Below are 57,445 nucleotides of genomic sequence, written 5' to 3' on the forward strand. Positions count from 1 at the left end.
AGGCCTGCTGAAAAATGCTCATTGGCATAAGCCAACTCCGCTTTTTCCGCAGGCCTTCGCCTCGCCGGCCTTTCGCTCGCTACGCTCAGCTACCTGGGACGTTTTCTATGTACCAACTTCCTGACCTCCTGCACCTCATGGCCCGTCTGCGCGACCCGCAATACGGCTGCCCGTGGGACTTGCAACAGAACTACGCCAGCATCGTGCCGCACACCATCGAAGAAGCTTACGAAGTGGCCGACGCCATTGAGCGTGCCGACTTCGAGCATTTGCCGGGCGAGTTGGGCGATCTGCTTTTTCAGGTGGTGTATTACAGCCAACTGGCCAAGGAAGAAGGGCGCTTCGAGTTCGCTTCGGTGGTCGATGCCATCACCCGCAAGCTGGTGCGTCGCCATCCCCACGTGTTCCCCGACGGCGACCTCTATGGCGCCCCCGACATGGCTCGGCTAAGCGAAGCCGCCGTTAAGCAGCGTTGGGAGGAAATCAAAGCCCAGGAGCGCGCCGAGAAAGCGGCTGCCCCGGAGCAGCTGTCGTTGCTCGACGATGTGCCGACTACGCTGCCCTCGCTGTCGCGCGCCGCCAAACTGCAAAAGCGCGCGGCGCAGGTCGGCTTCGATTGGCCTGAAGCGCTGCCCGTTGTCGATAAAGTGCGTGAAGAACTCGACGAAGTCTTGGAAGCCATGAGCGCCAACGACAGCGAGGCGATGGCCGAGGAAATCGGCGATTTGCTGTTCGTGGTCGTCAACCTGGCGCGGCACCTGAAAGCCGACCCGGAAACCGCACTGCGCGCCGCCAATGCCAAGTTTGAGCGGCGTTTCCGTTTTATCGAGCAGGTGCTGCGCGAGCAGGGCCGCGATATTCAGGCGTGTAGCCTGGACGAGCTGGACGCCATCTGGGGCCAAGCCAAACGCGAAGAGCGCCAGGCGGGCATAGCCAGTTGCGGATAGTCAGTTAGGAGAGTCGGCCGGGTAGGTGTTCGCACCCGGCTTGTGGAAGAATACCGGCGTTTTTTACCGGTGCCCTTGAGAGAGTCATCAAGCATGAGCATGTCATTGCGTGACCAGTTGCTGAAAGCCGGCCTGGTCAACGAGAAGCAGGCCAAACAGGTCAGCAAGGAAAAGCAAAAGCAAAAGCGCCTCGAGCACAAAGGCCAGGTTGAGGTCGACGACTCGCAGCAGCGCGTTGCACTCGAAGCCAAGGCCGAGAAGATCGCCCGCGACCAGGAACTCAATCGTCAGCAGCAGGAAAAGGCGCAGAAGAAAGCCGAAGCCGCGCAGATCAAGCAATTGATCGAATCGAGCCGCCTGCCCAAGCTGACCACCGAGGACTACTACAACTTCGTTGACGATAAAAAGGTCAAGCGCCTCTGCGTCAACGCCCTGATGCGCAACAAGCTAAGCAGCGGCTCGCTGGCCATTGTTCAACATGGCGGCGGTTACGAAGTGATTCCCCGCGAAGCTGCTTTGAAAATTCAGGAACGCGACCCGCGCCGCATCGTGCAACTGAATGTGCAGACCGAAGAAGACGACGCTAACGATCCGTACGCGGCGTACAAGATTCCTGACGATCTGATGTGGTGATCTGATTCACCGGGTGGGGTGTACCGCACATCCGGTGATGCCGTTTGGCCATCAATTAAAGTTCGCACACTCTGGAAGGTGCCCGGTCCAACCCCCTAGACCGTCACCTCCGGAGCCCAGCCAATGGCCGATATCCACAACCTGCAACGCTTTGTCGACGCCCAAGCTTCCACCTACGATCAGGCCCTCGCCGAAATCCAGGCCGGACAGAAACGAAGTCATTGGATGTGGTTTATTTTCCCGCAGCTAAAAGGCCTGGGGCACAGCGCCAATTCCGAGTTCTACGGAATCTCCGGTCTCGATGAGGCCAACGCCTACATCACCCACCCCGTCCTCGGCCCCCGCCTGCATGCCTGCACCAACGCATTGCTGGCCTGGCCCGACCGCAGCGCTCGCGCCATTTTAGGTAGCCCCGACGACACCAAGTTGTGCTCCTGCATGACCCTGTTCGCCACGCTGACCCACGAGCCGAATATTTTCTCGCAAGTGCTTGAGCATTTTTTTGCCGGGCATGCAGATCCGTTGACGTTGGCGCGGGTGGGGTAGGCGTTGAAAAATCGTCTGCCGGCGTTCACCGTTTGCAGGGATCGCGACTAAAGTCGCTCCCACAGAACGCAGAGCACGCGGGCATCTAGGCCAACGCGTTCCCTGTAGGAGCGGCTTGAGCCGCGATTGCGAACTGCCGGCGTTCACCGTTTGCAGGGATCGCGACCAAAGTCGCTCCCACAGAACGCAAAGCACGCGGGCATCTAGACCAACGCTTTCCCTGTAGGAGCGGCTTTAGCCGCGATTGCGAACTGCCGGCGTTCACCGTTTGCAGGGATCGCGACCAAAGTCGCTCCCACAGAAGGCAGAGCACGCGGGCATCTAGACCAACGCTTTCCCTGTAGGAGCGGCTTTAGCCGCGATGCGATCTGCCGTCTTCCCTTCCCGCATTTTCTCCAGCACTCGCTCAGCGTTATCGCCGCAGCCCATGCCTTCGGGCCTGTTTTCGATATCGCTAATGATTGCCAGCAGTCGCGCTTTGTTCTGCGCCAGACGCTGTTGCATGTCTTCTATCTCGGTGACTTTGCGACGCAGGCTGACCAGGATTTCGCCATGGTCGAGCCCCTGCGGATTGTTGTCCGGCAAGAAGCGGCGGATTTCGTCGAGGGAGAAACCGGCGCGCTGGGCGTTGAGGATGATTTCCAACGTGCTGACGGTATGGGCCGGGTAGTGCCGGTAACCGTTGGCGTGGCGCTGAGCGGCGATCAGGCCGCTGGCTTCGTAGTAACGGATGCGGGACGGGGCCAGTTGGGTGCGTTGTGCCAGTTCGCCGATTTTCATCAGTACTCCAAGGCGATGCTTCGCCCGATAAAAGAGGGGTTGACCTTAAAGCTGACTTTAACCTTAGGCTCGCGTCTTCTTCCAACTGCATTTTTCTCTGGAGTTCGAGATGCCTGTCTTTTCGCCACTGCAATTGCCCAACGGCACCACCGTTCCCAACCGCATTTGCAAAGCGGCCATGGAGGAAAACCTGGCCGACGCAGACCAAGGCCCCTCGCCTGAACTGTTTCGCTTGTACCAAGCGTGGGCGGAGGGCGGCGCCGGGATGATTCTGACCGGCAACGTGATGGTCGACCGCCGCGCCATGACCGGCCCGGGTGGCGTAGTGCTGGAAGATGCGCGGCAGTTGGAAAAATTCCGCCAGTGGGCCCGCATCAGCCGCAGCCACGGCGCTCAAGTGTGGATGCAGCTCAATCATCCTGGCCGTCAGATGCAGGCGAGCCTGGGGCAGCAAACCGTCGCGCCGTCGGCTGTCTCGCTGCAACTGGGCGGCATGTCGAAAATGTTCGCCGAGCCAAAACCGATGAGCGAGGCGGACATCGCCGAGCTGATTCAACGCTTTGCCACCAGTGCGCAGCTAGCCGAACAAGCCGGCTTTAACGGCGTGCAAATCCACGCCGCGCACGGCTACCTGCTCAGCCAATTCCTATCGCCACTGAGCAACCAACGCACCGACCGCTGGGGCGGTAGCCTGGAAAACCGCGCGCGTGTGTTAGTGGAAGTGGTCAAGGCGGTGCGGGCCGTGGTCGGCCCGGCGTTCGGCGTGTCGGTCAAACTCAACTCGGCCGATTTCCAACGCGGCGGCTTCGACGGCGCCGATGCGTTGAAAGTGGTGGAACTGCTCAACGAGTTGCCCGTGGACTTGGTCGAGCTTTCCGGCGGCAGCTACGAAGCGCCCGCCATGCAAGGCCAGGCACGAGACGGTCGCACGCTGGCGCGTGAGGCGTATTTCCTTGAGTTCGCCAGCGACATCGCCAAAACCGCACGCATGCCGCTGATGGTCACCGGCGGCATTCGTCGCTTGCCCGTTGTCGAGCAGGTACTGGCCAGCGGCGTCGCCATGGCCGGCATCGCCACAGCGTTGTCCATTGATCCGGCATTGCCCAAACGCTGGCAGACCGGCCAGGCCAGCAGCCCTGAACTGGCGACGATTAACTGGAAAAACAAAGTGTTCGCCTCGCTGGCCTACATGGCAGTGGTGAAGTTTCAGCTCAACCAACTCAGCCGTGGGAAACAGCCCAAGCCGGGTGTTTCACCGCTTAAAGCCTTGGTGTTGGAACAGCTGAAAACACTGCGCCGCACGCGTCAGTACAAGCGGTGGATGGCGGCGAGTTAAGCGACCGACCACACCGCCAACTCATACCCATCCAAATCCAGAAACTGAAACCGGCGCCCGCCTGGAAAGCTGAATACCGCTTTGCTGATGGTGCCGCCGGCCGCTTCGACGCGGGCCTGCGTGGCCGCCAGGTCTTCGCCATACACGATCACCAACGGCCCACCGGGGCGCACGGGCTCGCCTGTGGTAAAGCCCCCGGTGAGCCGGCCGTCGCTGAATTCACAATAGGTTGGACCGTAATCGGTGAAGGTCCAGCCAAATACGCTGCCGTAAAAGGCTTTGCTGCGTTCGATATCAGCGACGTTGAACTCGATGTTATCGATCTGCTTATCGTTGCCTCGGGTGCCCATCGTTTTCTCCTCGTTCAATGACCAAGCCATCAGTGACTAAGTCAAATCCCGCAACGCCTCTTCAAGGTTCGGATAGCGGAAGCTGAAGCCTTCGCTCAGCAGCCGAGCCGGCGTCACGTTCTGGCCATCGACAAACAGTTGCGCCATTTCACCGGCCAGTAAACGAACCGGGGCAGCCGGCAGGTGCAGCCACACGGGCCGATTAAGCACGCGACCCGCGGTGGCAGCGAACTGCGCCTGGCTTACGGCTTCGGGGGCGACGGCGTTGTAGGTGCCGTGCATGGTGGAGTCGGCGAGCGCGCGGGCGAATAGGCGCAGCAGGTCTTCGCGGTGAATCCAGCTCATTATTTGTTTACCGCTGCCCAGGCGCCCGCCAAGGCCGAAACGGTGGGGCAGCAGCAGCGGCTGCAGCGCGCCGCCGGGGCCGAACACCACGCCCAAACGCATCACCACTTGGCGCACGCCGGCCGCTTGCACAGCGGCGGCGGAGGCTTCCCAGCGGGCGCAGAGTTCGGCCATAAATCCGCCGCCTTTTGCGCTGTCTTCAGTCAGCACTTCGTCCGGGCTGCGCACGCCGTAGTAGCCGATAGCCGAGGCTTGCAGCCATACAGTGGGTTTGTGCCGGGCTTTTTCCAGCCAGGCGACCAGGGCGTCGGTGACACCCACACGGCTGGCCAGCAATTGCGCCTGACGCTTGGCCGACCAACGAGGCCCCGCCACAGGCGCACCCGCCAGGTTGATGACGGCGTCGAAGACGTCCCATTCGGTCAGCGCGGCAAGGCTGCTAACGCACCGTGCGCGACCGTTGAATTGGAAGGCGGCGCGCCGCGGGTTACGGGCGAATACGGTGACCTCATGCCCGCCGTCCAAGAGTTGCTTGACCAGCGTTTCACCGATAAATCCGGTACCTCCGGTGATCAATACGCGCTGATGAGCGAGCTCGGTGAAGGGGTTGTGCGCTGGGCCGCTGGGGCCTTGGCTGAGCGCCGCCGGGGCACTGTCTTGGCGCAGCAACCACACCAGCGGCACGAGCAAGCTGACCATGGCGAAGCAGTCGACCCCTACGTGTGACCACACGCCCGCCTGCATGGACATCCAGATGTCTTGTGGCCCCCACAACACCACGCCCGCGATCATCGCTCCCCAGGCCACGCGGCTGCGGTAGCGGTTGCCCAGGTAAACCAGCGCCCCCATGAATAGCGCGTAGCTTTGCACCGTGGCGCCGAACAAGGCGAACCACCACACTTGCAGGCCGTGCAGGTTGGCCGCTGTGCCGCTGCTCTGAAACGCAAGTTCGATGTTGCGGTGGTAATCGGCCAGCGCGGCGGCATCGCCTACGTATGTCATCAATAATCCGCCCACCAGATGGCCGACCGCCACCGCGTAGAGCCAGAAAATAAGCCAGGGTCTGAGGCGGGTTTTGTCTGCGCGTTGCATGGGAATCGCCTGTGCCGTTGCGAGGAAGTTGCTGGCTGGATGATAGCAGCGGGGCTGATGCAACCATTCGTTGATTGTGTTGAGCAAGGCTGAATAAGATGCCGGCGAGCCACTCTCCAACGGACGCCTCCATGCACATCGCCATTCTGACCTTTGACGGTTTTAACGAACTCGACTCCCTGATTCCTTTCGGCATTTTGCAACGCGTTAAAACCCCTGGCTGGACGGTGTCCATCGCCAGCCCGTCGGCGCGGGTGCGGTCAATGAATGGCGTGTGGATGGATGCGCATATTTCCCTGGAGCAGGCGTGCGAAGCGGATGCGGTGCTTGTAGGTAGCGGCATCGCCACGCGCGAGGTGGTGCAGTCCGCCGAGCTGATGGCGCAACTGAAGCTGGACCCCGCGCGGCAACTGATTGGCGCGCAATGCTCAGGCACATTGATTCTGGCCAAGCTCGGCCTGCTGCCAGGCGGCGTCGCCTGCACCGACCTGACTACCAAGCCGTGGGTGATGGAGGCGGGTGTTGATGTGTTGAACCAGCCGTTCTTCGCCAATGGCAACGTCGCCACAGCGGGTGGCTGCCTGGCGTCGCAATACTTGGCGGCCTGGACCATCGCCCGCCTTGAAGGGCTCGACGCGGCGCAAGCGGCCATCCATTACGTGGCGCCTGTGGGAGAGAAAGAGGGTTACGTGGAACGGGCGATGGCCGCGATTGCGGCGTATCTGTAGAAACTTAACGGGCCGGGCGGCGGCGAGGCTTAACCGGATCGGCTGTCGCTGGCCCGCTGGGCGCGGAATTGCAACACTTCAATCTCGATTTCGATGGCCTGGGCGATGATTTCCACGTCTTCTTCCGACAGCGTGGTGCCGCACGGAATGCAGGTAATTACTACCAGGTTTTCGCCGGTTTGCGGGTCGTAGACCCGGGCGGTCATGGACGTCGGCGAACTCAATACGCCTTCGAAGCCAAGCGGCGCGAAGTGGTTTTGCAACCTGGCGCAAGCGGCAGGGAAGATCATTCTGGCCATTAATGACCCTCTGGGAAAAGTCCGACGGAGCCAAGGATAATTCAACGGCGCGAAATGTGACAGGCTGCTCACTGTTGCCGTGAAGCAGTCGTCACTCGTAGCCGGTGCTGCGCAGGCGTTTCGCCGGTTTGCTGTTTGAACATTCGGCTGAACGAGCTGAGGGTGGGATAGCCCACCGCCAGCGCGATGTCACTCACCGGCGCAGCGCTTCGCTGTAACAATAGCTGAGCGCGCTCGATGCGTAGTTGCATCAGCCAGGCGGCCGGCGCAAGGCCGGTGGCGGCGACAAACGCGCGAACGAAGTTGGAGCGCGACATGCTCGCGCACTCCGCCAAACTTTCCACCGTCCAGGCCTGGCCCAAATCGGCGAGTAGTGCCTGCGCCGCCCTGGCCAGGCGTTTGTCGCGAAGCAGCGCAAACACGCCCGGCAGCTCGTGCTGGTGCTCGCAGACATGGCGCAATACCAGCGTAAACAAAATCACCGACAGCCCGTCGACCACCGACTGATTGGCCACCTGTTGCCCTTCGGCCTCTAGGCGCATGAGCGTTATCAAGGCGTTGAGTCGCTCATGCTGAACTGGCGCGCTGGCGTTGATGACCAGCACCTCCGGCAGGGCCGCCAGCAAGGTGGCGTTTGGTAAATAGTCGATACGCCCACACAGCATGTTCAGCTCGCCGCTGCCGGCACCGTTGCGCAATTGCGTGATTCGCCCAGGCTCAGCGAGTTTGCGCAACGCGGCCGCGCCGCTTCGTCCCGCATCGCCTGCTGCCAGCACATGCACGGCGCTGCGTGGCAGCAACACCACATCTGCGGCACGCAATGGCACTGGCTTCTGGCCGGGCAATTCCAGGCGGCATTGGCCTTCAAGAATCACGTGATAACTGGCTTGCCCGGCGGGCAGTGGCGGGTGATCCAGGGCCCAGTCGCCTTGCAGCTGGCAGTGCAAGTCGAGCACGCCGCGCAGGTTGGCCAGGGCAATCAGGTGGTCGAAGGCATGCATTTAGGACGATTCGTCAAATGGATGGGCGTTGCGGAAAAACCCGCACGACGCGGACGGCCGACACTGTGTTCGTCGGCCTTGAGGCCACCGGCACACCGCCGCCAACATAGGAGAATCCACCATGCTGTTCAACTGGTCTGAATATGTGCCCGCCGTGAAAAAAGCCTTTGGCAAACTCGGCAAAACCCACCCGAAAATGCTGCAGGCCTATGGCGCTTTGAGCGACGCCGCGGCCGAAGGCGATGCGCTGGATGCAAAAACCCGCGAGCTGATCGCCATCGCCGTGGCCATCACCACCCGCTGCGACGGCTGTATTGGTGTGCACGTACAAGCGGCGCGCAAAGCCGGTGCCACCGAGGCCGAGTTGGCGCAAACCTTGGCCACGGCCATTTCCCTGAATGCCGGCGCCGCCTACGTGTATTCACTCAAAGCGCTGGAAGCGTACGAGCAATTGGCGCCCTGAGCGGCTGCGGGCGCATTGCGCAATGGAAGGGGCTGGCTATATTCCTTACTAAACGCGGCCTTGTTACCGTGTGGTCTTAAGCCCCTTCCAACCGCCTGTTTCACTGTTGCGCCGTGTCCGTAAGCGGCGTTTCTGGAGTGTTGCCAGCATGGTTTTCCTCGAAATGGGCCGCCGCTGATGCCCGGCAAACGCTTGCAGCAATTCTGGAATTCCTCCGACCTGGCACTGATCCATCACCGGCGCGAACGACGCGTGCGGGTGTTGGCCAGTTTCGTGATGTGGGTGCTGGGCGGTATCTGGGCGGTTTATTTTTCCCTGCACGGCCATTGGCTGATTGTCGGCATCGACCTGGTGCTGATGGGCACCGGCGTGGCTGTTTTCGTCTTGAGCTGGCTGCACTACGACCGCACCGCGCGGTTGCTGCTGTTTGGCGTGCTGTTGCTGGTGATCATCGGCATTTCCCTGGTGCTGGATGTGCCGAATGCCAGCGTGCCGCGTTCCACCCATTTGTATCTGCTGCCGCTCGGCGTGGCCGCGATGATGGCGTTTCGCGACGAACCGCGCTGGCTGCGCTACAGCGTTATAGCCCTGTGTTTGCTGGCCTTTATCGGGCTGGCCGGCAGCTACTGGACGCCGGTGCCCGGCCACAGCCTGCCGGATGCAACGCGCGGCCCCGGCACATGGGTCAACACCTGGGCGGCCATCCTGTCGCTGTTCGCCATGCTGCATGTGTTGCAGACCGATGCGGTGCAGCGTTCGGCCTGGGAAAGCGAGTTGCTTGAAGCGCTATCCAGCGGCCAGTTTCAGCTGCACTACCAACCGCAGCTGGACGTGCACGGCCGTGTGATCGGCGCTGAAGGTTTGCTGCGCTGGTTTCATCCCAAGCGCGGCATGATCGCGCCGGGCAAATTCATTCCCCACGCCGAAGAAACCGGGCTGATCATTCCGATTGGCAAGTGGGTGCTGGAAACGGCGTGCGCTCAATTGCGCATCTGGATGGACGAACCGGCCATGCAGCACCTGTGTCTGGCGGTGAACATCAGCCAGAAGCAGTTCAACCAGGCCAGTTTCGAATCCGACATGCTGGCGCTGATCAAGCGCTCCGGCATCGACCCCAGTCGCCTGGAGCTGGAGGTCACCGAAACCATGGTGGTCAAAGACATGGAGGAGCTGTCGCGCAAAATGGCCAACCTGGTGAGCCATGGCGTCACCTTTGCGCTGGACGACTTTGGCACCGGCTATTCGTCCCTCAGCCATCTTAAGCAGTTGCCGCTGACCAAGCTGAAGATCGACCAATCCTTCGTCTGCGACGTGCTCACCGACCACAACAGCGAGGCGATTGTGCGCACCGTCATCGGCCTGGGCAGCAACATGGGCCTGACGGTGATTGCCGAAGGCGTGGAAACCGCTGCCCAGCATCAATTTCTGCTCGACAACGGTTGCCAGCAATTTCAGGGCTACCTGTTCAGCAAACCGCTGCCGCTGGTGGCCTTCACCGAATTCACCAGCGGGCGCAATGCCTGAGCCCAGGCGTTATTCCACCAACGGCACTTTCGCGGCGCGCTGATACGGCCCGAACTCCACCGGCACCCAGGCGAAGCCTTTGCCCTCTACGCGGATATGGCCGATGGCCGGAAAGGGCAGGTGGGCGGCGGCCACCCAGGTGTTGTCCCGCGCCACTTGGGTGAACAGCTTTTCGCGCGCGGCAATGGCTTCGGTGCCGTTGTTATCAAAGCCGATGCTCACTTCCGGGTGGGCGAACTGCACGGCGAAGCTGTGAATGATGTCGCCCATAAAAATGATGCGTTGCCCGTTCGACTCGAAGGCATAACCGGTGCTGCCCGGCGTGTGACCGGCCAGGTTCAGGGTGCTTACGCCAGGAATCGGGGCTTGGCCCGGCGTGAAGGTTTTCAGGCGGCCGGCTGCTGCATACGGCGCGGTGGAGTTCTGCGCGATCTGGAAGAAGCCCTGCGCCTCTTTCGGTGCCTTGTTGAGGTTCTCCTTGCTCAGCCAGAAGTCGGCTTCGGCTTTTGCCGCGTACACATCGGCGTTGGCAAATACCGCCGCGCCCTTGTCGTCGACCAGGCCGCACACGTGGTCCAGGTGCATGTGGGTGAGCAGTACGGTGTCGACTTGATCGGGGCTGTAGCCCGCCGCGCGAATTACGTCTGGCAAACCGCCCGCAGTCGGGCCGATGCATTTGCCGGCGCCGGTATCAACCAGCACCAGGTTCTTGCCGGTGTTGATCAGAAAGGCGTTGAACGCTGTTTGCACGCCGACCGAGGTGATGTTTTTGCGTGCCAGCAGCGCGCGGATTTCTTTCTGCGACAGGCCTTTGAGCAACGACGGGCCGAGGTCGTTGTAGCCGTCGAACAGCGCTGTTACTTCATAGTCGCCCACCGCCAGGCGTTGAAAGCCCGGGGCCTGGGTTTTTATCTGCGCGGGGGGCGTTGCCTGTGCGGCCAGTGGCGCAAGGGCAGCGCCCAATAGAAGAAATGGGGTAAGCAACAACGCAGCGTTCGAGCGAGTGGTGCGCATGGCGAGCCTCTGTCAGGTGGGCACGCAGGCCCATTGGGGAAGGCTCGATAGTGGCGGGTGAAGGCGCTGGCTGCTTGCACAGATGTGCTGAAACGAAAACGGGGTGAGCACCGTTTTATCAGTGCTCACCCCGCAGGCTGTCAACGTGGCGCCGAGCGATGCCGGCGCGGTTGTCAGAAGATTTCCAGCGGGTATTCCACGAACGCGCGAACTTCGTTCAGGTTCGGGCCCACGTCGCGGTCGGCACGGTAGATCGAGTTACGCAGTTTCAGCGACAGGTTTTTCAACGAGCCGTCCTGCACCACGTATTTCACCTGGTTGAAGAATTCACGCTCGGTGCCGTCCTGCTCGCCGCCAGCATCGATGTTGCTGCCGCGTACATAGGCGGTTTTGTAGCTCAGGCCGGCGATGCCGTACTCGCTGAAGTCCAGCTCGTAGCTGACCTGCCACGACTCTTCATCTTTCAAGTTGAAGTCGGAGTAGTAGGAGTTGGCTACGTAAATGGTGCTGCCGCCGTCGCCGTAGTCGTAGGCGTAGCCCGCGTCGCCGCTGCTGCGCTGGTGCGCCACGATAAAGGCGTGAGCGCCGACGCTGTACTTGGCCGCCAGGCTCCACAGGGTGTTGCTGTCGTTGTTGCCGTCGCCGCCGAAATCCAGCGCCGCTTGCGCGTTGTCGTCGTAGTCGGTGCGGTAGATGTTGAAGTCGAAATTCAACGCCTGGTTCTCGCTCAGCACCTGGGTGAAGTTCACGTTGCCGTAGTACTTCTTGAAGGTGTCTTCCACGTCGGAGTGGTACGCGGCCACGCTCAGGGCGTCGTTGACCACATAGCTGCCGCCGATCACGTCGATGCTTTTCAGACGGTTCGGGTCGCGCGCGGCGTCGCCCATTGGGCTGTCCGCGGTGAAACGGCCGGCGTTGAGTTCCAGGCCTTCGATTTCTTTGCTGGTCACCAGGGTGCCGGTGAAGGCTTGTGGCAGCAGACGCGAATCGTCGTACGCCAATACCGGCAACGATGGGAACTGGTTGCCGTAACGCAGCACGGTGTTGGAGATGCGCAGCTTCACCACGCCGCCTGCTTCAGACAGGTCGTCTACCGGGTGGCCGTCGCTATCGGTGTCGAAGAAGGCGCCGTAATTGCGACCACGGCCGCTGTCGAGCTTGATGCCCAGCAGGCCATAGGCGTCAACGCCAAAGCCGACGGTGCCCTGGGTGAAACCGGACTCGAACGTACCGATAAAGCCCTGGCCCCAGACCTTGCGGTCGGCGGCGCCGTTTTTGTAGTCACGGTTGAAGTAAGCGTTGCGCAGCAGCAGGTTGAGGCTGCTGTCTTCAACGAAGCCCTTGGACTCGGATTGCTCACTGGCAAACGCCGGCGAAAGACTCAGCGATGCCAGCGCGCAGGCCAGCGCGATGCGTGTGCGATTGAACATAGGTGCTCCAATAACGGTTCTTGGTATGTGTTGTTGTTGCTAAAGGCGGCAGGCGCTGCACGGCGCATCGGGTCAGCCTGGCAGGCAGGCGAACCACGGGCGGGACGTTATTGAGCTATAGGAAGTCCCAGCCTATGCAGCGGATGGGATAAATACGCGGTTTAAAACCATCGGTAAAACTGCTTATTTCAATTTTTACTATCGACGCTATTAATGGTGCGTTTGGCGGGCGGGGGCTTACTCTTGGCCGCGATGAATCCCCAACGCACTGAATTCAGAGACTAATTCAGTGCCTTGCTCCCTTCATCACCTTTGGTTTTATTTGCCGCCCTCTGTGGGCGGCTTTTTTATGGGCGCAGATTTATCGAGCTTGTCGATAGAAGGCGCCCGTTAGCGGTCGAGCAAGGCGCGGACGCGCTCGAGCAGGTCGACGCTGTGGAAGGGTTTGCTGAGCATGTCCATGCCGGTGCCGGCCAGGTCCTGGCGGTCCAGGGCATTTTCGGCGTAGCCCGACACATACAGCACCGGCAGTCCCGCACGCATGGTGCGGGCGAGGGCGGCCAGGTCGCGGCCGTCCATGCGCGGCAAGCCGATGTCGGTCAGCAGCAAGTCGATGGAGGGGTCGTTCTTCAACGCCTGCACCGCGCCTTCTGCGTCGTACACCTGAGTGAATTTGTAACCGGCATCGCTGAGAATTTCCGACATCAGCGCGCTCACTGAGGCCAGGTCTTCAACGATCAGCACATGCTCACCGCTGCCCTGTTGCGGCGCGGTCGCCGGCACGGCTTCGCTGGCGGGTAAGGCATCGCCGGCCGGCAACAGCAACACCACTTCGGTGCCTTTATTGATGCGGCTGCGAATGCTCACATCGCCGCCCGATTGCCGGGCAAAGCCGTAAATACTCGACAGCCCCAGGCCAGTACCTTGGCCGACCGGTTTCGTGCTGAAGAACGGGTCGAAGACTTTGCCGATTACTGACTCATCAATGCCGATGCCATCGTCGCGAACCGACAGGGCGATATAGGTGCCGTCTTCCAACTTGGCATTACCCGACACCACCGTGGCGTAGGTGGCGATGCGGATGCTGCCACCCTTGGGCAGCGCATCGCGCGCGTTGATGATCAGGTTGAGCACCGAGCTCTCGAACTGGAACGGGTCGACCATCGCAATGGAGGTGCCGGCAGTGAGTTCCAGGGTTAGGGAAATGCGTTCGCCAATGGTGCGTCGCAGCATTTCTTCCAGCGACAACACATGCTCGTTGATATCGATAGGGCGTGTGTCCAGCGGCTGCTGGCGGGCAAAGGCGAGCAGGCGATGGGTGAGCGCGGCGGCACTGTTGGCCGAACTCAGCGCGGCGTCGGCATAGCGCATCAGCGTGTCGTAGCGCTGGTCTTCCACGCGACGCTTCATCAGTTCCACGGCGGCAATAATGCCGGTGAGCATGTTGTTGAAGTCGTGGGCGATGCCGCCGGTGAGCTTGCCGAGGGCGTCCATTTTCTGCGCCTGCAGCAACTGCTCTTCGGTGCGCGCGCGCTCGGCCACTTCCTGGGCGATGCGGCTGTGGGCTTTGTCCAGCTGCTGGCGCTGGACGCGATCACGTTCGCGGTGTTCGGTCACGTCTTCAACAAACACCAGGCTGTGGCCGGGCAGGCGATAGGGCGAAACCTGCCACTCGGTCTCACGGTTTTCGCCATCAAGTTGCAGCGTGAGCGTGCCTTTCCAACGCTCGCCGGCCAGCACCCGTTTGCGCAGTTCAATCAGCGGCTCATCCTGGCCCGCGCCGATGTGTTCGAGCAGGCGTTCATCGCCGTGCAACAACTGGGCAAACGCCTGGTTGCTTTCGATGACGTTGAGCTGTTCGTCGATCACCGCAATGGGCGCCGACACGTTGCGGAAAATCTCGCGGAAGCGCGCTTCACTTTCACGCAGCGCGTTTTCGCTGTCACGCACGCGCAACAACGTGCGCAGCGTGGCCATCAACACTTCGGGGTCAATGGGGTGCGTCAGGTAGGCGTCGGCGCCGGTTTCAAGGCCGGTGACAATGTCGTGGGCCTGAATCGAGGCGGCCGATACGTGAATGACCGGCACCAGTTCGGTTCGCGTGTGCTGGCGGATCTCGCGCACGATGTCGAAGCCGGTCATGTCCGGCAGGTTCACGTCGAGAATCAACCCGTCGTACTCATTTGCTGCAATCAGCGCCAGGCCTTCAGCACCTGTGCCGGCTTCATCGATGACATAGCCCTGCTGCTCCAGGCGGCGCCGCAAGGCATACCGCGTGGCCACGTTGTCGTCGACGATCAGCAAATGAACGTCATTCTTCATCGGGTTTTTCCTGGCCAATTGCAAAAGGAATGATCACGTAGAACGTCGAGCCGACGCCGGGTTCGCTCTCCACGCCAACGCGCCCGCCCAGCAACGCGGCGAAGCGTTTGCACAACGACAGACCCAGGCCGGTGCCACGAAAACGTTTCTGCAGCGGTGAGTCCACTTGCGAGAAGTCTTCAAACAGCGTGCCGTGCATTTCCGCTGGAATGCCAATCCCGGTATCCGACACGGCGAAGCGCACTTCGGTGTCGCTTTCCAGACGCGCGGACACGCGCACTTCGCCGCGCTGGGTGAACTTCAAGGAGTTGGAAATGAAATTGCGCAGAATCTGCGCCAGCTTTTTATCGTCGGTGTAGAGCCTGGGCATGTTCACCGGCTCGGCAAACACCAGGTCCACCGACCTGCCATCGACGATGGGGCGGAACATGCCGCGCAGCGCCGAGAACAGGTCGAACATATCGAACCAGTCCGGCGAAATACTGATGCGCCCGGCCTCGATTTTCGCCAGGTCGAGCAGGTCGTCGACCATGTCGCTGAGCTCGCTGGCGGCGGTGCGCACAAAGCCCACCTGCTTGTGCTGCTCGGGGCTCAACGGGCCGTCGAGTTCGTCATCCAGCAGGCTGGTGATGCTCAGAATCGAGCCCAGCGGCGTGCGGAATTCGTGGCTCATGTACGAGAGGAAACGGCTTTTCAAATCCGACGCCTGGCGCAATTCATCGGCCTGCGTATCCAGTTCGGCATACAAGGCCAGCACGCCCTGATTGGTTTCTTCAAGCTCGGCGCGCAGCGCTTCGTTTTCAGCCAGCACGGCCTGCAGGCGCGCCTGAATATCGCTGTCAGCCATTGGCTGCCTCCAGTGGAACGACCAATACGGTTACATCATCACGGCCCCGGCAAAAATCACGGTGCAGCACGGCGGCGATCACAGCGGGGTGGCGGTGCACCAGGCCGGGGTAGTCGCGCAGGTTCCAGCGCGACTGCAAGCCATCGCTGAACATCACCAGCAGTTGCCCGCCGCAGTCGGCGAAGTCGAAGCCCTGTGCCTTGCGAAACTGAGCGCCAAGAATGCCGGGGTGCGAAGCCAGGCCGCGGCTTTTGTCGGCCGTTATAAGCGTAGCGCCGATATTGCCGATGCCAGCGAAATGCAGGCTGCCGGTGTTGGCGTTGTATTGCGCCACGGCGCCCGCGCCACCTCGGGTTCCGCACATGGCCCGGTGCATATCGTCAATTAGCACCACCGGTACTGAAAATGGCGAGGCGGCGAAAGCGACTTCGCCAGCACGTGAGGCTTCTTCGGCTTCTTCGCCATGGCCGAGACCGTCGATGATCATTGCGCTGACATGGTTGTCCTTGACCACCAGATGCCAGGTATCGCCGCACGCTGGTACGTTGTGCAGCGAATGCTGGGTGACGCCAAAGCGCAGGTCGGCGCTGTGTTTGCCGCGCGGGTACAACCGCGCCATTAGCACCGCACCACGGGCGTCGGCAAACACATCGAAGACATCCGACTGCCGATCCACCGCGCCCATGCCAATGCCTTGCGTGCCGCCGGTGGAAAAACCATCGGCCAGGCAGTCGTTCAGCTCGAAGCCTGGGCCGCGATCCACCGCCACCAGCTCAATGCCAGTGGCCTCGGAAAAAGGCAGCGTGCGCACATGCAGCTCGCCACGGCCGGCATGCTTGAGCAGGTTGCTGGTCAGTTCGGTGGCCACCAGGGCCGCGCGGCCCGCATCGTTGGCGTTGAAGCCGCTGTCTTCAGCCAGCTTTTGCACCACGCGGCGGGCGTGCCCGACTTGGCTCTCGTCATCCACGTGCAGCACCAGGGTGAGGGAGCTGCTTAGGTTCACGTCCATCGGGTGATCGTCACGCGGGTGCCTTTGCCGGGCGCGGTGTCCAGCTCGAACTCATCGACTAAACGCTTGGCGCCGGTTAACCCCAGGCCCATGCCGCTGCCAGACGTCCAGCCATCGGTCATTGCCAACTTGAGGTCGGGAATGCCGGGGCCTTCGTCGCGGAAGGTCAGGCGCAGGCCGGTGCGGCCGCCGTCGTCGAGCACTTGCCAGTCCATGTCGCCGCCACCGCCGTACACCACGGTGTTGCGGGCCAGCTCGCTGACGGCGGTTACCAGCTTAGTCAGGTCAATCAGGCGCATGCCGCATTCCTGGGCCAGCTTGCGCGACGTTTGCCGGGCCATTACCACGTCTTGCTCAATGCGTACCGGTTGCGTGCCGCTGTTGCGCACGTTCATTGCGCGCCAACCCGCTCGCGCAAGAGCTTCATGCCGCGCTCCACGTTCAGCGCGGTGCTCACGCCCGGCAGGGTCAGGCCCAACTCCACGAGAGTGATGGCCACGGCCGGTTGCAAGCCGACCACCACGGTTTCGGCGTCCATGATGCGCGACAAGCCGGAGATGGTGCCGATCATGCGGCCGATAAACGAGTCGACCATGTCCAGCGCCGAGATATCGATAAGGACACCACGCGCCGAGGTGGCGCTGATGCGTTCAGACAAGTCGTCCTGCAGGGTCAAGGCCAGTTGGTCATGCATGTCCACCTGAATGGTGACCAGCAGGAACTGACCCATCTGCAAAATGGGAATGCGCTCCATGATTACTGCGCCTTGGTCACGGTGGTGCCCAGACGGCGTAGCGCCAGGGCCAGGGCGTCGGCCAGGTTAGCCTTGGTGACGACGCCTTGCAGGTCCAGGCCCAAGTGCACGATGGTTTGCGCAATTTGTGGGCGCACGCCGCTGATGATGCAGTCCGCGCCCATCAGGCGAATGGCGGTCACGGTTTTCAGCAGGTGTTGGGCCACCAGGGTGTCGACGGTCGGCACGCCGGTGATGTCGATAATGGCAATTTCCGAACCGGTGTCGACGATGCGTTGCAGCAGCGACTCCATCACCACTTGGGTGCGTTGCGAATCCAGGGTGCCGATCATCGGCAGCGCCAGCACGCCGTCCCACAGTTTCACCACCGGGGTCGACAGTTCCAGCAGCTCTTCTTGCTGGCGACGGATTACTGCTTCGCGCGAAGCCTGGTAGGTGCGGATGGTGTGCAGGCCGAGGGAGTCGAACAGCTCGGAGGCTTGCAACAGTTGCGCTGCCAACACGGCGGGTTGGTCACCGAACTCTTTTTGCAGCAGGCTAAAAAATGGACCTTTAAGCGCGAAAATAAAATTGGCGGTCTGGCTGGAATCCTGACCCAACTGAGCGCGGTTGCGCGACAGGCGTTCGAGGAACTGACGGGTGTCTTCCCACTGCGCAGTGCCGATGGCGGCGCTGGCACCGTTTTCCAGGGCGGTGGTGATCAGCTTGAGGAATTCGCGGGTGTCGGCTTTGAGCTCGTCTTCTTTCAGATTGCGCGTACCGCCTGTGGCTTGCAGCGAGGCGATCCACTCTTGGGACAGCTGCGACTCGGCGGCTTTAATTTTCTGAACGGCATCTTGACCCAGTGCGGCCATGCTGAAACTCCTGTGTTGGCTGTTCTTTTAATAGGTGTGTTGGCGGGTGCAGACGGTGTCACTGATGGCACACGGCCTTCACCCTAAAGAAGGTTTTGACGAAATACAGCAAGGCGGGCTTCCGGTAAAGAAGTGTTCGCATCTTGTGCAGGAAAGTGTATCCAACCTGCACACGAACACCGCTTGTTGCCTCGCTAACGCGTAGGCCACGAGGGGTCACTTTAGTTCAGGAAATATGAACGATGCACCGGCGCATCACCGAAGAATGGCGAGCGGGCACTGAAGGCACAAGGAGGGGAGTAGAAAGCTGCATCGGGCTCATCCGTGAGCAAGGCTTTGTCCGTTAAGCCATCCGTTAAGCAGTGCATCCAAAACAGTACAGCCGCGCGGCGCGTGCACGCCGCAGCGGGCAGAAAACTTACGCTTGAGCGCGCAGCCACTCGCGGGGTGCGTAGTCTTGGCGTTGAGCGCGGGCGGCTTCGTTGGCACGGTTGGCCAGGAAAGCACCTTGTTCAACATTCAAGGTCAGGGCGCCGCTGGCGATGCGCATGTCACGGCGCAGTTCGCGAATCAGGCGGCCAACCATCTTCTCGTTAAAAATCATCGCCGGCTCGATCACCTTGGTGAAGGTTTCGCGGGCGTTTTTCAGGGTCAACAGAACCGAAGTGTCTGGACGTGGGCTGAACGTGATTTCGTAAGTCGGGAAGGCGTTGAACAGGTGCTTAACGGGATATTTCATTTTTCACCGCTCCATGGGGGTTTTAAGTCGTTGTAGAACATAGAGCAGCAGACGTGCCAACTTTTGAAACTGCTTGCAGCCCAGCAAATTCGGGGGCTGCGCTGTCTTTGCAATCAACCTGCCATTAGCAATTTGCACGATTGCCCTACGGCCGCCATGCAAATCGCATGAACCGCTTATGCCGGACGGCGCATCATCAGCAGCGCCACCACAACGGCTGCCGCTGCACCCACCGTGGCCAGGACGCCGAGGCTTTCCAAGCCGAAGTGGCGAATACCCAGACCGCCGAAAATAGCGCCAAGGCCAATGCCAGCGTTGGCGGCGGAAATGTTCATGCTTGCCGCCAAGGCCTGGGCGCTGGCACCGGCCTGCATGACGCGCACCTGGCAAATGGGGAACAGCGCCGTATGGGCAACGCCCCACGCCGTGAGCGCCACCACCAGCCAGAACGTGTGTCCGGCAGCGGGCACGGCGGCGAGCATGCCGGCAGCCAGCATCAGCAGAAACAGCACCATGGCGGCGAGTGGGTTGCGATCAACCATTTTCCCGCCGAGGTGATTGCCGAGCATGCCCACCGCGCCAAAGCCCATCAGCCACCAGCCCACCTGCGCCGACGGAATCGCCGCCAGGCGCTCAAGGGTGTCGGCCAGGTAGGTGTAAGCGGTGAACATAGCGGTGAAGGCCAGTGTCGAGAGCAACACGTGGGCCAGGAATCGCGGTTGTTTGAGGATGTCGGTCTGGCGTTTGCCCGTGGCTTGCACCGGCGCGGCGGGCATGGCGGGCATCACCACTTGAATAAGCAGCGCGATCAACAGCGCGGCGCCGGCCAATAGCCAGAAACTGCCGCGCCAGCCCAGCGCGTCGGCCGCCAAAGTGCCCAGCGGAATACCAAAGACAAAGGCGGCAGAAATGCCCATGTACACCTGCGCTACCGCCTTGCCACTGTTGCCAGGGCCGGCCAGTTGGCCTGCGGTTTCGCTGGCCGTGCTCCAGAACACCGGCAGAAACAGCGCCGCCATAAAGCGCGCCACTGCCAGCACCCAGATCGAGGTGGACGCAGCTGCCAGGGCGTTGGACGCCACAAACACCAGCAGCACAAACACAAACAGTTTTTTGCGCGGCACGTGTGCCAGTTTGGCCGTGAGCAGCGGGCCGAACAGCATCACGGTGAACGCGAACAAAGTGACCAGTTGGCCGGCCACAGGAATGGAGATATTCAGGTCCCGCGCCAAGGCAGGCAGCAGGCCCAGAATCAGGAACTCGGTGGTCAGAATAATGAAGCCGGCGATGGCCAGAATCAGAATGGACAGACCGGCGCGAGGTGCCGCCTTGGACGCGGCGGCGACGGTAGAAGCCGTTGAAGTGGAAGATTGCATCGTCAGTTGCTCTTGAGAAAACCAGGCGGCAAGCTTATTGGCGAATGCAGTTCCGATTTACGCTGGTTTATCCCAACTGCTGTGACCATAATTCCTTAATGCAGGCACGCCATGTTTTCCTCTGAACGCTTGAAAGGCATCGATCTGTTCGTCTGCGTGGCCGATGCCGGCAGCTTTACCGCCGCGGCCGAGCGCATGAATCTCACCAGTTCGGCGGTGAGCAAAGGCATTGCGCGGCTCGAATCGCGCCTCAACACGCGGCTGTTCCAACGCACCACCCGGCGCCTGGCACTCACCGAAGCGGGGGTGGATTTCTACCGCACCTGCACCGCCGTGTTGGCCGAACTGGAGGAGGCCGAACTGGCGCTGCACACCGAACACGGCGAACCGTGCGGCAAGGTGCGGGTCGATTTGCCTGCCTCATTCGGCCGCCTGCACGTGCTGCCGGTGATTCTCGATTTCGTCGCCGAGCACGGGCTGTTGCACCCCCATGTGTCGTTCTCCGACCGCTTTGTCGATCCGGTGGAGGAGGGCATCGACATCCTCGTGCGCATCGGTGGTCCCGATGAATGGCCCATCGCTTTGGGCCACCGTTATCTGGGCGCAGAGCGCCTGATTTTCTGCGCCGCGCCGCGCTATTTGGCCGAGCACGGCGAGCCGCGCACCGTGCACGACCTCGAGCAGCACAGCTGCGTGGTGTATGGGCGCAGCGATGGCGGCGTGAACCCGTGGCTGTTTTCCGGCGAGCACGCAGGCGACCGAGAGCGCCGCGTGATGCCGGGGCGTATTGCCGTGGGCGACGGCGAAGCGCAGGTGGTGGCTGTGCTGGCCGGGCAGGGCATCGCGCAGTTGCCGCTGTGGCTGGTGCAAGACCACCTGCACAGCGGCAGCCTGGTGCAAGTGCTGCCGGATTTGGCCCTTGATGGTTCGCCGATCAATCTGGTGTGGCTGAAAACGCGGCAGAACCTGCCGAAGGTTAGCGCGCTGCTGGAGGCGCTGGCGACTGCGTTAACACCTTCCGGGCGGCGGCGTTAAGCGTCGCGCAGCAGGTCGTTGGCGTTGAGCAGGTCGAAGGCAATTTGCGGGGTGTGTTCCAGGCCACGGCGAATGGCGGCTGGAATGGCTTGGCGGGTTTTGCGGCATAGGCCGGGCAGGTCGTGCACATAGATGGCAATGCCGCGCATGGTGCGCACTTCGGTGTGGCCGGGGCCGATGTCCAGGCGAATGCCCAACTGCTCGTGCATCCGCCGGCACATGTGTTCAAGGTCGGCGAGGCTGTCGATGCGCTCCAGGCGTTCGAGCAGCTTTTTCTCTTCCAGGCGGGTGAGCCGCACGATGCGTAGGTCGGCATCAGCGGCCGAGCGCAGTTCTTCCAGTCGGCAAATGCAGACACCGGGCGGGCAGGGTTGGCGGATCGGCGTGGCGCTGTTCATGGGCTCCGATCATAGCCAGCCCGCCCGGGCCTTGCCCATGGCTTTTTATCTGGCGCAGCGCCAGGGTGGCTCAGGCCAGCGAGGCCATGTCGATCACGAAGCGATAGCGCACGTCCGAGCGCTCCATGCGCTCGAACGCCTCGTTGATCTCATCCATGCGGATCATTTCGCAGTCCGGAAGGATGTTTTTCCGTGCGCAGAAATCCAGCATCTCCTGGGTCTCGGCAATACCGCCAATGGGCGAACCAGCCAAGCGGCGGCGACCCAGCACGAAGGGCAAGGTCAGCTGTTGGTCGATGGGGCCGATCTGGCCGACGATCACCAGCGTGCCGTCGACATCCAGCAGCGACATATACGGCGACACGTCGTGACGCACCGGCACGGTGTCGATGATCAGGTCAAAACTGGAGGCGGCTTTCTTCATGGCGTCTTTGTCGGACGACACCAGCAGCGCGTCGGCACCCAGCTCCAGTGCGTCGGCTTGCTTGTCGCTGCTGCGGCTGAGCACGGTCACTTGCGCGCCCATGCCGGCCGCCAGTTTCACCGCCATGTGGCCCAAGCCGCCCAGGCCGATAACCCCCACGCGGCTGCCAGGCCCAACATTCCAAGTGCGCAGCGGCGAATAGGTGGTAATGCCCGCGCACAGCAGCGGCGCTGCTTTGGCCAGGTCCAGCGCGTCGGGTACGCGCAAAACGAACTCTTCACGCACCACCAAATGTTTGGAGTAACCGCCGTAGGTAGGCTCTTTGGTGATGCGGTCGCGGCTGTTGTAGGTCTGGGTATTGGCCTGGCGACACAGCTGCTCTTCGCCTTTGCGGCATTGGTCGCACTCCTGGCAGGAGTCGACCATGCAGCCCACGGCCACGGCATCGCCGACCTTGTAGCGTTTCACCGCGCTGCCCACCTCGGTGACGCGGCCGACAATTTCGTGGCCTGGCACGATTGGGAAGGTGCTGAAGCCCCAGTCATCCCGTGCCTGGTGCAAGTCGGAGTGGCACACGCCGCAGTACAGAATTTCCATCGCGACGTCGTTCGGGCGCAGGGCGCGGCGTTCAAATTTGAATGGCGCCAGGGGCGATTTTGCCGTTTGGGCGGCGTAACCAATGGTGAGCATGAAAACCTCCAATACGCGAAACGTTGGCGAAAGAAATTCAGCGGGTAGCGATGGATCTGTTGCGGTCGGCAGATGGCCAAGCCCTATGCTAGACACTTGCCAGGGTGAAACGCTCCGTTGTCTATCGGGCTATAGCGTGCGGCGCTGTGTTCGCCGACACTCATGGCACAGTGGCATGGGTGAACCTTACCCGCTCCGGTGCGCTCTGATTAGCCATATAAACCTGCATGCCGTTATACGCTCTGCTAATAAGCTGATTGCTGGAATCCGGCGGATTGACCGGGGCAGGGCCAGGCGAAATCGCTGATCATGGGGGCAGTCCGCTCAATAGGGAGAGTTACATGCGCGTCCGTTCAACCGTTGTGCCAGTTGTGTTGCTGTCATTGTCTGCGCTCGCCACCACGCCAGTGTGGGCCGACGATGAGACGCAACTGGTACAGGCCATCAATGCCTATCGCGGGCAGGTTCAGCGCTGCGAAGGCCAGGCCTCGCCAGAGCTGCCGCCGCTGGCCGACGACCCGCGCCTGCGCCTGCGCTCGGACAGCTTCGGCGGTTTGCAGACGGCCCTGGCCAAGAACGGCTACCCCATGGTCAATGTGCAAGCCATCAGCCTGGCGGGCGCGCGTGACAGCGATGCGGCGATGAAGGCGGTTCAGGAAAGCTTTTGCCGCGTGATTCTCGACCCGCAGTTCGTGGACATCGGCGTACGCCGCGAAGGCGATTTGTGGCGCATCACCCTGGCCCGCCCCATGCTCACGGCGCGCATGGGCGACTGGCAGAGCCAGGGCCAACAGTTGCTGCAAATGATCAACACCGCCCGCAACCAGGCCCGCCAGTGCGGCACCCAGGCCTACGCGGCGGCCGCGCCCTTGAGTTGGAACAACACCCTGGCCGGTGCCGCCGAAGCCCATAGCCGGGCCATGGCCAATGGTAATTTCTTCGACCACAAAGACCGCGACGGCCGCACCCCAGGCGACCGTGCCGAGCTGGCCGGCTATGCCGGTCAAGCCATTGGCGAAAACATCGCCGCCGGTAACGACAGCCCGCGCAAAGTGCTCGACGGCTGGCTGGCCAGCCCCGGCCACTGCGCCAACCTGATGAACCCGCAATACCGCGAACTGGGCGCGGCCTACGCGCTGGACCCACGCAGCGACGCCGGTATTTATTGGACCGCCATGTTTGGCAGCCAATAAACGGGGTTAGATCACCCCGGTATCGTCATCATTAATCAGCTTATGCAGCCCGCCCAACGCTTCGCGCGATTGGGTACGGCTGAGCAGTTTGCTCTGCGCCGCCGGTGGCAAGTCGGTAATGCGCAGCACGCCTTTATTCATCAGCACTGAAATCAAGTCGTCGATTACCCGGATCATCTCCAGGTCGCTCTGTTTGAGTTGCATCAGGTTGCTTTCGACGGTCTGGTTCGAATACCAGGCCAATGCCTCTTGATCGTCGGCCGGCAGGGTGCCGTTCATGCCCTCAAACTCGGCGGCTTCGACGCGCGTCAGCTGGCCCTGCTCGTTGCGCTGGATATACAGCATCCGCAAATCCCTCTTGGTTTCGTTCAACACGTTGGCTTGGAAGACAGAGCCGCAGACCCTGCCAGTAGTGTGTAGCGCCTGCAATGCTTTCTTGCCAGGCAAAAAAACGGCGCGAACTCCACACTGCTAGAGAACGCGCCGTTTAGTCCCGCCCTAATTAATGGTGGTCGGTTTTCACCACCGGATCGGTACCTGCCACCAGCGACTTGATGATGTCGGCCGAGGTTGAGCCGTAGTTATTTAAGTCGACGCCTTGCAGGGTAATGCTCACATCCGAACCCTGATCGATATGGCCGCTGGTGCTGACCTGAATGGTCGACGTCGCGGTGTCCACTTTCAGGTAGCTCAGCACGTTGGTGTCGGTGATATCCGGCAGCAAATCGCTGAGGTTGATGCGGTCGCCTTCGCTGGCGTTGAAGTCGGTGATGGTCGATTTACCGACATCGCCGGCCTGCCAGGTGAAGGTGTCGGCACCGGTGCCGCCGGTGAGAATGTTGTTGCCGCTGCCGCCGTACAGGATGTCGTCGCCGGCACCGCCGATAAGGATGTCGTTACCGGCGCCGCCGAACAGCGAGTCGTTGCCGTTGCCGCCTTCCAGACGGTCATTGCCCGCCAGGCCGTGCAGGGTGTCGTTGCCGTCACCGCCGCGCAGCAGGTCGGCCGCTGTTGAACCAGTAAGCGTGTCGGCGCCCACCGTGCCGGTGGCCAGAACCGACGTGCCGTTGGCCAGTGTCAGCGCCTGGTACGTGGTGCTCACATCGCCATTGGCAGCGCTGTTGGTGCCGGTGAAGATCAGCGTGCCCGAGTCGGTGCCGGTGTGGCTGAGCGTCAGGCTGCTGGTGGTCCAGTCGCTCAGATCGATCAGCGAATCGACACCGGTCGACGTGGCGGTGTGGCCGTTGCCGTCGCTGATGATCATGCCGGCTTCCAGGCCGCTCACTTTCAACACGCTGGCAGTGTCGGTGACGCTCAGGCTCAGGGTGCTTTCGTTAGCGGTGGTGGCGTTGGCAATCGCGGTGCCCTGGTAGCCGTTTTCCACGTGGTGGATGGCAGCAATCTGATCAGCGCTCAACACGCCGCTGTAGATACGCAGGTCATCCAGCGCGCCTTTGAAATAGCTCGAGTCGGTCGCTTCCGTGCCGTTGCCGGTGAAGGCATCGGTCACGCCAATTTCCAGCAAGTGATTCAGCGCGCCGGTAAACGCGGCGTCGGCCGGGCTGCCGGTGGCTTCCAGCTTGCCGTCTACATACACATTCACCAGGCCGCTGGAGGCGTCGCGCGAAATGGCGATGTTGTGCCACTGGCTGTCGTTGATCGACGTGGTGCTGTACACGCCGTCGACGTTGCCCAGGCCGAAACCGATTTTGCCCGCCGCGTTGATAGCGCCCCACTGAATGTCGTTGCCGCCACTCACTTGCTCGCTGCCGATAATGCTCGGGTTGCTCCACACGCTGCCGGCGCCGCTGGCATTGCCTGCCTGTGCGGTGTTGATCCAGAACGTCAGCGTGGCGGTGCCCAGCAGGGCGGCCGTGATCGAGCTGCTCACGTCAATGTGATCGCCCGTGTCGCTACCGGTATTGAGCACCAGGTATTTGCCTGCACCGTCAGCGCGGCTGGCGCTGCTCAGTTGCGGCAGGTCAGCGGGTTTATTGCTGTCGGCATCGACCAGTGTGCCGGTTTGCTTGGTGATTTCATTGGTCACAACCGAGCCATTGCTGGTGGTGGCGTCAAAGGTCCAGTAGCCCTTCGGCGTCACGCTGACCGTTGGGGTGGCGGCGTCGCTCACTGAGTTGACCATCAGCTTGACGGTCGAGGTTTCGGTGACACCGCCCGAGGTCACGGTGTAGGTGAAGTTCGACTGGCCGTGGTAATCGGCAGTCGGGGTGAACTGCAACTGGCCGTTAACCAATTTCACCGAACCGTGGTCCACCGCCACCGAGCCATTGTTGGCAATGGTGGTGCCGTTGATGGCGCTGATGGTCGCAGTGTTGCTGAAGGTGTCGTTGCCCAGCACGTTGAGCGTGATGCTGGTGTCTTCGTTGGTCACACCGGTATCGGCGACGATATCGGCCACCGGTTTAATGGTGAGCACAGCGCTGTCGGCGGTGGCGACGGTGCCATCGCTGACGGTGTAGCTGAAGGTCACGTCGCCATTCCAATCTTTGGTCGGCGTGAACGTCCAGGTGCCGTCGGCGTTGGCCACCAAGGTGCCCTGGCCGGAGGTTTTGCTCAGGCCTACCACGGTCAGCGCGTTGCCGTCCGGGTCGGTGGCATTGCCCAACAATTGCGCCGAGGTAATGGTGATCGCGGTGTCTTCGTTGCCACTCAGCGCCACCGGTGTAGCCGACACCACCGGGGCGTCGTTTACCGGCGTCACGTACATCGTCACGGTCGCGCTGGCGGTGCCGCCTTTGCCGTCGCTGACGCTGTACTGGAACGTCGCTTCGCCGTTGTAGTTGGCATCCGGGGTGAAGGTAATCACGCCGTTGTTCAACGCGACGGTGCCGTGGGTGGGGTTCTGCACGCTAGTGAGCGTGAGGGTATTGCCGTCCACGTCGGAATCGTTTTTCAGCAGGGTGCTGGCATTGATGGTCAGCGCCGTGTCTTCGGCAGTGACCAATGAACCGGTGTTGCCGCTGGCGCCGAGCACGGTGTAAGCGGAGTCGGCAGCGCCGGCCGCTTTCACTTCCACTTTCAGCGCAGCGTTGCCGCCTTGGTCCCAATAAACGATCTCGATCTGGTGCGCGCCGCCGGTGGGAATCGTGAAGTTGGCAGTGGTCGCCGATGCGCTGCGGTTGCCATCGAACTTGACCACGTCCTGGCCATCGATACGCAGGATAAAGCCGTCGTCCGAGGTCACTTTGAAGGTGTAGTTGCCGGCCGCCAGGCTGATCTGGCCGCTGAGTTTGATGATGGCGTCGCTGGTGTTGCCCGGGTCGGTCGACAGGCTGGCCTTGTCATTGCCCAGGAACGTTTGCAGGTTGGTGCCTTCACCCAGGTTGGTGCTGACGCCGCCGTAGTTCAGGTTGGTGGAAACGAACGTGGCATCCGGGGTTTTGCCGGCGATCAGCGATTCAACCTGGGAAATGGTCGTCAGGTTGGCGCCGTTGCCTTGTGCATAGCCGTAGTACTGACCTGTAAGGCCCAGCACATAGGTGTCAGCCACGGCCACTGGCGCATCGTTGGTGCCGGTGACGTTGACGTTGATCACTTGCGTGGTGGTGCCGCCCAAGCCGTCGGACACGGTTGCCGTAAAGGTTTCGGTGCCGGTGCTGCCCGCGCCCAAGGCTTGGGTGGCCGGCTTGCTGTTGTCCAGGGTGTAGGTCCACACGCCGGCGCTGCTCATGGTCAGCGAACCGTAGGTGCCCGTGCCGTTGGCCACGCTCCAGGTGGTGCTTGAACCGTGGTCCGCATCGCTGGCGGTGAGGGTGCCGGTGGCCGACGGGGTGCCCGCTGTGGCCGCGCCCGCAGGCGTCAGACCGGCCTCAATCACGGTGCCGGTCGCGGCGCTGGCGGCGGAGGTGACCACCGGCGCATCGTTGGTGCCGTTAACGGTGACGGTGATGACTTGCACGTTGCTGCCGCCCTGGCCGTCGGACACGGTGGCGTTGAAGGTTTCGGTACGGCTTTCGCCCACCGCCAGCGCTTGGGTGGCCGGCTTGCTGTTATCCAGCGTGTACGTCCAGGCGCCAGCGGCGCTCAGGGTCAGCGAACCGTAGGTGCCAGTGCCGGTGCCGCTGGCCAGGCTCCAACTGGTGCTGGAATCGTGGTCCACATCGGTGGCTGTCAGGGTGCCGCTGGCCGTGGCGGTGCCAACAGTGGCAGCGCCAGCCGGGGTCAGACCGGCTTCGGTGACGGTGCCGGCTGCGGCGGCAGCGTTCGAGGTAATAACCGGTGCGTCGTTCGTGCCGGTGATGGTGATCACGGCGGTTTGCGGCACCACCGCGCCTTTGTCGTCAACCACGTTGTAGGTGACGGTCAGAGTCTGTTGCTCGCCGGCTTTCAACGCCTGGAACGCGGCATTGCTTGGGTCCACGGTGAGCACGCTGCCCACGCGGGAAACGCCTGCGGGCAAGGTGCCGACATTGGCCACGCTGAGGCTGGAACCGCTGTCCACGTCGCTGGCGCCGGCGAGCAGGTTGACGGTGAAGCTGGCACCGTCTTCCACGCCCGAGGCGGTGACTGCGCCGCTTACTACAGGCGAATCGTTGGTGCCGGTGACGTTAACGGTGATTACCTGAGTCGCCGTGCCGCCCTGGCCATCGGACACCAGCGCGGTGAAGGTTTCTTTGCCAACCTGACCTTCTGCCAACGCCTGAGTCGAGGCCTTGGCATTGTCCAGCGTGTACGTCCACACGCCGGCGGCGGTGAGTGCCAGCGTACCGAAGCTGCCGGCGCCGCCGTTTGGCAGGCTCCAGCTTGTGGTGGAGTTGTGGTCCACATCGCTTGCGGTCAGCGTGCCAGTGGCCGACGGCGTGCCCGCGACCACAGCGCCCGGATCGGTATTGCCGGCTTCTACCACGGTGCCGGTGGCGGCAGCGGCGGAAGAGGTGACTACTGGCGCATCGTTGGTGCCGGTGATGGTGATGACGGCCGTTTGTGCAGTCTTGGCGCCAAACTGATCGGTCACGCTGTAATTGATCGTCAGCACTTTCGACTCGCCCACCGCCAACGACTGGAAGCTGCTGTCGGATGGGTTAACGGTCAGGGTTGTGCCCGAACGGGTGACGCCCGCCGGCAAGGTGCCGACATCGGTCACGCTCAGCACAGCACCGTTGTCGACATCGCTGGCATTGGTCAGCAGGTTGACGTTGAAGCTGGCACTGTCTTCAGCGCCCGTCGCGGTCACCGCGCCGCTGACTACAGGCGCATCGTTGGTGCCGGTCACGGTGATGGTCGCGGTTTGTGGGGTAACGGCGCCTTTGTCGTCTTCCACGTTGTAGGTCACGGTGATGACCTTGGTTTCGCCCTGCGCCAACGACTGGAAGCTGGCGTTGCTCGGGTTCACGGTCAAGGTGCTGCCCGACAGGCTCACACCGGCCGGCAAGGCGCTGACGCCGCTGACTTTCAGCAGGGCGCCGGCATCCACATCGCTGGCACCGGTGAGTAGGTTAACGACGATAGCGGCGCCGTCCTCAGCGCCCGCCGCTGTCAGTGCAGCCGCGACGACTGGCGAATCGTTGGTGCCGGTGACATCGACCGTAATGACTTGGGTAGCGGTGCCGCCCTGGCCATCGGACACGGTCGCGGTAAAGGTTTCTTTGCCGGTCTGGCCTTCGGCCAACGCCTGGGTCGCAGCCTTGGCGTTATCCAGCGTGTAAGTCCATACGCCCGCCGCTGTGATTGCCAGGGTGCCGTAGTTGCCGGCGCCGTTCGCGACAGTCCAGGTAGTTACCGAACCCTGATCCACATCACCGGCAGTCAGTGTACCGGTCACGCTCGGTGTACCCGCCACGGTGGCGCCTGCATCGGTATTGCCTGCTTCCACCGCAGTGCCGGTCGCAGCGGCCGGGGAGGAGGTGACCACTGGCGCGTCGTTAACCGGCGTAACGCCGATGTTGATCACGCTATCAACAGTGCCGCCTTTGCCGTCGGAAATGGTCACGGTGAAGGTGTCGGCGCCGTTGTAATTGCTGGCTGGCGAATAGGTGAACTTACCGTCCGTACCCACCAGCACCGTGCCGTTGGCCGGACCTGTTTTCAGGGCGTAAGTCAGGGTGTCGCCATCGGCATCGCTGCCCATCACGGCGCCAGTCAGCGGCGTGTCTTCGGCCGTGGTCAGCGCTTGGTTTTCAGTAATTGGCTGGTCGTTAACCGGCGTTACGCCGACGGTGATCACGCTATCAACGGAGCCGCCTTTGCCGTCGGAAACGGTGACAGTAAAGCTGTCGCCGCCGTTGTAATTGGCGTTCGGCGTGTAGGTGAAGGTGCCGTCGGCATTCAGCGCGACGTTGCCATTCGCTGCCGGGGTTTTCACGGTGTAGCTGAGGCTGTCGCCATCGACATCGGTGCCGGTTACAGCGCCGGTCAGCGGGGTGTCTTCGGCGGTGGTCAGCGTTTGGTTGGCGGTAGTCGGTGCGTCGTTTACCGGCGTAACGCCGACGCTGATCACGCTATCAACAGTACCGCCTTTGCCGTCGGAGACGGTGACGGTGAAGGTGTCGGAACCGTTGTAGTTGCTGTTCGGCGTATAGGTGAACGTGCCGTCGGCATTCAGCGCGACGTTGCCATTAGCGGCCGGAGTTTTCACGGTGTAGTTGAGGGTGTCGCCGTCTACATCAGTGCCGGTCACAGCGCCGGTCAGCGGAGTGTCTTCAGCGGTGGTCAGCGATTGATTGGCGCTGGTCGGTGCGTCGTTTACCGGCGTAACGCCGATGCTGATCACGCTATCAACCGTGCCGCCTTTGCCGTCGGCAATGGTGACGGTGAAGCTGTCGGAGCCGTTGTAGTTGCTGTTCGGCGTGTAGGTGAACGTGCCGTCGGCGTTAAGCGCGACGTTGCCGTTAGCGGCCGGAGTTTTCACGGTGTAGCTGAGGCTGTCGCCATCGACATCGGTGCCGGTTACGGCGCCGGTCAGCGGGGTGTCTTCAGCGGTGGTCAGCGATTGGTTGCTGGTGGTTGGGGCATCGTTAACCGGCGTTACGCCGATGGTGATAACGCTATCAACGAGGCCGCCTTTGCCATCGGAAACGCTGACGGTGAAGCTGTCGCCGCCGTTGTAGTTGGCGTTCGGGGTGTAGGTGAACGTGCCGTCGCCGTTGAGCAACACGGTGCCGTTAGCGGCCGGAGTTTTCACGGTGTAGCTGAGGGTGTCGCCATCGGTGTCGCTGCCGGTTACGGCGCCGGTCAACGGGGTGTCTTCGGCGGTGGTCAGCGATTGGTTGCTGGTGGTTGGATCATCGTTAACCGGCGTTACGCCGACGGTGATCACGCTATCGACGGTGCCGCCTTTGCCGTCGGAAACGGTGACGGTAAAGCTGTCGCCGCCGTTGTAATTGGCGTTTGGCGTGTAGGTGAAAGTGCCGTCGGCATTCAGCGCGACGTTGCCGTTAGCGGCCGGAGTTTTCACGGTGTAGCTGAGGCTGTCGCCATCGACATCGGTGCCGGTTACAGCGCCGGTCAGCGGGGTGTCTTCAGCGGTGGTCAGCGATTGATTGCTGGTGGTTGGGGCATCGTTAACCGGCGTTACGCCGATGGTGATAACGCTATCAACGAGGCCGCCTTTGCCGTCGGAAACGCTGACGGTGAAGCTGTCGCCGCCGTTGTAGTTGGCGTTCGGGGTGTAGGTGAACGTGCCGTCGCCGTTGAGCAACACGGTGCCGTTGGCAGCGGGGGTTTTCAGGTTGTAGCTGAGGCTGTCGCCATCGGTATCGCTGCCGGTTACGGCGCCAGTCAGCGGCGTGTCTTCGGCGGTCGTGAGCGTTTGGTTGCCCACAATCGGCGCGTCGTTGTCGGGCGTTACACCAATGCTGATGGTGCTGGTGGTGGTGCCGCCTTTGCCGTCGCTGACCAGGGCCTGGAAGCTGTCCGGGCCGGTGTAGTCCTTAGCGGGCGTGTAGGTGAAGCTGCCGTTGGCATCGAGCGTCAGGGTGCCGTGGGCCGGGCCGCTTACAAGGCTGTAGGTCAGCGTGTCGCCGTCAACATCGCTGCCGGTTACGGTGCCGGTCAGTGGGGTGTCTTCTTCGGTGGTCAGGCTTTGGTTGGTGGCGGTCGGTGCGTCGTTTTCCGGGCGCACGGTGACGGTCAGCGGCAGGGTCGTGGTGGCGCTGCCGCCGGTTGCCTCGGTGGAGGTGGCGCTGACGTGCAGCACGATGGTGCCGTTGAAGTTCTCAGGCGGCGTGAGGGTCAGGCTGCCTTTGGCCCAGCCGGTGATGTCCACCGGGCTGCCGGTGCTGGTCACGCTGTTGCCGTTGCCGTCGCTCAGTACCGAGCCGGCCGGGGCGTCGTCGATGGTGATTTTGCTGATGCTTTCTGAACCGTCGGTATCGGTCACCGCAGCGGTGATGCTCGACAAGCGAATGGCGTGATCTTCCAGGCCAACGTTGACCTGCTGGCCGAGGCTGATGTTGTCGAGCAGGCCGCCGACCGAGTTGCTGTCGGTGGCACGGAATTCCAGGGTGTAGTTGCCGGCCTTGTCGGCTGGCAGGGTGAAGCTGTAATTGGTCAGGCCGGCGGTGGTGCCGCTCAGGGTGCCGACTTTTACGCCGCCCCAGAACACGTCGATGCTCGAGCTTGCTTCCGAACCGCTGCGTGGCGAGTACTGCAGTTGCACCACGAAGGTGTCGCCGGCTTGCGCGGCCACGGTGGTGTACAGGTTGCTGGCATCGCCTGGGTTGCGTTCCAGTTCGATGACTTGGTTGCTGCTGCTGCCGCCACTGATGTAGGTGCCTTCGCTACCCACTTCCAGCGCGTTGCCGCCGTTGTCGGTGTGCCATTGGCCGCTGCCCAGGGTGCTGTCGGCAACGTTGCTGCTCCAGCCGCCGCTGAGGTTGGTTTCCTGGAAGTCGGTGGACGCCAGTTGGCTGCCGGCACCGAAGGTCAGGGTAGGCGCATCGGCCACTGGCGTGACATTGATGGCGGCGCTGCCAGTGGTGGAGCTGGCGCCATTGTTGTCGATGGCTTTGAAGTCGAAGGTGGTGCTGCCGCCCCAGTTGGCGGTGGGCACGAAATACACCGGGCCACTGACCACTTGGCCAACGCTGATGGCTTGCGTGCCGGCTGCATCGGAATACAGGGTGCCGTGGTCCGGCAGCGATTCAATCGAGTAGCTGGTGACGGTGCCGTCGACGTCGCTGCCGGCCAGGGTGACGGCAATCGGCGCTGCCGAATCTTCATTGCCGCTGGCGACCACGCTGCTACTGGCTATCGGTGCGTCGTTGGTGCCGTTGATGGTTACGGTCACGGTGGTCGGCGTACCGTCGGCACTCACCACAGTAAAAGTGTCGCTGACGCTTTGGCCCACGTTCAGGTTGTTGTAGGCAGCGTTGGCCTGGTAGGTCCACGCGCCATTGGCGTCGACGCTAAAGGTGCCGTACGTGCCGGCGGTGTTGGTTTGCGCGGCAAAGGTGGCCGGGCTGTCGATGTCGGTAATGCTCAGCGTGCCGCCGGTGGTGATGGCGGCATCGGTTTCGGCCACGGCCACGTTTGCCGGGGTGAGCACGGCGGCATCGTTAACCGGGTTGACGTTCACGGTCACGGTCGCGGTTTCAGTCACGCCGCCCGAGGTCACGGTGTAGGTGAAGGTGTCGGTGCCGTTGTAGTTGGCCTCTGGCGTGTACACCAGCGTGCCGTCGGCGTTGAACGTCACGCTGCCATGGGCGCCTTGGGTAACCGAAGTCACGGCACGGCCGGCGTTTTCGAAGTTGTCTGCCGAGCCGCCGCCCACGCCGGTAATGGCGTTGAAGGTGAGCACGTTGTCTTCGTTGACGCTGACGGTATCCGGGCGAATGTCGGCCACGGCGTCCACGCGAATGGCGACGTTGCTATTGGTCGTCAGGCTGCCGTCGGTGCTGCTGATTTTCAGGTTGTCGACGCCGTTGTAGTCGGCGGTCGGCTTGTAGTTCAGGCCTTGCAAGGCCGCGTTGATGGCCGCCGAGCTGCCGCTGAGCACCAGGCTGCCGGTGCCATTGCCGGTCACGGTCACGCCGCCGGCCAATGGGCCGAGGGTCAGGGTGCCGTGGTCGACATTCAAGGTGGTGGTCAGGTTGGCGCTGTCGATGTCGCCGGTGGCGATGCTGTTGCCGCGCAGCACAGAGAACACTTTGCTGGTGTCTTCGCTGGTCACTTGCACGCTGGTCGGCGCGGTAATGAACGGCGCGTCGTTGACCGGCGTGACGTTGATATTCAGCGTGGCGGTGCTGGTGGCAGTGCCGTCGCTCAAGGTGTAAGTGACGGTCGGCACCGGGCCGTTGTAGTTGGCAACCGGGGTAAAGGTGAAATCACCGTTGGCGCTGATGGTCAGCTTGCCGACGATCGTGTTCAGGGTGTCGCCGGCGTTGGCACTGAAGGTCAGCGGGCCGACCGAGTAGCTGAATTTGGTCACGGACAATACTGCGCCCGCATCCACATCGCTGTCGTTGGTGATGACGTTGCCGGTGATCACCGTGTCTTCGCTGCCCGACTTCACGTCGGCCACGGCTACCGGTGCATCGTTGCGGCCGTCGATGGTGATCGTGGCCGTCGTTGGCGTAACGCCGCCGTTGCTGTCAATGACGTCGTAGGTGTAGTTCAGCACCACCTGCTGACCGGCAGCCAAATAGGTATAGGCGTTCGGGTTGACGCTCAGGGTGCCGTCGGCATTCAGCGATACGCCGGCAGTGTTGCCGCCACTGGTTTCCTGCAAGTTGGCCACGCTGAGGCTGTCGCTCAGGTCTACGTCGCTGGCGTTTTGCAGCAGGTTAACGCTGAGCGGGGCGGCGTCTTCGTTGGTCACGGCGCTGACTGCCGCACTGACCACGGGCGCGTCGTTCACGCCGTCGATGGTGATAGTGGCGCTGGCCGGGGTAACGCCGCCGTTCTGGTCGACCACGTTATAGGTGTAAGTGAGGGTGACGCTCTCGCCGGCCGCCAGGTAGTTGTAGGCGCCCGGTGTCACGCTCAGGGTGCCGTTGGCATTGATGGTGACGCCTGAAGCATCGCCGGCGCCGGACTGGGCCACGTCTTTAACGCTGACCACATCGCCTTTATCCACATCGCTGGCGTTGGCCAGCAGGTCGACCGTCAGACCGCCGGCGTCTTCGTTGGTGGTGACGGTGACATCGCCGCTCACCACCGGGGCATCGTTTACGCCGGTGATGGTCAGGGTCAGCACGTTGTTGCTGGTCAGGCCACCGCTGTCGGTGACGGTGAACGGCACGTTAATGGTCAGCTGTTCGCCGGCCGCCAGGTTCTGGTATGCCGCGTTGCTCGGGTCGATGGACCAGGTGCCATTGCCGTTCAGGGTGAAACCGGCTGGCGCGGTGGCGCCGGCTTGCAGGGTGAAGGTTTGGGTGTCGCCGGTATCGACGTCGCTGGCGGTTAGTTGGCCAGAAACGATGGCGCCGTCTTCTGTGGCGCTGCCGTTGGCGGCATCGGCAACCGGTGCATCGTTAACCGGCGTCACGCCGATGTTCACGGTCAGGGTGTCGCTGGCGCCACGGCCATCGGTCACCACCACCTGGAAACTGTCGGGGCCGTTGTAGTTGGCCACCGGGGTGTACACCCAGACGCCTTGCGGGCTCAGCGTCAAGGAACCGTTCGCCGGGCCTGTGCCGACCAAGGTGTACGTCAATGCGTCGCCGTTGTTATCAACAGCGGTGAAGGCGCCATTGAAGGTCACGTCTTCGTCGGTAGTGACGTTAATTGTCGGAGTTGCATCATTTCCGTCGGCAGTGACGAAACGCGGCGCCACGTTTTGCTCGGCGCCGAACGCTTGCTGCTGAACAACCCCATCACCGTCCGTCGTGTTGCTGAAGTTGATACCGATCTCAGGCTGCACTTCGCCTGCGGTTTCGCTCAGCAACACAAAGCTGCGGCCACCACCCGCTGCGCCACCGGCCGCGCCACCCGCGCCAGGGCCAGCAGCGGTAGCAGGGAGGTCTTGGGTCGGGTCGGCGCCGGCGACAATGGCGCGCTGCACGTCCACCACTTCAGCACGGGCCTCGGCGGCGCTTTGGGCCGTCGCTTCGGTGATGGGGCTTGCCGAATCGGCGCTGCTCCACTGGGTGTCGCGGCCCAGGTCGAGCGTGCGGCCATCGGCCAGCGCCAGTGTGACCATGCCGCCGGCACCGGTATCCAAGGTGTCGCCTACATACAAGCGGTCGCCTTCGACCAGCACGCGATGAGCGCCCTCGGCGGATGTCGCGATGACTTGGCCAACAATGCTTTTAACGATGGCGACGACGGTGCTCATGTGAAGACTCTCCCTGGAAACTTCAGGTAAACGGCAGTGCAAAGGGGTGGTTTGGGTCAAGCGGCCGAACGGGTAGCAGCAGATCAGGCAAGGATCTTGCCAGTACAAATAGTCTGAAAGTTGGCGTCATTTGTTTGGCGTAAATGTCGATTTGGTCATCTTTTTGCCAAACTATTGACCAATTTTGCGACATCCTAAACAATCCATTCCGTAATGTCACTTTGATAGTAGTGTGAAATCGGACGGTTGGAATTGAGAGGCCGGTCTCACTTATTTTTTGGCATCAAAACCAATAAAACATCTGCCGCTGTCGTGCCCATCACAAGCCTGTAGTTGGCGTCCGTAGTAGGTTTCAGGGGAAATACTCACCATGCGTTTTGGTCTTTTTGCGTTGCTGCCGCTTGCGGTAAGTGCCAGCTTTTCTGTGTCCGCTCAGTCGCTTCAGGAGGCCATGCAGCAAGCGGTCACCGACCACCCTGAGGTTCATGCGGCAGTTAACCGGCGCCTGGCTGCTGACTCCGGTTTGCGTGCTGCCCAAGGCGGCTACCTGCCAAAAGTGGATGTGTTGGCCGGTTATGGCCGCGAAGGCACCGACAACCCATCGAGCCGCGCCGAAGCCGGCAGCAACGATTGGAATACCCTGAACCGCGGCGAATCGACTGTGCGCCTGAGCCAAATGCTGTTTGACGGTTTCGCCACCTCCAGCGAAATCGGCCGCAACAAAGCCACCGTCAACTCCCGCGCTTACGCCTTGCTCAACACCTCCGAGCGCACCGCGTTGACCGTCGCCCAGGTGTACCTGGAAATGCTCACCCGTCAGGAACTGGTGCGCCTGGCCCAAGACAACCTCACCAGCCACGAGCGTATTCACGACCAGATTCGTCTGCGCACCGACCGTGGCGTAGGGCGGCTGGCCGACCTCAACCAGGCCGAAGCGCGCCTGGCCCAGGCCCGCAACAACCTGATCACCGAGCAGACCAACCTGGTCGATGCGCAAACCAACTTCTACAGCGCCGTGGGCGCCGACCCGGTTGACCTGCAACAGCCCGCCACCGGCGTGCAACTGCCGGAAACCCTGGCCCAGGCGCGTCAGCAGTTGATCGAAAACAGCCCAGTGCTGCGTTCGGCCGAAGCGGATATCGCCGCTGCCGAAGAGCAATACAACGCCGCCAAATCCACCTACTACCCGCGTTTCGACGCCGAGTTGGGCCGCTCCGCCAACAACGACATCGACGGCCAGGACGGTCACTACAACGAATGGGAAGCCATGGTGCGCATGCGCTACAACCTCTACAGCGGCGGCAGCGACAAAGCCACCCTGGAAGCGCGCTCCTACCAGGCCGGTGAGGCGCTGGACATCCGCAATAACGCCCTGCGCCAGCTCAACGAAGAACTGGGCCTTGCCTGGAACGCCCTGAGCAACGCCCGCGCCCAGCTGCCGATCGCACAGAAATACGTCGACGAAACCAGCGAAGTGCGCAACGCCTACCAGAAACAATTCGGCCTGGGCGAACGCACCCTGCTGGACTTGCTCGACAGCGAAAACGAGCTGTTCAGCGCCCAGCGCCGTCTGGCCGAAATCAAATTGGCCGAGCAGTACACCCAGTACCGCCTGCAAGCCACCCTCGGCACTTTGCTGAAAAGCCAGGGCGTGGTCGCGCCGATGGAGACCGTGGTGCAGAACGACGTGAAGCCCAAGATTGCGTTGCCGGGGTTGAACTGATTCCGCCAGCGCCTTCAAAAGCTCGCGGCTGAAGCCGCTCCTACAGGGTGCGATGTGCCTCTGTGGGAGCGGCTTTAGTCGCGATTGGTTTATGCAGGAAACCTCACCTCGCCCCCTCGCCGACAACCAGCTAAAGTCCAGGCACCCTTGTTGCATCGGCCTACAGCGTCATCAGACGTTGCCGATACAACTGGCTCAAGTACACCCCACCTCCAGCGTCAAGAGTGTTTAGCGTGGAATCAGACGTTCGCCCCACCCAGCCTCACCATGATCCCCGTGCTCAGCATGACGACCCATTGCTCGACAGCCTCTTGTCGCTGTGCGCGCTGCATCAGAAACCTGTCAGCCGCGCCATGCTCACCACCGGTTTGCCGCTGCCGGCCCAGCGCCTGAGCGCCGATTTATTGCCACGCGCCGCCGCCCGTGCCGGGCTGCAAGGCCGTCTGCTGCAACGCAAACTGGCGCAAATTCCTGCAATGGCCTTGCCGGCCATGTTGCTGCTCAAAGATGGCCGCAGCGCCATTCTGGTGGCCATCGACGCCACCTACGCGCGCTTGCTGCTGAGCGAAAGCGACGGCGGTGAAGTGCAAGTAGCGGTGGAGAAATTGCAGGCCGACTACAGCGGCCAAGTGTTTTTCGCCCAGCCGCAACACAAATTCGACGCCGACAACGGTTCGCTTATTCCGCGCACCTCGTCGTGGTTTCGCGACACGCTCAAACGCTCGCGCTGGCTGTACGCCGACGCTATCGCCGCCAGCCTGCTGATCAACGTCATCTCGCTCGGCGCGCCGCTGTTCGTGATGAACGTGTACGACCGCGTAGTGCCCAACCAGGCCGCCGCCACTTTGTGGGTGCTGGCCATCGGCATCAGCGGCGCCTACCTGTTCGACATTCTGCTGAAAAGCCTGCGCGGGCTGTGCCTGGACCTGGCCGGCAAGAAAACCGACCTGATCATTTCCGCCACGCTGTTCGAACGCATCGTCGGCATGTCGATGAAATACCGCCCCAAGCGCGTCGGCAGCTTTGCCCAGAACATTCATGAATTTCAGACCCTGCGCGATTTCCTCGCCTCGCTGACCCTCACCAGCCTGATCGACCTGCCTTTCACCTTGTTGGTGCTGCTGGTGATTGCGCTCTTGGGCGGGCACCTGGTGTGGATTCCGGTAATGGCCTTTCCCCTGGCCTTGCTGATCAGTTGGGCGCTGCAAAAACCGCTGACCGAAACCATCGAACGCAGCATGGCGCTGGCCGCTGAGCGGCAATCGAGCCTGATCGAAACCCTCGCCGGTCTCGACGCGGTGAAGGTCAACAACGCTGAAAGCGAACGCCAATACCAGTGGGAGCAAACCATCGGCACCCTCAGCCGTCTGGAGCTGAAGGCGCGCATGCTGTCGAACCTGGCGATGAACTCGACCATGCTGATTCAGCAGTTGGCCGGGGTGATCATGATTATTTTCGGCGTGTACCAAATCATCGACGGCAACCTCAGCATGGGCGGCCTGATCGCCTGCTACATGCTCAGCGGCCGCGCGCTGGGCCCGCTGTCGCAACTCTCCGGTCTGCTCAGCCGCTACCAGCAAGCCAAGGTCACCATGGCCTCGGTCGACCAGATGATGGACCTGCCGCAAGAGCGCCAATCCGACGATCGCCCGCTGACCCGTCAGCGCGTGCAGGGCGCCATCGAACTGCGCCAGCTCAACTTCAACTACCCGCAGCAGCAGAACACCGCGCTGATCAACATGAACCTGGTGATTCGCCCCGGCGAGAAGGTCGGCATCATCGGCCGCAGCGGCTCGGGCAAAAGCTCGCTGGCCAAATTGATCGTCGGTCTGCACCAGGCCGACTCCGGCAGCCTGCTAATCGACGGTGTCGACATGCGTCAGCTCGACATCAGCGAACTGCGCCACAACATCGGCTACGTGCCGCAAGACATCCACCTGTTCAGCGGCACGCTGCGCGACAACCTGGTCAGCGGCGCCCGCTACGTGGAAGACGAACTGGTGCTGCAAGCCGCGGAACTGGCCGGCGTGCATGAATTTGCCCGGCTGCACCCGCAAGGCTACGAACTGCAAGTAGGCGAGCGCGGCCATCAGCTGTCCGGCGGCCAGCGCCAGAACGTCGCCCTGGCCCGCGCGCTGCTACTCGACCCGCCGATTCTGCTGCTCGACGAACCCACCAGCGGCATGGACAACACCGGCGAGGTGCACCTCAAACAACGCCTGCAAACGATGATCGCCAACAAGACCGTGCTGCTCATCACCCACCGTTCTTCCATGCTCGACTTGGTGGATCGCCTGCTGATTATCGACAAAGGCCAGATCATTGCTGACGGGCCAAAAGGTGCCGTTATGGACGCTCTGAAGAAGGGGCAAATCAGTGTCGCTTAAAAGCCTGGCCCGTTACTTCAAAGGCCGTGACTCGCTCGAAGGCGAGCCGCTGCCGGAACTCAGCAAAGCCCTGGTCGAAGATGCGCCGCGCGTGGTGCGGCTGACCATTTGGGGGCTGATCGCCTTCTTCGTATTTATGTTCGGCTGGGCGCATTTCGCCCAGATTGACGAAGTGACCCGAGGCGACGGCAAAGCCATTCCGTCGTCAAAAATTCAGAAGATTCAGAACCTGGAAGGCGGCATCGTTGCCGAGCTGTTTGTGCACGAAGGGCAGATCGTCAAAGTCGGCGACCCCCTGGTGCGCCTCGACGACACGCGCTTTGTTTCCAACGTCGGCGAAACCGAAGCCGAGCGCCTGGGCTGGCAACTGCGCGTCGACCGCCTGGTGGCGGAAACCGAAGGCAAGCCCTTGGTCATCAACCCGGAAATCAGCAGCAAAGTGCCGAGCCAGGCCGCCAGCGAACTGGCCCTGTACCAAAGCCGCCAACAGCAACTCAGCGATGAAGTGGCCGGCCTGCAACAGCAGCTTGTACAAAAGCAGCAGGAACTGCGCGAGTTTCAATCCAAGCAGGAGCAATACCGCAACAGCCTGACCCTGCTGCGCCAGGAAATCGCCATGAGCGAGCCGCTGGTGGCCCAGGGCGCGATTTCGCAAGTGGAAGTGCTGCGCCTCAAACGCGCCGAAGTGGAAAACCGTGGGCAAATGGACGCCACCAGCCTTGCCATTCCCCGCGCGCAATCGGCCATCACCGAAGCCGAGCGCAAAATCGACGAAACCCGTGGCAAATTCCGCAGCGACGCGCTTACCCAACTTAACGAAGCGCGCACCGAACTCTCCAAATCCCAAGCCACCGGCCGGGCCCTGGAAGACCGCGTAAACCGCACCCTGGTGACCTCGCCGGTGCGCGGCATCGTCAAGAGTTTGCTGGTCAACACCATCGGCGGCGTGATTCAGCCGGGTAGCGACTTGGCCGAAGTGGTGCCGTTGGATGACACCTTATTGGTGGAAGCGCGCATTCGTCCGCAAGACATCGCCTTTCTGCATCCGGGGCAGGAAGCCGTGGTGAAATTCACCGCCTACGACTACACGATTTACGGTGGCCTGAAAGCCAAGCTCGAACAGATCGGCGCCGACACGGTGACCGACGAAGACGGCAAAACCACGTACTACCTGATCAAACTGCGCACCGACAAAAGCCACCTCGGCAGCGAAGAAAAACCCCTGCTGATTATTCCTGGGATGGTGGCGTCGGTGGACATCATCACCGGTAAGAAGAGCATCTTGAGCTATCTGCTGAAGCCGATCTTGCGCGCCAAGGCTGAGGCGTTGCGGGAGCGGTGACAGCCTTACGCGCGAGCTTCTCTACCGCGCTCGTTATCAGATCCTCCGTCATCCTCGCGAAGGCGGCGGTCCGACGATTCGGGATCCAGAGTCTTAAGCCTTGCACGGTGGATGTGCAGCGCGATTCATTACCGCGTGTGCTGAGCGTTTTTGTTTCGCGCCCTACGCGCGAGCTGTCAACCGCGCTCGTTATTAGATTCTCCGTCATCCTCGCGAACGCGGGGATCCAGAGTCTCAAGCCTTGCACGGTGGATGTGCAGCGGTATTCGTTACCGTGTGTGCTGAACGTTTTGTTTCGCGCCTTACGCGCGAGTTTCTTTTTCCAGTCGACGAAAAAGAAACCAAAAAGTCTTGCCCCTACCTTGGCCCTCCGCTGCGCTGCGGGTCCCCTCGCTCCGTCGCCGCTCCGGGGGCACGGCGAGACGGGCCATCCTTGGCCCGACACGCCTCTCGCGGCTCCCGGCCGCTCAACCCCCTACGCGTCGACTCCACTCGGCCTGCGATAAACGGGGCGGGGCAAATCACAAGCCAGATCAAGAGCAAATCAAGAGCGAATTAGAACTTCGCCGCACTCCCTGTGGGAGCGGCTTTAGCCGCGATGCCTTTGACTGGCTTTGGATCTGTTTTTGATCTGGCTTGTGATCTGCCCGCCCCATTCATCGCAGGCCGAGTGGAGTCGACGTGTAGGGGGTTGAGCAGCATGGATGCTGCGAAAGGAACATCGGGCCATGGATGGCCCGTTGTGACGTGCCCCTGGAGCGGCGACGGAACGAGGGAACCCGTAGCGCAGCGTAGGGCCAAGGTAGGGGCTAGCGTTTTTGGTTACTTTTGGCTGGGCCGGCAATCCGGGCAATGACAAAAGTGACTCGCGCGTAAGGCGCGAAACTAAAACGTTGAGCACACGCGGTAATCAATACCTCCACAACACACGACGCAACGCTCCTCCAACTGTGGGAGCGGCTTTAGCCGCGATGCCCTTGACCTTCACCCCCGCAACACCGCCAACAACGCACTGGGCGCCAGCCCGGTCCAGCGTTTAAACGAGCGCCGAAAATTCGTCGCGTCGTGGAACCGCAAGTGACTGGCCACTTCATCATTGCTGTAGCCCTTCAACTGATACAGATACAACGCCACCAACATGCGAATTTGGTCGTGTTGCTCCTGATAACTGGTGCCGTGTTTGTGCAGTTTGCGTTTCAGCGTCGCCGGGCTCATGGCAAAGGCGGCCGCCGCGTGGTCGAGGTTGGGCGCTTCGCGGACATGGCGAAATAACCAGCGTTGCAAGGTGTCGAGCAAACTCGCCTCTGCACCCAAGTCATGCAACTGCTGACGCGCCTGTTGGCAGGCGACCTGCGCGGTGCTTTGCACGGTTTGCGGCCAGGCGCGGGTGAGGTATTCGCGCGGCAGACGCAGCAGGTTGTAGGGCCGGTTGAAGTGCAAGTCTTCGCCAAGGTTGACCCAGTACTGCTCGATATAGCGCGGCGGCGCCTGGCGGAAGTGGCATTGCCACGGCAGGTGCTCGCCGCCCAGGCGCCGGCTCATGGCGACCACGGCGGTCATGTTGGCTTCCAGCAGAAACCGCGCTTGGCTGCCGGCGCCGCAGCTGTCGAGCCAGTACACGTAGGCGTGCTGTTCATCCAGCAATAAGCGCGGGCTCAGCAGGGGCGAGAGCAGGGCGCGTAGTTCGCCGAGCAGTTCCAGGGCTTGTTGCAGGTTGTTGGCCAACGCCAGGGCCTGGCTGGCGGCGCCGTGGTGGCCGGGCAGCAGGCGTTGGCCGAATAGAAAGCTGGAGTCGTCGGCGCCGAGCAAGCGCTGGGCGTTGTCGATCAGGGTAAGAAATTGCGTGGGGCTGATCAGCGTCTCGGCGTTGGGCACGTCTTCCACGAACAAGCCGGTGCCGCGCAGCAGTCGGTGGCTGTCGATGCCGCGCGACAGGCACAGCTCGATCAACGTTGCCGGCTGCTGATGCGCGGCGATGATGCGGCTGTCGCATTCGTACCAGGGGCAGGGCACGGTCATGGCTGCCTCACGCGCTCAGGGCCAACGGCCGCTTGGCTTTGGCCAACGCCAGGTTGAGCCGTTGCAACAGGCTGTCCGGGGTTTCCTGCAGGGCCATGACTGTGGCGACCGTTGCGCTCAGTTGAATGCGTTCGCCGTGCTGGCGCGACTTATGCGCCAGGTGCCGCACGGCCTCGGCCAACTCGCCGGCAAACTGCGTGGCCAGGGTTTCACCGGTGGCCGGCAGCAGCACCACAAAGCGGTCGCCAGCCAGGCGGCAAAGCAGGTCTTGTTGGCGCACGTTGAGCAACAGCAGCTGGGTCATGGCTTGCAGCACGCGGTCGCCTTCGTCGTGGCCGTAGCGCTGGTTGATGCCGTCGAAATTGTTGATATCCACCACCACCAACGACAGTGGCTGTTGCGCCTGGGCGCTGTGCTGCACGCTCAGTTCCAGTTGCCGACGCAGGTAGTCGGCGCCGCCCAGCGGGGTGAGTTTGTCGAACAGCCGATGCTCGCGGAACAGGCGCTCGCGCTTTTCCATTTGCTGGGAAATGGCCAACTGTTCGTGGTGCCAGTGGTAGATGCCGTAGGTCAGAAATAGCAAGCCGACGGGCATCGGCCCCGACTCCAGCCAGTGGTCCCACACCACGCTGTCGGGCAGGCGAATAAATTCGTCGAGCAGGTCGATCCACCAGGAAAAAAACACACAGCTCAGGCCGATGGCGAGCAGGTTGGTCACCCGTCCGGCCGGGCGGCTTTTCAGGATCAGCCCCAGCCAGACCAGCGCAAGCAACGCCGAACCGCCTTCGCCGATCACATCGAGCCACACCCATTCGGCCATCGCTTTTAAATCGCCCGCCGCCAGGTGCAACAGCAAGCCGAGGTTGGCGGCCAGGAACAGCGCCGTAAGTTTGAGGCGGTGGTGGTGAAGAAGGTTGGACATCGACGGGCTCCCGGAAGGCGGCGAACCCAAATCCCTGTAGGAGAGGCTTTAGCCTCGATGCTCTTAACGCAAGCACATCGAGGCTAAAGCCTCTCCTACAAAAAGCCAGACCGCCGAACTGATGCCGCTCAGCTAACCAGCGCTTTATGACGCTCAGGTTGCAGCGGGGGAGGTCAATTGGGCTCAGGCATTCGTGCGGTTTTTTTGCGCTGCGGCGCCGCGCTGCCATAAGCCGTGGCCCGTGGCCGGAAAACGGCGGGTCATTTCAGCCCATTTATTCTGCGTAACCGCGCCAAACCCCCGGTTTTACTGGGCTGGCGGCCCGCGCTGTCACAGAAGCGTCATAGCCGCTGCCTAGCGTGTCGCTCCACTTGCCGGTTCCTGCCGGCCTCTTGGGGAGTTACCGATGACCAGCAGTTTTCGCCACGCCCGCCGCGCCGGGCATGCCCTTAGTGCTCTGACCCTGGCCATGGCCGCCAGCGCCGCCTGCGCGGTGGAGCCGTCGGAAACCGAGCACGTCAACGTGGTCGGCCAGGCCGTGAGCATGGACAAAGCCATCAAAGAGCAGCGCACCTCGGACGCGGTAAAAAGCGTGGTCAGTGCCGACGGCGTCGCCCAGTTGCCCGATGAGAACGTCGCTGAAGCGGCGCAGCGGTTGCCGGGCGTGAGCGTTGAGCGCGACCAGGGCGAGGGGCGGTTTGTCAGCGTGCGCGGGCTGGGGCCAGACCTGAACAGCGTGAGCATCAACGGCACGCTGATTCCCTCGCCCAACAGCGGCACCCGGGCGGTGGCGTTGGACGTGCTGCCCTCGGAATTGGTGCAGTCGCTGAGCGTGATCAAAACCCTTACCCCGGACATGGACGCCAACTCCCTCGGCGGCACCATCGAGGTCCAGAGCCTTTCCGCGTTCGACCACAAAGGCCTGTTCTACACCGGCAGCGTCGAGGGCAGTCACGACGACAACACCGGCCAGAACAGCCCGAAAGTGTCCGGCGCAGTAAGCGACCGTTTCAGCCTGGGCGAAGGCACTAACAATTTCGGCGTGGCGGCGGCGGTGAGCTGGGGCAAGCGTGACTTTGGTTCCGACAACGTCGAAACCGGCGGCGCCTGGGACTTCAGCGACGGCGCCAAGCTGGAAGAATTCGAGCAGCGCGATTACGACATCACCCGCGAGCGCACCGGCCTGGGCCTGAACTTCGACTACCAGGCCGACGACTACAACAGCTATTACTTGCGCACCCTTTACAGCCGCTACAAAGACAGCGAAACCCGCAACGCCGCCGGCGTCGAATTTGCCGACGCGCAAGCCGCCGGCGAAACGGGCGAAAGCGAAGGCTGGCGCGAGCTGAAAAGCCGTGAAGAAACGCAAAAGATTCAGAGCTACGTGCTCGGCAGCGAACACCTGCGTGGCGACTGGACCATCAACGCCCAGGCCGGCTGGAGCGAGTCCAGTGAAGACAGCCCCGGCCATATCGCCTCGGCCACGTTTGAGGGCACCGACGATTTCGCCGACAGCGGTTTTAGCAGCACGCGCAAACCGCGTTTGAACATTGGCAGCGACTTCTACAACCCGGCCAATTTCGAACTCGACAGCGTCGAGTGGGAAGAGCAGAACACCACCGACACCGAGAAAAACATCAAGCTCGATTTCGCCCGCGACTACGAGCTGGCCGGCAACACGGCGCAGGTGAAGTTCGGCGGCAAACTCAGCCGCCGCGACAAAGACAACGACACCGACAGCTGGGCTTATGAAGACTTCGACAACTTCGGCATCACCGACGACGAGCTGTCGCTGACGCAATTCACCAAGGGCACCGAGCACTACGGCCTGGACAATTTCGGCCCAGGCATCAGCGCCGGCTCGATCAAAAACCTGCTCGGTCGGCTGGACCGCAGCGAGTTTTACGACGAGGAACAGTCGCGGGTAAACGACTTCGACATGAGCGAAGACATCAACGCCGCGTACCTGATGCACACCGTCGACGTCGACGACTGGCGCATCATCGCCGGCCTGCGCTACGAGGGCACCGAATTCAAAGCCAAAGGTACCGGCATTGAAGACGGCGATTTCGTCTCCAGCGAAGCCGACAGAAAGTACGACCACTGGTTGCCGGGCCTGCACGTGCGTTACCAGATCGACAAGCAAACCCAGGTGCGTTTCGCCTGGACCAACACCGTGGTGCGCCCAACCTTCGAGCAACTGGCGCCGGGGTTTGTGATTGATGGCGATGAGGCCGAATTCGGTAACCCGGACCTCGATGCGCTGGAGTCGAGCAACTTCGATTTGGGCATCGAGCACTACCTGAATAACGACGGCGTGGTCTCGGCCTTCGTGTTCTACAAAGACATCGAAAACTTCGTCTACAACACCGACCTGGCCGGCACCGGCCGCTGGGCCGCTTTCGATGAAGCGAACACGTTTGCCAACGGCAACAGCGCCGATCTGTACGGCCTGGAGCTGGCCTGGCAGCAAAAGTTCAGCAGCCTGCCGGCGCCGTGGAACGGCTTGCTGATGGGCGCCAACGCCACCTTCAGCCGCTCCGATGCGCAGATTGAAGGGCAGGGGCAAAAGCGTGATATCGACTTGCCGTTTCAGTCCGACAGCGTCGGCAACCTGATGCTCGGTTGGGAAAACGACACGCTCAGCCTGCGCCTGTCGGCCAACTACAAATCCGACTACCTGTTCGAAGTGGCCTCGGTCGACGACAAAGCCCACGACCTGCACGTGGACGACCAGACCTTTGTCGACTTCACCGCGCGCTATTTCCTGACCAAGAACCTGCAACTGTCGTTCGAGGCGCAGAACCTCACCGACGAGTCGTACTACGTGTACACCGGCAGCCGTTCCTACAACGCGCAGTACGAGGAATACGGCCCGACTTACAAGCTCGGCCTGACCTTCACCCACTTCTGATCCAGCCCGCGCGCCCCCGTGCGGGGCGCTGTGGCGTGTGCGTTTTGTTTAAGGACACCGTGAATGACACCGTTGTTTAGCTCCACCTGGTTTGCCCCCACCTTGCTGGCCGCCGCGTTGCTGCTGGCGGGCTGCGATGGGCTGCCGAAAACTTCCGAAACCAAGCCAACCGTCAGCCTGTCGCCTTGGGGCGCGTCGGCCAAAGTGAAGGGTGAAGACGTGCGCTTTTTGCCGCCCGACGTTCAGGGCAGCAGCGACGTGCGCCTGGCCGCCAGCGAGCGCAATGGTTTGCTGTTGCTGACCGGCGACGGCGCCGAACTGGCACGTTTGCCGGGCACCTACAGCGGGCTCGACAGCCGCTCTCTGGGCAACGACGTGCTGGTTGCCAGCGTCGACGGCGCCACCCAACAAGCGGCATTGGTGGTGCTCGACCTGCGCACGCGTCAGTGGGGCAAACCGTTGTTGTTGCCAGCGCGCGATTACGCCGTGTCGGGCCTGTGCCTGTACCGCGACGAAGCCGCCAACCTGCACCTGTTTCTGCTCGGTGAAGACGGCAAGGGCGAGCAATGGCTGGTGGGCAGCGGCGCACACATGAACAAGGAACCGCTGCGCCTGCGCGGCCTGCCGACGCCGCCGGGTGCTGAGTATTGCCATGCCGATGACGCCGCCAATCGCCTGTTTGTAAACGAACAAAGCGTCGGCCTGTGGGCGTACTCCGCCGGGCCGGAAGCTGACACCGCACGCGTGCCGGTCGATTTTCGTGCGCCGTTCGGCACGCTGGCCGGCAGCCCGCAAGCGATGGTCAGCGTGCCGGGTGGGTTGGTGGCATTGGACGCCGAAAGCGCCACGTTGAACCTGTATCAGCAAGACGCCGAGCAGTGGAAAAGCGCCGCCAGCCTGCACCTCGAGGGTCTTAAAGAACCCGAGCGCCTCGACGCCCGCGTAACGGCCGCTGGCCTGGAAGTGTTGATTGAAGATGGCGAGCAGAAGCGCATCTACCAAGGCCAGCTCAACTGGAAGCCGACACCGCAGCCGTTGCCGCCGCGTTTGCCCAATGTGTCGGCGCTGCGCCAGACCGAACCGGTCGGGCGCCAGGGCGATGCGGCGGATGATCCGGCCGTGTGGCTGCACCCGACGCAGCCGCACCTGTCGCGCGTGCTCGGCACCAATAAAAAGCAGGGCCTGTTGGCGTATGACCTCGATGGTCGCTTGCTGCAAGAGCTGCCGGTGGGCCGTTTGAACAACGTCGATGTGCGCGCCGGTTTCAGCCTGGCGGGCAAACCGATTGACCTGGCAGTGGCCAGCAATCGTGATCGCAACAGCATCAGCCTGTTCGCCATCGACCGCGCCACGGGTGCGCTGCGTGAGGCCGGCGAGGTGCGCACGCCGCTGGCGGAAATCTACGGCATCTGTCTGTTCCAGTCGGCACCCGGCGAGCTGTATGCGTTTGCCAACGGCAAAGACGGCACCTTTCTGCAGTACCGGCTGAGCGACGTGCAGGGCCAGATTCAGGGCCAGCAGGTGCGCCGCTTCAAGGTCGACAGCCAGCCCGAAGGCTGCGTCGCCGATGACCGCCAGCAGCGTTTGTTTATTGGCGAGGAAGACGTTGGCGTGTGGACGCTGGACGCGCGCCCGGACGCTTCGGGCGAGCTGACCAGCGTGCTCAAGGTTGGCGATGTGCTCAAGGCCGACGTTGAAGGCATGGGCTTGTACCACGGGCCGCGCGGCAATTACCTGGTGGTGTCGAGCCAGGGCAACGACAGCTATGTGCTGCTCGATGCGCAGCCGCCGTTCGCGGTGCGCGGCGCGTTTCGTGTCGGCCTCAACGGTGCGCTGGGCATCGACGGCGCCTCGGAAACCGATGGCCTGGAAGTGACCGGCGCCAACCTCGGCGGTGCGTGGAGCGAGGGTTTGCTGGTGGTGCAAGACGGCCGCAAGCGCATGCCCGAGAGCACGCAGAACTTCAAGTTAGTGCCCTGGAGTGATGTCGCCAAGGCGCTGCGCCTGCCGTAGTGGGCTGTCATCAGTTCGCAACATCAACGTAATCGAATAGCCGATCACAACCCCGCCACGGCGGGGTTAGAGAAGAAGGAGCCGCACCATGCACAGCACCCTCGAACAGATGAGCGTCTGGAGCCTGATCAACGATGCCTCGCTGCTGGTTAAAGGCGTGATGCTGATTCTGCTGCTGGCCTCGCTGGTCAGCTGGTACCTGATCGTGCAGCGCAGCCTGTTGCTGGGTCGCACCGAGCGCCTGCTCAAGGCGTTCCAACTGCGCTTTCGCAACAGCAACGACCTGGCGCAACTGCACCGCGACAGCGGCGACAGCGGCGACAACGCCGACGACGACGCCGGTTTGCAGCGCATTTTTCACGAAGGCTTCAGCGAATACAGCCACCTGCGCCGCGAGCCAGGCATCACGCCTGAAGCGGTAGTCGATGGCGTAGAGCGTCGTTTGCTGGTGAGCATCAGCGAGGAGCAGGAGCGCTTGGAGAAGGGCTTGGCTTTTCTCGCCACCGTCGGCTCGGTGAGCCCGTACATCGGCCTGTTTGGCACGGTGTGGGGAATCATGAATTCGTTTATCGGTTTGTCGCAGGTGCAACAGGCCACGCTCGGCACTGTGGCGCCGGGCATTGCCGAAGCGCTGATCGCCACCGCCATCGGCCTGTTCGCGGCCATTCCGGCGGTGATCGCCTACAACCGTTTTGCCGCCCGCGTGGAAACCCTGAGCACGCGTTTCTACAGCTTTGGCAATGAGCTGCAAGGCCGCTTGCACCGCGCCTTGCAAGCGTCCACGCGCCTCGCGCACGCGGCCTGAGGAATTCGCCATGCGCAAGCCTCAACGCAAGCACGGCCCGAAAGCGGAAATGAACGTGGTGCCCTATATCGACGTGATGCTGGTGCTGCTGGTGATCTTTATGGTCACCGCGCCGATGCTCACTCAGGGCGTGAAAATCGAATTGCCAAAGGTGGCCGCCCAGGCGTTGGCGACGACAAGTCAGCAGCAGATTCTCACGCTCTCGGTAAAAGCCGACGGCGGCTACTACTGGAATGTCGGCGCCGAGCTGGACAGCCACGAGCAGCAAGACAGTGCCGTGGGCCTGGAGGAAATGACCGCCAAGGTCGGCGCCATCATTGCCAGTCGCGGCGACACTCAGGTGTACATCCGCGCGGACCACAACACCGACTACGCCACGGTGGTGGCCGGCATGGCGGCGCTGCAAAAAGGCGGCGTGCGCAACCTCGGCCTGATCACCGAGGCGCCGCAATGAGTGCTGCGCTAATGCCGACTCTGCAACCGCTGCCCACCTTGCAACTGCCCAACCGCAAATGGCTTCGTCAGGCGCTGGCGATGGCCGTCGCCGCTGGCCTGCATGGCTTGGCGATCGTGGCGTTGGTCAGCCACTGGCAGCCCACGCCGCCGCCTGAGCCGCAGGTGCAAACGTTGACCACCCAATTGATTACCTTGGCACCGCCTGCGCCTTTGCCTGAGCCTGTTCAAGCGCCGGCGCCGGCCGAAATCATCAGCCCACCATCGCAGCCGGTCGAGGTCGCCAAACCCGTTGAGCCGGTTAAAACCCCGGCCAAGCCCGCGCCGGTTATTGACCACGCTGCCCTGGCGAGAAAGCGCGTGCAGGAGCAGGAAAAAGCGCAGCAACAGCAGCGTGAGCAGCAGGCCCAAGCGCGCCAGGTGGAGCAGCAACGCCAGGCCGAACAGCAACGCCAACAGCAAGCCGCCGCTGCCGCGCGCGAAGCCAGCGCCCGCGCCGCCGCCGACAAGCTGGCGGCCGAGAGTCGCCCGTATCTGCCGGTGAGCAAGGAAGCCCCCGAGTACCCGGACAAAGCGCTGGAAAAAGGCATCGAAGGCGACTGCACCGTCACCTACACCGTAACGCCCCAAGGCCGGGTGGATAACCCGCAAGTGCTGGGGCAATGCCACCCGCTGCTGGTGCGGCCATCGCTTGCCGCCGCGCGCACCTTTCGTTACCAGCCACGTATCGTCGACGGCCAGGCCGTGAGCGTGGCCAACGTGAAAAACACCTTTCACTACCGAATCGAGTAAGTCCGCCTGCCGGGCTGTTTTTTCTCTTTATTTGCGAGTCTTGCCATGCGCCACGATCACCAGCAGTTTCATCAACACCTGGAAAGCCACGACGACATCGCCATCAACCCCAGCGGCAACCCGAGCCTGGCCGAGCTGTTGAATCCAAGCCGCCGCAATGTGCTCAAGGGCGGGCTGAGCGTGGCGATTCTGGGTTTCTTCGGCGGTCTCGGCGCGTGCAGCAAGGCGGGCGCCAGTCCGTTGCTGAACTTCAAAGGCGTGCCCGTGCAGCTGGACCCGAACTTCGACCGCGTGCTGGTGGCCGAGGGGTATCGCGCGGTGCCGTTTTTCTCGTGGGGCGACCCGGTGGAGGCGGGCGCGCCGGCGTGGAATCCCGACGCCAGCGACGACTGGCAAACGCAGTTGAAACAGGCCGGCGACAACCACGACGGCATGGATTTCTTCGCCTTCTCCGGCGAAACCGACCGTGGCCTGCTGGTGATGAACCACGAATACATCAACCCGCACCTGCACCCCTCCAGCACCATCGACCAGAGCAAGCCGCGTCCGCTCAACGAAGTGCGCAAGGAACAGGCAGCCCACGGTGTGTCGGTGATTGAGGTGAAGAAGGGCGCCGATGGCCAGTGGCAGCGCGTGCTTGATTCGGCTTACAACCGGCGCATCAGCATGCTCACGGCCATGCGCTTGGCCGGGCCGTTGGCCGGTCATGCGCTGATGCAAACTGCCAGCGATCCGAGCGGTTTGGAGGTGCTCGGCACCCTGAATAACTGCGCCACCGGGGTCACGCCGTGGGGCACGTTTTTGACCTGTGAAGAGAACTGGCCGAATTATTTTATAAACCGTGACCAGGCTGACTTCGCCCAGCGCGTCGCCCATAAGCGCTATGGCCTGGCGAGCAGCGGCACCAGTAAAAACTACGCCTGGGAAACCGCCGACCCACGCTTCGACGCCACACCCGACGCCAGCCAGCCCCACGGCGGCCATGTGAATGAGCCCAACCGTTTCGGCTGGGTGGTGGAAATCGATCCGTTCGACCCCAGCGCGCAGCCGATCAAACGCACCGCTTTCGGCCGCTTCAGCCGCGAGTGCGCCGCGCTGAGCCTGGGCGACGACGGCAAGATGGCGTTCTACTCAGGCGACGACGCCAAGGGCGAGTACATCTACAAATTCGTGCCGGCCGGCAAGCACGACGCCAGCAACCCCAAAGCCAGCCGCGACCTGCTCGACAGCGGCACGCTGTACGTCGCCAAGCTCAACGCCGACGGCAGCGGCGAGTGGCTGGCGCTGGTGCACGGGCAGAACGGGCTGAGCGCCGAGAACGGTTTTGCCAGTCAGGCTGAGGTGCTGGTCAATGCCCGCGCGGCGGCCGACAAAGCCGGCGCCACGCCCATGGACCGCCCTGAATGGGCGGCCGTGCACCCGCGTACCCGCGAGGTGTACGTGACCCTCACCAACAACGATGGCCGTGGCAGCAAGCAGCCGTTGGACAAAGCCAACCCGCGCGCGCAAAACCTGCACGGGCACATCCTGCGGTTCAACGAAAAAGACGCCAATCCAACGGCTGCCACGTTTACCTGGGAGCTGTTTTTGCTGGCCGGCGAAGCGCAGGGCAGCAAGGGCAAAGACGGCAAGCCGGTGCCCGCCAACCTGACGGGCACCATTAATGGCGACGTGTTGTCCTCGCCCGATGGGCTGGCCTTCGATGCGGCGGGGCGGTTGTGGATTCAGACCGACTACGACGACGTCGACCCGGCCATGCAGAACATGGGCTGCAATCAGTTGCTGTGTGCCGATCCGTCGAGCCGAGAAGTGCGGCGTTTTCTGGTCGGGCCGCGTGGCTGCGAAATCACCGGTTTGGCCTGGAGCCCGGATGGCAAGGCGATGTGGGCGAATATCCAGCACCCGGGCATCAGCTTTCCGGCCAGCGACGGCAAGACCCCCCCGCGCTCGACCACGCTATTGATCACACGGCTTGATGGCGGTGTGATCGGCGCGTAGCGCTTCGATGCAGAGCAGAGGTCAGGAGAAATACAGCGTGGTCTTGGCCTGCTGCGTAACGGTGCCCGAGAGCTCTTCCCCGGCAAAGCGCACAATCACGTAGCTGGCACCGGTGGGTAATTCCCAGTCGGTGGCGGCGGCGGAGTATACGCCTAACCGCTCTTCGCGAATAACGGTGGGTTTGCTCAGCTCGATGGAGCCTTGAGCGAAGCAAAAAATAATATCGGCGGGGCCCTCATGCAGAATGCGGCGCGACATGGGAGGCTCTCGTCAAATCAGGCATGAGCGCTTGAGGGTTGTCGCTTTTTCGCGTCGTCACGCATGATCGCCACCTCTTTTGGCGCGGCAATGCCGATACGCACTTGGTTGCCATTAACCTCCACCACGGTGACCGAGATGTCAGTACCAATCTGAAGTGTTTCGCCGACGCGGCGGGTAAGAATCAACATGAGCGTGCTCCAGTGGTGCCAGAGCGCCTCGGAAATGGCACTCCCTATTGATAGCTCTGACTCGATAGTTTGCGCAGAGGTTTCAAGAATTTTTGCCAAACCTTGGGCGGGCGTTTCAGGCCGCTGCGCTGTGTTGCCCGGCCAGGGCGTCTGCTTAAATAGCCAGGCCCTTATCTGCCGCGAGTTGCTCCCATGGATTTCAGCGTTAGCCGTTTGCCAAGCCGCCTGTTCCTGGCGGCGAGTGTTTCCCTGCTTTCGCCGTTGGCTGTTGCAGCCTGCACGGTAATTACCTTGCCCGAAGACTGGCCCGCAGCGTCGGCGCGCTGGGACGGTGAATGCGCCGGCAACGTAGCCGATGGCTTGGGGGTTTTGAAGGAAGTGCAGGGCGCGCAGGTGAAGCGATTGGTCTTCGGTCGCGCTGCCCATGGCGAGCTGCAACAGGGTGTGCTCGATTTGCCTGAAGGCGGGTTTATGGCGGGCCGTTTCGAGCACGGCCAGGTGGTGGCCAGTGATGATCGGCAATCGCTGATTGATGCGTTCAACGTGGCTGCCGATGCCGCCGGGGCGGTAGCCGCCCGTTACGAAAGCGCCGGCAACGGTGGCTCGGCGCAGTTTTACCGGTTAAAGGAACGGACGCTGCGCAACCAGTTGGATTGATTACGCCGTCCGTTGCCCGCGCGCTTATGCCGTCAGCGCGTCGATCTTCGCTAACGTCTTGGCGTGCTCTTCGTTTAACTCCGACTCGCCAATCAGTTCCGCTGCCAGGCGGGCTTTGCGGCTGACCAGAATAATGTCGGGCACCTTGCGCTCGATGCGGTCCAGCGCCTCGCGCATCGCATTGGCGCTGGGGAACGGCCCGAAACGCCCGAACGGCGCGCGCTGCACATGCATGTCATCGAGGATGAAATACGACAGGTAGCCGGCTTCGCGCGTCCAGGCCGATTGGCTGCCGAGCATCGCCGATGCCGGTGAGGTCATGCTGCCAATCAGCGAGTCGACCACCGTTTTGGCGGACTGCAAGGTGTGGTGGGTCAGCCAGGCGGCGTTGTCTTGCAGCGGCAGGTTGCCGACGGCGGCGTCGAGAATGCCGTCTTCCATGCTGCTGAGCAGGCACGACACGCTGTGCAGTGCGTCGAGCAGCGGCACATCGGGCGTTACGCTAAACAGCCCGCGTGAGTATTCGACCTGGCCGGTGGAATGGAAGCGGTGGCCGTGTTCAGTGGTGATGCAGTGCTTGGTCATGCGGCGAGTCCTTTCCGTTGTAGCGCGAAGTGCGCGTACGCAGAGTGGCGCGCACGGCGCAAGGCTCGGAAGAGGAAGGTGATCAGCGCGGCGTAGGATCAAAAGGGCGTTGCCGGACGGCCGTTCGCTGAAATTGACCGCAAAGCCACACAGGCCCGGCTACGGCGCGCTGATGCGATTACGGCCCTGTTTTTTTGCTTCGTACAAGGCGGCGTCGGCCTGTTGCACCAGCAACTGCGGCGACGTGTCGGCGCTCGGTTCCAGGCTGACCACGCCAACGCTCACCGTCACATGGCCCAGGGGCGAGGCCGCATGGGGCAGCTGCAAGGCGGCGATGGCCTGCACCACTTTGCGTGCCATGGCCTGGGCACCGGCCGTGTCGGTCATGGGCGCAAGGAACACGAACTCCTCGCCGCCGTAGCGCGCCACCAGATCACTGGCGCGGCACACGGTGGCGGCCAGCGCCTTGCCGATTTGCTGCAAGCAGGCATCGCCGGCGGGGTGGCCGTAGTGGTCGTTGTAGGGCTTGAACCAGTCGACATCGAGAATCGCCAGGCCCAACGGCGAGCCGATGCGTTGCGCGCGCGCCCATTCCTGGGTCAGCACCTCGTCGAATCGGCGACGGTTGGCGATGCCGGTAAGGGCGTCGGTAAGGCTCAGGGTTTCCAACTGCAGGTTGAGGGCTTGCAACTGCTCGGTACGCTCGGCCACGCGCTGTTCCAGTTCGCGCTCGGAGTGCTGCAAGGTGTGCACCAGCTGTTCCTGGGTGTGCAGCAGTTGCTCGCGCACGCGGGCTTTTTCCCGACGCAGCACGTTGTAACGGTCGGCGAGGGCGAAGGCCAACAGCAGCATTTCCATGGCCGAGCCCAGCTGCAAACCGTCAACGGTAAACAGGTTGGTGGGCAGAATGCCCATGGCGCGCAGCGAGGTCATGGCGCCGCCGAGCATCAGCAGGGCGAACGCACCGAGAAAGAAATAGGCGCTGCGCTGACGCTTCAACGCCGCCGCGATGCCCACGCCTACTACCACCAGCGCGGTGACCAGGTTGAGCACAATACCCGCGCGGGAAAACAGCGGCAGCGCTACGGCATAGGCGATGGGCGTTAGCAGGTACAGCGCGATAAAACCGACTAGCACGCGGTCGGTGCGCGGCAGCAACTGCGCGGTGGCGAGCATGCGCCGCATAAACAGCAGCATGGCGGCCAGTGCCAGCGAGGTGGCGGAGTAATACACCACGTTGGCATTAAGCGGCACGCCGGCCAGTTGCAGGTCCGGCGCCAGGCCGTTTTTGATCGCCAACGCGCCGAAGGTCAGCGTGGCAAAGGTGACATAGAGCAAATAGATGCGGTCGCGCAGCGACACCAGCAGCATCAGGTTGAACAGGATCATCGCCACGGCAATGCCGAAATACCACGCCTGGCCGGCGTAGTCGTCACGCTCGTGGGCATGAAACGCCTCGGGCGCCCATAGCTGCAGCGGAATCAGCAAGCCAACGGCCGATTGCATGCGCAGGTAAATCACCTGCTCGCTGTTGGCGGGCAGCGCCAGCGGGAAGATGAAGTTGCGGTTGGCGTACACCTTGGTGTCGGCAGGGACATCGGAGCCGGTGATAACGGCGCGGTATTGTCCCTGGCTATCGGGCAGGTACGCCTGAATATGGGAGATGCGCGGGTTTTCCACCGCCAGCATCCGGTGCAGCGTGGTGCCGCTACTGTTGCGCAGCGGAACGCGCAACCAGTACGCCGAACGGGTAAAGCCCAGGCCCAGGGCGCTGGTGGCCGGCAAGTCGGTTTGGAAGCGGTTTGCCCATTCGGGCTGTTGCACGTCGGCGAGGGTGAGGGTGCCGGTGGGGTCTTCGAGTAAGGCGATAAAGGCGGTCAGCGAGGCCGGCTGCGCGCGCACGTCGACGACATCCAGCGGCTCAGCCGCCCGCAGCGGCGCCGAACTCAGGGCAATCATCAGCAGCACGCCGTTGAGCAACCACCGCCAATTCAAGCAACAACCTTGCATGGGACTAAACCA

Annotated in this window: 44 protein-coding genes; 19 read left to right on the top strand and 25 right to left on the bottom strand. The window is 62.3% G+C overall.

What is annotated here, in order from left to right; all coding sequences use genetic code 11:
- Positions 1 to 107: 107 nt before the first annotated feature.
- From mazG to ACZZ0Q_RS05465, 3 genes are all read left to right on the top strand, one after another.
- Positions 108 to 947, top strand: coding sequence for a nucleoside triphosphate pyrophosphohydrolase (gene mazG / locus ACZZ0Q_RS05455; protein ID WP_463539821.1), 840 nt, complete (start codon positions 108 to 110; stop codon positions 945 to 947).
- Between the two features lie 93 nt (positions 948 to 1,040).
- Positions 1,041 to 1,580, top strand: a complete 540-nt coding sequence (locus ACZZ0Q_RS05460; protein ID WP_463539820.1) for a DUF2058 domain-containing protein — start codon at positions 1,041 to 1,043, stop codon at positions 1,578 to 1,580.
- A gap of 123 nt (positions 1,581 to 1,703) precedes the next feature.
- Complete coding sequence (locus ACZZ0Q_RS05465; protein WP_463539819.1) at positions 1,704 to 2,126, top strand: DUF1810 domain-containing protein; 423 nt, start codon at positions 1,704 to 1,706, stop codon at positions 2,124 to 2,126.
- Between the two features lie 321 nt (positions 2,127 to 2,447).
- Here ACZZ0Q_RS05465 and ACZZ0Q_RS05470 read toward each other — a convergent pair whose 3' ends face one another.
- A complete protein-coding gene (locus tag ACZZ0Q_RS05470) occupies positions 2,448 to 2,906 on the bottom strand; it encodes a MerR family transcriptional regulator (protein WP_463539818.1) in 459 nt (152 codons plus the stop codon).
- 109 nt (positions 2,907 to 3,015) lie between these two features.
- Here ACZZ0Q_RS05470 and ACZZ0Q_RS05475 point away from each other — a divergent pair, with 109 nt between their 5' ends.
- Positions 3,016 to 4,242, top strand: a complete 1,227-nt coding sequence (locus ACZZ0Q_RS05475; protein WP_463539817.1) for an NADH:flavin oxidoreductase/NADH oxidase family protein — start codon at positions 3,016 to 3,018, stop codon at positions 4,240 to 4,242.
- On the opposite strand, the gene ACZZ0Q_RS05480 is transcribed toward ACZZ0Q_RS05475, so the two are convergent.
- Together ACZZ0Q_RS05480 and ACZZ0Q_RS05485 are read right to left on the bottom strand one after the other, a co-directional pair.
- On the bottom strand, positions 4,239 to 4,592 hold the full coding sequence (locus ACZZ0Q_RS05480; RefSeq protein ID WP_463539816.1) for a VOC family protein: 354 nt from the start codon (positions 4,590 to 4,592) through the stop codon (positions 4,239 to 4,241). The genes ACZZ0Q_RS05475 and ACZZ0Q_RS05480 overlap by 4 nt on opposite strands.
- 36 nt (positions 4,593 to 4,628) lie before the next feature.
- Complete coding sequence (locus ACZZ0Q_RS05485; protein ID WP_463539815.1) at positions 4,629 to 6,029, bottom strand: TIGR01777 family oxidoreductase; 1,401 nt, start codon at positions 6,027 to 6,029, stop codon at positions 4,629 to 4,631.
- Between the two features lie 131 nt (positions 6,030 to 6,160).
- On the opposite strand from ACZZ0Q_RS05485, the gene ACZZ0Q_RS05490 reads away from it, so the two are divergent.
- Positions 6,161 to 6,757 (top strand): DJ-1/PfpI family protein, encoded by a 597-nt coding sequence (locus tag ACZZ0Q_RS05490; RefSeq protein ID WP_463539814.1) that lies wholly within the window; start codon positions 6,161 to 6,163, stop codon positions 6,755 to 6,757.
- 29 nt (positions 6,758 to 6,786) lie between these two features.
- Here the strand turns inward: ACZZ0Q_RS05490 and ACZZ0Q_RS05495 are convergent, their stop codons facing one another.
- Positions 6,787 to 7,056: a DUF1652 domain-containing protein gene (locus ACZZ0Q_RS05495; protein WP_463539813.1), complete on the bottom strand. Its 270-nt coding sequence runs from the start codon at positions 7,054 to 7,056 to the stop codon at positions 6,787 to 6,789.
- Positions 7,057 to 7,124: 68 nt separating this feature from the next.
- A complete protein-coding gene (locus tag ACZZ0Q_RS05500; protein ID WP_463539812.1) occupies positions 7,125 to 8,057 on the bottom strand; it encodes an AraC family transcriptional regulator in 933 nt (310 codons plus the stop codon).
- 121 nt (positions 8,058 to 8,178) lie between these two features.
- Between ACZZ0Q_RS05500 and ACZZ0Q_RS05505 the strand changes: the two genes are divergently transcribed.
- Positions 8,179 to 8,520 carry a carboxymuconolactone decarboxylase family protein gene (locus ACZZ0Q_RS05505; protein ID WP_122494014.1) on the top strand — a complete coding sequence of 114 codons (342 nt, stop codon included), beginning with the start codon at positions 8,179 to 8,181 and terminating at the stop codon, positions 8,518 to 8,520.
- A 177-nt stretch (positions 8,521 to 8,697) separates the two neighbouring features.
- Positions 8,698 to 10,044 (top strand): putative bifunctional diguanylate cyclase/phosphodiesterase, encoded by a 1,347-nt coding sequence (locus ACZZ0Q_RS05510; protein WP_463539811.1) that lies wholly within the window; start codon positions 8,698 to 8,700, stop codon positions 10,042 to 10,044.
- Positions 10,045 to 10,053: 9 nt separating this feature from the next.
- Here the strand turns inward: ACZZ0Q_RS05510 and ACZZ0Q_RS05515 are convergent, their stop codons facing one another.
- The 10 genes from ACZZ0Q_RS05515 to ACZZ0Q_RS05560 form a co-directional block, all read right to left on the bottom strand.
- Positions 10,054 to 11,058, bottom strand: coding sequence for an MBL fold metallo-hydrolase (locus ACZZ0Q_RS05515; RefSeq protein WP_463560349.1), 1,005 nt, complete (start codon positions 11,056 to 11,058; stop codon positions 10,054 to 10,056).
- 173 nt (positions 11,059 to 11,231) lie between these two features.
- Positions 11,232 to 12,488: an OprD family porin gene (locus ACZZ0Q_RS05520; RefSeq protein WP_463539809.1), complete on the bottom strand. Its 1,257-nt coding sequence runs from the start codon at positions 12,486 to 12,488 to the stop codon at positions 11,232 to 11,234.
- Between the two features lie 390 nt (positions 12,489 to 12,878).
- Entirely contained in the window at positions 12,879 to 14,810 is a 1,932-nt protein-coding gene (locus tag ACZZ0Q_RS05525) for a response regulator (RefSeq protein WP_463542231.1), read from the bottom strand.
- Positions 14,800 to 15,657, bottom strand: coding sequence for a sensor histidine kinase (locus tag ACZZ0Q_RS05530; protein ID WP_463560351.1), 858 nt, complete (start codon positions 15,655 to 15,657; stop codon positions 14,800 to 14,802). The genes ACZZ0Q_RS05525 and ACZZ0Q_RS05530 overlap by 11 nt, the downstream gene beginning before the upstream one ends.
- Positions 15,650 to 16,666, bottom strand: a complete 1,017-nt coding sequence (locus ACZZ0Q_RS05535) for an ATP-binding protein (RefSeq protein WP_463539808.1) — start codon at positions 16,664 to 16,666, stop codon at positions 15,650 to 15,652. Before ACZZ0Q_RS05535 ends, ACZZ0Q_RS05530 begins: the two co-directional genes overlap by 8 nt.
- Complete coding sequence (locus ACZZ0Q_RS05540) at positions 16,657 to 17,061, bottom strand: anti-sigma regulatory factor (protein ID WP_463383573.1); 405 nt, start codon at positions 17,059 to 17,061, stop codon at positions 16,657 to 16,659. Before ACZZ0Q_RS05540 ends, ACZZ0Q_RS05535 begins: the two co-directional genes overlap by 10 nt.
- On the bottom strand, positions 17,058 to 17,420 hold the full coding sequence (locus ACZZ0Q_RS05545; protein WP_463539807.1) for an STAS domain-containing protein: 363 nt from the start codon (positions 17,418 to 17,420) through the stop codon (positions 17,058 to 17,060). The genes ACZZ0Q_RS05540 and ACZZ0Q_RS05545 overlap by 4 nt, the downstream gene beginning before the upstream one ends.
- 2 nt (positions 17,421 to 17,422) lie before the next feature.
- Positions 17,423 to 18,274, bottom strand: coding sequence for an STAS domain-containing protein (locus ACZZ0Q_RS05550; protein WP_463539806.1), 852 nt, complete (start codon positions 18,272 to 18,274; stop codon positions 17,423 to 17,425).
- Between the two features lie 418 nt (positions 18,275 to 18,692).
- Positions 18,693 to 19,013 (bottom strand): DUF3509 domain-containing protein, encoded by a 321-nt coding sequence (locus ACZZ0Q_RS05555; RefSeq protein ID WP_122494007.1) that lies wholly within the window; start codon positions 19,011 to 19,013, stop codon positions 18,693 to 18,695.
- Positions 19,014 to 19,189: 176 nt separating this feature from the next.
- Positions 19,190 to 20,389: an MFS transporter gene (locus ACZZ0Q_RS05560; protein ID WP_463539805.1), complete on the bottom strand. Its 1,200-nt coding sequence runs from the start codon at positions 20,387 to 20,389 to the stop codon at positions 19,190 to 19,192.
- A gap of 111 nt (positions 20,390 to 20,500) precedes the next feature.
- On the opposite strand from ACZZ0Q_RS05560, the gene ACZZ0Q_RS05565 reads away from it, so the two are divergent.
- Positions 20,501 to 21,424, top strand: a complete 924-nt coding sequence (locus tag ACZZ0Q_RS05565; protein WP_463539804.1) for a LysR family transcriptional regulator — start codon at positions 20,501 to 20,503, stop codon at positions 21,422 to 21,424.
- Here the strand turns inward: ACZZ0Q_RS05565 and ACZZ0Q_RS05570 are convergent.
- On the bottom strand, positions 21,421 to 21,822 hold the full coding sequence (locus ACZZ0Q_RS05570; protein ID WP_463539803.1) for a hypothetical protein: 402 nt from the start codon (positions 21,820 to 21,822) through the stop codon (positions 21,421 to 21,423). The two genes, ACZZ0Q_RS05565 and ACZZ0Q_RS05570, sit on opposite strands and share 4 nt — an antisense overlap.
- A 70-nt stretch (positions 21,823 to 21,892) precedes the next feature.
- The gene (locus ACZZ0Q_RS05575; RefSeq protein ID WP_463539802.1) at positions 21,893 to 22,936 is read right to left on the bottom strand and encodes an NAD(P)-dependent alcohol dehydrogenase; all 1,044 of its coding nucleotides are present in this window, start codon (positions 22,934 to 22,936) and stop codon (positions 21,893 to 21,895) included.
- Between the two features lie 341 nt (positions 22,937 to 23,277).
- Here ACZZ0Q_RS05575 and ACZZ0Q_RS05580 point away from each other — a divergent pair, with 341 nt between their 5' ends.
- Positions 23,278 to 24,129 (top strand): CAP domain-containing protein, encoded by an 852-nt coding sequence (locus ACZZ0Q_RS05580; protein ID WP_463539801.1) that lies wholly within the window; start codon positions 23,278 to 23,280, stop codon positions 24,127 to 24,129.
- Between the two features lie 6 nt (positions 24,130 to 24,135).
- Here the strand turns inward: ACZZ0Q_RS05580 and ACZZ0Q_RS05585 are convergent, their stop codons facing one another.
- Both ACZZ0Q_RS05585 and ACZZ0Q_RS05590 read right to left on the bottom strand, forming a co-directional pair.
- Positions 24,136 to 24,474 carry a tryptophan synthase subunit beta gene (locus ACZZ0Q_RS05585; protein WP_122494002.1) on the bottom strand — a complete coding sequence of 113 codons (339 nt, stop codon included), beginning with the start codon at positions 24,472 to 24,474 and terminating at the stop codon, positions 24,136 to 24,138.
- A 157-nt stretch (positions 24,475 to 24,631) separates the two neighbouring features.
- Entirely contained in the window at positions 24,632 to 36,364 is an 11,733-nt protein-coding gene (locus ACZZ0Q_RS05590) for a retention module-containing protein (protein WP_463560354.1), read from the bottom strand.
- 370 nt (positions 36,365 to 36,734) lie between these two features.
- Here ACZZ0Q_RS05590 and ACZZ0Q_RS05595 point away from each other — a divergent pair, with 370 nt between their 5' ends.
- From ACZZ0Q_RS05595 to ACZZ0Q_RS05605, 3 genes are all read left to right on the top strand, one after another.
- Positions 36,735 to 38,087, top strand: a complete 1,353-nt coding sequence (locus ACZZ0Q_RS05595; RefSeq protein WP_463383566.1) for a TolC family outer membrane protein — start codon at positions 36,735 to 36,737, stop codon at positions 38,085 to 38,087.
- A 233-nt stretch (positions 38,088 to 38,320) separates the two neighbouring features.
- Entirely contained in the window at positions 38,321 to 40,474 is a 2,154-nt protein-coding gene (locus ACZZ0Q_RS05600; protein ID WP_463539799.1) for a type I secretion system permease/ATPase, read from the top strand.
- Positions 40,464 to 41,816 carry an HlyD family type I secretion periplasmic adaptor subunit gene (locus ACZZ0Q_RS05605; protein ID WP_463539798.1) on the top strand — a complete coding sequence of 451 codons (1,353 nt, stop codon included), beginning with the start codon at positions 40,464 to 40,466 and terminating at the stop codon, positions 41,814 to 41,816. Before ACZZ0Q_RS05600 ends, ACZZ0Q_RS05605 begins: the two co-directional genes overlap by 11 nt.
- A gap of 984 nt (positions 41,817 to 42,800) precedes the next feature.
- Here ACZZ0Q_RS05605 and ACZZ0Q_RS05610 read toward each other — a convergent pair.
- Together ACZZ0Q_RS05610 and ACZZ0Q_RS05615 are read right to left on the bottom strand one after the other, a co-directional pair.
- Positions 42,801 to 43,835: an AraC family transcriptional regulator gene (locus tag ACZZ0Q_RS05610; RefSeq protein WP_463539797.1), complete on the bottom strand. Its 1,035-nt coding sequence runs from the start codon at positions 43,833 to 43,835 to the stop codon at positions 42,801 to 42,803.
- 7 nt (positions 43,836 to 43,842) lie between these two features.
- Entirely contained in the window at positions 43,843 to 44,757 is a 915-nt protein-coding gene (locus ACZZ0Q_RS05615; protein ID WP_463539796.1) for a GGDEF domain-containing protein, read from the bottom strand.
- 406 nt (positions 44,758 to 45,163) lie between these two features.
- Here ACZZ0Q_RS05615 and ACZZ0Q_RS05620 point away from each other — a divergent pair, with 406 nt between their 5' ends.
- From ACZZ0Q_RS05620 to ACZZ0Q_RS05645, 6 genes are all read left to right on the top strand, one after another.
- Positions 45,164 to 47,671 carry a TonB-dependent receptor gene (locus tag ACZZ0Q_RS05620; protein WP_463539795.1) on the top strand — a complete coding sequence of 836 codons (2,508 nt, stop codon included), beginning with the start codon at positions 45,164 to 45,166 and terminating at the stop codon, positions 47,669 to 47,671.
- A gap of 63 nt (positions 47,672 to 47,734) precedes the next feature.
- Complete coding sequence (locus tag ACZZ0Q_RS05625; protein ID WP_463539794.1) at positions 47,735 to 49,684, top strand: phytase; 1,950 nt, start codon at positions 47,735 to 47,737, stop codon at positions 49,682 to 49,684.
- An 88-nt stretch (positions 49,685 to 49,772) separates the two neighbouring features.
- Positions 49,773 to 50,489, top strand: coding sequence for a protein TolQ (gene tolQ / locus ACZZ0Q_RS05630; RefSeq protein ID WP_463539793.1), 717 nt, complete (start codon positions 49,773 to 49,775; stop codon positions 50,487 to 50,489).
- A gap of 10 nt (positions 50,490 to 50,499) precedes the next feature.
- A complete protein-coding gene (tolR, locus tag ACZZ0Q_RS05635; protein WP_122452696.1) occupies positions 50,500 to 50,943 on the top strand; it encodes a protein TolR in 444 nt (147 codons plus the stop codon).
- Positions 50,940 to 51,734, top strand: coding sequence for an energy transducer TonB (locus ACZZ0Q_RS05640; RefSeq protein WP_463539792.1), 795 nt, complete (start codon positions 50,940 to 50,942; stop codon positions 51,732 to 51,734). Before tolR ends, ACZZ0Q_RS05640 begins: the two co-directional genes overlap by 4 nt.
- 45 nt (positions 51,735 to 51,779) lie before the next feature.
- Positions 51,780 to 53,732: a PhoX family protein gene (locus tag ACZZ0Q_RS05645; RefSeq protein ID WP_463560356.1), complete on the top strand. Its 1,953-nt coding sequence runs from the start codon at positions 51,780 to 51,782 to the stop codon at positions 53,730 to 53,732.
- A 21-nt stretch (positions 53,733 to 53,753) separates the two neighbouring features.
- On the opposite strand, the gene ACZZ0Q_RS05650 is transcribed toward ACZZ0Q_RS05645, so the two are convergent.
- A complete protein-coding gene (locus ACZZ0Q_RS05650) occupies positions 53,754 to 53,990 on the bottom strand; it encodes a hypothetical protein (protein WP_122493991.1) in 237 nt (78 codons plus the stop codon).
- Between the two features lie 17 nt (positions 53,991 to 54,007).
- The gene (gene csrA / locus ACZZ0Q_RS05655) at positions 54,008 to 54,181 is read right to left on the bottom strand and encodes a carbon storage regulator CsrA (RefSeq protein WP_122493990.1); all 174 of its coding nucleotides are present in this window, start codon (positions 54,179 to 54,181) and stop codon (positions 54,008 to 54,010) included.
- A gap of 192 nt (positions 54,182 to 54,373) precedes the next feature.
- Between csrA and ACZZ0Q_RS05660 the strand changes: the two genes are divergently transcribed.
- The gene (locus tag ACZZ0Q_RS05660) at positions 54,374 to 54,838 is read left to right on the top strand and encodes a hypothetical protein (protein WP_463539791.1); all 465 of its coding nucleotides are present in this window, start codon (positions 54,374 to 54,376) and stop codon (positions 54,836 to 54,838) included.
- A 24-nt stretch (positions 54,839 to 54,862) separates the two neighbouring features.
- Here ACZZ0Q_RS05660 and ACZZ0Q_RS05665 read toward each other — a convergent pair whose 3' ends face one another.
- Positions 54,863 to 55,423 carry a DUF3077 domain-containing protein gene (locus ACZZ0Q_RS05665; protein WP_463539790.1) on the bottom strand — a complete coding sequence of 187 codons (561 nt, stop codon included), beginning with the start codon at positions 55,421 to 55,423 and terminating at the stop codon, positions 54,863 to 54,865.
- Positions 55,424 to 55,582: 159 nt separating this feature from the next.
- Positions 55,583 to 57,418, bottom strand: coding sequence for a diguanylate cyclase (locus ACZZ0Q_RS05670; protein ID WP_463539789.1), 1,836 nt, complete (start codon positions 57,416 to 57,418; stop codon positions 55,583 to 55,585).
- Positions 57,419 to 57,445: the final 27 nt, after the last annotated feature.

This window comes from Pseudomonas sp. AC070 (assembly GCF_979258635.1).

Coding starts and splice junctions, on each gene's coding strand:
- mazG (WP_463539821.1), top strand. CDS start 108: ATGTACCAACTTCCTGACCTCCTGCACCTCATGGCCCGTCTGCGCGAC.
- ACZZ0Q_RS05460 (WP_463539820.1), top strand. CDS start 1,041: ATGAGCATGTCATTGCGTGACCAGTTGCTGAAAGCCGGCCTGGTCAAC.
- ACZZ0Q_RS05465 (WP_463539819.1), top strand. CDS start 1,704: ATGGCCGATATCCACAACCTGCAACGCTTTGTCGACGCCCAAGCTTCC.
- ACZZ0Q_RS05470 (WP_463539818.1), bottom strand. CDS start 2,906: ATGAAAATCGGCGAACTGGCACAACGCACCCAACTGGCCCCGTCCCGC.
- ACZZ0Q_RS05475 (WP_463539817.1), top strand. CDS start 3,016: ATGCCTGTCTTTTCGCCACTGCAATTGCCCAACGGCACCACCGTTCCC.
- ACZZ0Q_RS05480 (WP_463539816.1), bottom strand. CDS start 4,592: ATGGGCACCCGAGGCAACGATAAGCAGATCGATAACATCGAGTTCAAC.
- ACZZ0Q_RS05485 (WP_463539815.1), bottom strand. CDS start 6,029: ATGCAACGCGCAGACAAAACCCGCCTCAGACCCTGGCTTATTTTCTGG.
- ACZZ0Q_RS05490 (WP_463539814.1), top strand. CDS start 6,161: ATGCACATCGCCATTCTGACCTTTGACGGTTTTAACGAACTCGACTCC.
- ACZZ0Q_RS05495 (WP_463539813.1), bottom strand. CDS start 7,056: ATGGCCAGAATGATCTTCCCTGCCGCTTGCGCCAGGTTGCAAAACCAC.
- ACZZ0Q_RS05500 (WP_463539812.1), bottom strand. CDS start 8,057: ATGCATGCCTTCGACCACCTGATTGCCCTGGCCAACCTGCGCGGCGTG.
- ACZZ0Q_RS05505 (WP_122494014.1), top strand. CDS start 8,179: ATGCTGTTCAACTGGTCTGAATATGTGCCCGCCGTGAAAAAAGCCTTT.
- ACZZ0Q_RS05510 (WP_463539811.1), top strand. CDS start 8,698: ATGCCCGGCAAACGCTTGCAGCAATTCTGGAATTCCTCCGACCTGGCA.
- ACZZ0Q_RS05515 (WP_463560349.1), bottom strand. CDS start 11,058: ATGCGCACCACTCGCTCGAACGCTGCGTTGTTGCTTACCCCATTTCTT.
- ACZZ0Q_RS05520 (WP_463539809.1), bottom strand. CDS start 12,488: ATGTTCAATCGCACACGCATCGCGCTGGCCTGCGCGCTGGCATCGCTG.
- ACZZ0Q_RS05525 (WP_463542231.1), bottom strand. CDS start 14,810: ATGAAGAATGACGTTCATTTGCTGATCGTCGACGACAACGTGGCCACG.
- ACZZ0Q_RS05530 (WP_463560351.1), bottom strand. CDS start 15,657: ATGGCTGACAGCGATATTCAGGCGCGCCTGCAGGCCGTGCTGGCTGAA.
- ACZZ0Q_RS05535 (WP_463539808.1), bottom strand. CDS start 16,666: ATGGACGTGAACCTAAGCAGCTCCCTCACCCTGGTGCTGCACGTGGAT.
- ACZZ0Q_RS05540 (WP_463383573.1), bottom strand. CDS start 17,061: ATGAACGTGCGCAACAGCGGCACGCAACCGGTACGCATTGAGCAAGAC.
- ACZZ0Q_RS05545 (WP_463539807.1), bottom strand. CDS start 17,420: ATGGAGCGCATTCCCATTTTGCAGATGGGTCAGTTCCTGCTGGTCACC.
- ACZZ0Q_RS05550 (WP_463539806.1), bottom strand. CDS start 18,274: ATGGCCGCACTGGGTCAAGATGCCGTTCAGAAAATTAAAGCCGCCGAG.
- ACZZ0Q_RS05555 (WP_122494007.1), bottom strand. CDS start 19,013: ATGAAATATCCCGTTAAGCACCTGTTCAACGCCTTCCCGACTTACGAA.
- ACZZ0Q_RS05560 (WP_463539805.1), bottom strand. CDS start 20,389: ATGCAATCTTCCACTTCAACGGCTTCTACCGTCGCCGCCGCGTCCAAG.
- ACZZ0Q_RS05565 (WP_463539804.1), top strand. CDS start 20,501: ATGTTTTCCTCTGAACGCTTGAAAGGCATCGATCTGTTCGTCTGCGTG.
- ACZZ0Q_RS05570 (WP_463539803.1), bottom strand. CDS start 21,822: ATGAACAGCGCCACGCCGATCCGCCAACCCTGCCCGCCCGGTGTCTGC.
- ACZZ0Q_RS05575 (WP_463539802.1), bottom strand. CDS start 22,936: ATGCTCACCATTGGTTACGCCGCCCAAACGGCAAAATCGCCCCTGGCG.
- ACZZ0Q_RS05580 (WP_463539801.1), top strand. CDS start 23,278: ATGCGCGTCCGTTCAACCGTTGTGCCAGTTGTGTTGCTGTCATTGTCT.
- ACZZ0Q_RS05585 (WP_122494002.1), bottom strand. CDS start 24,474: ATGCTGTATATCCAGCGCAACGAGCAGGGCCAGCTGACGCGCGTCGAA.
- ACZZ0Q_RS05590 (WP_463560354.1), bottom strand. CDS start 36,364: ATGAGCACCGTCGTCGCCATCGTTAAAAGCATTGTTGGCCAAGTCATC.
- ACZZ0Q_RS05595 (WP_463383566.1), top strand. CDS start 36,735: ATGCGTTTTGGTCTTTTTGCGTTGCTGCCGCTTGCGGTAAGTGCCAGC.
- ACZZ0Q_RS05610 (WP_463539797.1), bottom strand. CDS start 43,835: ATGACCGTGCCCTGCCCCTGGTACGAATGCGACAGCCGCATCATCGCC.
- ACZZ0Q_RS05615 (WP_463539796.1), bottom strand. CDS start 44,757: ATGTCCAACCTTCTTCACCACCACCGCCTCAAACTTACGGCGCTGTTC.
- ACZZ0Q_RS05620 (WP_463539795.1), top strand. CDS start 45,164: ATGACCAGCAGTTTTCGCCACGCCCGCCGCGCCGGGCATGCCCTTAGT.
- ACZZ0Q_RS05625 (WP_463539794.1), top strand. CDS start 47,735: ATGACACCGTTGTTTAGCTCCACCTGGTTTGCCCCCACCTTGCTGGCC.
- tolQ (WP_463539793.1), top strand. CDS start 49,773: ATGCACAGCACCCTCGAACAGATGAGCGTCTGGAGCCTGATCAACGAT.
- tolR (WP_122452696.1), top strand. CDS start 50,500: ATGCGCAAGCCTCAACGCAAGCACGGCCCGAAAGCGGAAATGAACGTG.
- ACZZ0Q_RS05640 (WP_463539792.1), top strand. CDS start 50,940: ATGAGTGCTGCGCTAATGCCGACTCTGCAACCGCTGCCCACCTTGCAA.
- ACZZ0Q_RS05645 (WP_463560356.1), top strand. CDS start 51,780: ATGCGCCACGATCACCAGCAGTTTCATCAACACCTGGAAAGCCACGAC.
- ACZZ0Q_RS05650 (WP_122493991.1), bottom strand. CDS start 53,990: ATGTCGCGCCGCATTCTGCATGAGGGCCCCGCCGATATTATTTTTTGC.
- csrA (WP_122493990.1), bottom strand. CDS start 54,181: ATGTTGATTCTTACCCGCCGCGTCGGCGAAACACTTCAGATTGGTACT.
- ACZZ0Q_RS05660 (WP_463539791.1), top strand. CDS start 54,374: ATGGATTTCAGCGTTAGCCGTTTGCCAAGCCGCCTGTTCCTGGCGGCG.
- ACZZ0Q_RS05665 (WP_463539790.1), bottom strand. CDS start 55,423: ATGACCAAGCACTGCATCACCACTGAACACGGCCACCGCTTCCATTCC.